At 65.0% G+C, this 55244-nt stretch carries 58 protein-coding genes, 1 tRNA gene and 1 riboswitch (2 of these 60 only partly in view); of the genes, 27 read left to right on the forward strand and 32 right to left on the reverse strand.

The annotated features are described in order from the left end of the window. Window positions 1–141, forward strand: partial view of an alkaline phosphatase gene (locus N2602_RS11130; RefSeq protein ID WP_260382664.1) — the final stretch only. It extends 1425 nt beyond the left edge of the window; only the last 141 of its 1566 coding nucleotides appear in the window; its start codon lies beyond the left edge, outside the window; it ends in the stop codon at window positions 139–141. Window positions 142–285: 144 nt separating this feature from the next. After that, a complete protein-coding gene (locus tag N2602_RS11135) occupies window positions 286–1104 on the forward strand; it encodes an aldo/keto reductase (RefSeq protein WP_260382665.1) in 819 nt (272 codons plus the stop codon). Window positions 1105–1320: 216 nt separating this feature from the next. Here the strand turns inward: N2602_RS11135 and N2602_RS11140 are convergent, their stop codons facing one another. Both N2602_RS11140 and N2602_RS11145 read right to left on the reverse strand, forming a co-directional pair. Beyond that, complete coding sequence (locus N2602_RS11140; protein WP_212254669.1) at window positions 1321–1554, reverse strand: hypothetical protein; 234 nt, start codon at window positions 1552–1554, stop codon at window positions 1321–1323. A 102-nt stretch (window positions 1555–1656) separates the two neighbouring features. Beyond that, a complete protein-coding gene (locus N2602_RS11145; protein WP_172787336.1) occupies window positions 1657–2109 on the reverse strand; it encodes a hypothetical protein in 453 nt (150 codons plus the stop codon). A gap of 158 nt (window positions 2110–2267) precedes the next feature. On the opposite strand from N2602_RS11145, the gene N2602_RS11150 reads away from it, so the two are divergent. Then, window positions 2268–2540 carry a helix-turn-helix domain-containing protein gene (locus N2602_RS11150; RefSeq protein WP_172787337.1) on the forward strand — a complete coding sequence of 91 codons (273 nt, stop codon included), beginning with the start codon at window positions 2268–2270 and terminating at the stop codon, window positions 2538–2540. Window positions 2541–2559: 19 nt separating this feature from the next. On the opposite strand, the gene N2602_RS11155 is transcribed toward N2602_RS11150, so the two are convergent. Both N2602_RS11155 and N2602_RS11160 read right to left on the reverse strand, forming a co-directional pair. Next, window positions 2560–3792, reverse strand: coding sequence for a PLP-dependent aminotransferase family protein (locus N2602_RS11155; protein WP_260382666.1), 1233 nt, complete (start codon window positions 3790–3792; stop codon window positions 2560–2562). A 52-nt stretch (window positions 3793–3844) separates the two neighbouring features. Beyond that, window positions 3845–4372 carry a DUF3124 domain-containing protein gene (locus tag N2602_RS11160; RefSeq protein ID WP_260382667.1) on the reverse strand — a complete coding sequence of 176 codons (528 nt, stop codon included), beginning with the start codon at window positions 4370–4372 and terminating at the stop codon, window positions 3845–3847. Between the two features lie 67 nt (window positions 4373–4439). On the opposite strand from N2602_RS11160, the gene N2602_RS11165 reads away from it, so the two are divergent. The 4 genes from N2602_RS11165 to N2602_RS11180 all read left to right on the forward strand — a co-directional run bounded on the left by N2602_RS11165 (window position 4440) and on the right by N2602_RS11180 (window position 9880). Further along, window positions 4440–6170 carry a cation:proton antiporter gene (locus tag N2602_RS11165; protein WP_212254672.1) on the forward strand — a complete coding sequence of 577 codons (1731 nt, stop codon included), beginning with the start codon at window positions 4440–4442 and terminating at the stop codon, window positions 6168–6170. A gap of 188 nt (window positions 6171–6358) precedes the next feature. After that, window positions 6359–7435 carry a 3,4-dihydroxy-2-butanone-4-phosphate synthase gene (gene ribB / locus N2602_RS11170; RefSeq protein WP_212254673.1) on the forward strand — a complete coding sequence of 359 codons (1077 nt, stop codon included), beginning with the start codon at window positions 6359–6361 and terminating at the stop codon, window positions 7433–7435. Between the two features lie 131 nt (window positions 7436–7566). Beyond that, window positions 7567–8781, forward strand: coding sequence for an acyl-CoA dehydrogenase (locus N2602_RS11175; protein WP_036004014.1), 1215 nt, complete (start codon window positions 7567–7569; stop codon window positions 8779–8781). Between the two features lie 181 nt (window positions 8782–8962). Further along, window positions 8963–9880 carry an MBL fold metallo-hydrolase gene (locus tag N2602_RS11180; protein ID WP_260382668.1) on the forward strand — a complete coding sequence of 306 codons (918 nt, stop codon included), beginning with the start codon at window positions 8963–8965 and terminating at the stop codon, window positions 9878–9880. Window positions 9881–9951: 71 nt separating this feature from the next. Here the strand turns inward: N2602_RS11180 and N2602_RS11185 are convergent, their stop codons facing one another. Next, on the reverse strand, window positions 9952–10806 hold the full coding sequence (locus tag N2602_RS11185; protein ID WP_172787343.1) for a DUF1499 domain-containing protein: 855 nt from the start codon (window positions 10804–10806) through the stop codon (window positions 9952–9954). A gap of 267 nt (window positions 10807–11073) precedes the next feature. Further along, window positions 11074–12702, reverse strand: a complete 1629-nt coding sequence (locus tag N2602_RS11190; protein WP_172787344.1) for a fatty-acid--CoA ligase — start codon at window positions 12700–12702, stop codon at window positions 11074–11076. 65 nt (window positions 12703–12767) lie between these two features. Here N2602_RS11190 and N2602_RS11195 point away from each other — a divergent pair, with 65 nt between their 5' ends. Continuing rightward, window positions 12768–13850, forward strand: coding sequence for an extensin family protein (locus N2602_RS11195; protein ID WP_172787345.1), 1083 nt, complete (start codon window positions 12768–12770; stop codon window positions 13848–13850). Window positions 13851–13886: 36 nt separating this feature from the next. Here N2602_RS11195 and N2602_RS11200 read toward each other — a convergent pair whose 3' ends face one another. After that, entirely contained in the window at window positions 13887–14567 is a 681-nt protein-coding gene (locus tag N2602_RS11200; RefSeq protein ID WP_172787346.1) for a L,D-transpeptidase, read from the reverse strand. 338 nt (window positions 14568–14905) lie between these two features. Between N2602_RS11200 and N2602_RS11205 the strand changes: the two genes are divergently transcribed. Together N2602_RS11205 and N2602_RS11210 are read left to right on the forward strand one after the other, a co-directional pair. Next, window positions 14906–15883, forward strand: a complete 978-nt coding sequence (locus tag N2602_RS11205) for a magnesium transporter CorA family protein (RefSeq protein WP_172787347.1) — start codon at window positions 14906–14908, stop codon at window positions 15881–15883. A gap of 205 nt (window positions 15884–16088) precedes the next feature. Further along, on the forward strand, window positions 16089–16307 hold the full coding sequence (locus N2602_RS11210; protein WP_172787348.1) for a hypothetical protein: 219 nt from the start codon (window positions 16089–16091) through the stop codon (window positions 16305–16307). 214 nt (window positions 16308–16521) lie between these two features. Here the strand turns inward: N2602_RS11210 and N2602_RS11215 are convergent, their stop codons facing one another. After that, window positions 16522–17274, reverse strand: coding sequence for an SDR family NAD(P)-dependent oxidoreductase (locus N2602_RS11215; protein ID WP_172787349.1), 753 nt, complete (start codon window positions 17272–17274; stop codon window positions 16522–16524). A 26-nt stretch (window positions 17275–17300) separates the two neighbouring features. After that, window positions 17301–17942, reverse strand: coding sequence for a pyridoxamine 5'-phosphate oxidase (pdxH, locus tag N2602_RS11220; RefSeq protein ID WP_260382669.1), 642 nt, complete (start codon window positions 17940–17942; stop codon window positions 17301–17303). Between the two features lie 113 nt (window positions 17943–18055). Here pdxH and N2602_RS11225 point away from each other — a divergent pair, with 113 nt between their 5' ends. Together N2602_RS11225 and N2602_RS11230 are read left to right on the forward strand one after the other, a co-directional pair. Next, window positions 18056–18463 (forward strand): RT0821/Lpp0805 family surface protein, encoded by a 408-nt coding sequence (locus N2602_RS11225; protein ID WP_172787351.1) that lies wholly within the window; start codon window positions 18056–18058, stop codon window positions 18461–18463. A gap of 167 nt (window positions 18464–18630) precedes the next feature. Then, entirely contained in the window at window positions 18631–19593 is a 963-nt protein-coding gene (locus N2602_RS11230) for a J domain-containing protein (protein WP_260382670.1), read from the forward strand. Between the two features lie 421 nt (window positions 19594–20014). Here the strand turns inward: N2602_RS11230 and N2602_RS11235 are convergent, their stop codons facing one another. Both N2602_RS11235 and N2602_RS11240 read right to left on the reverse strand, forming a co-directional pair. Then, window positions 20015–20785, reverse strand: coding sequence for an anti-sigma factor (locus tag N2602_RS11235; protein WP_260382671.1), 771 nt, complete (start codon window positions 20783–20785; stop codon window positions 20015–20017). Window positions 20786–20846: 61 nt separating this feature from the next. Further along, the gene (locus N2602_RS11240) at window positions 20847–21335 is read right to left on the reverse strand and encodes an RNA polymerase sigma factor (protein WP_025034639.1); all 489 of its coding nucleotides are present in this window, start codon (window positions 21333–21335) and stop codon (window positions 20847–20849) included. Between the two features lie 172 nt (window positions 21336–21507). On the opposite strand from N2602_RS11240, the gene fabI reads away from it, so the two are divergent. The 4 genes from fabI to N2602_RS11260 all read left to right on the forward strand — a co-directional run bounded on the left by fabI (window position 21508) and on the right by N2602_RS11260 (window position 25493). Further along, a complete protein-coding gene (gene fabI / locus N2602_RS11245; RefSeq protein WP_080135587.1) occupies window positions 21508–22323 on the forward strand; it encodes an enoyl-ACP reductase FabI in 816 nt (271 codons plus the stop codon). 12 nt (window positions 22324–22335) lie between these two features. Beyond that, on the forward strand, window positions 22336–22935 hold the full coding sequence (locus N2602_RS11250; RefSeq protein ID WP_260382672.1) for a histidine phosphatase family protein: 600 nt from the start codon (window positions 22336–22338) through the stop codon (window positions 22933–22935). Window positions 22936–23099: 164 nt separating this feature from the next. Then, a complete protein-coding gene (gene aroC / locus N2602_RS11255; protein ID WP_260382673.1) occupies window positions 23100–24188 on the forward strand; it encodes a chorismate synthase in 1089 nt (362 codons plus the stop codon). A 114-nt stretch (window positions 24189–24302) separates the two neighbouring features. Further along, window positions 24303–25493: an adenylate/guanylate cyclase domain-containing protein gene (locus N2602_RS11260; RefSeq protein WP_260382674.1), complete on the forward strand. Its 1191-nt coding sequence runs from the start codon at window positions 24303–24305 to the stop codon at window positions 25491–25493. Between the two features lie 17 nt (window positions 25494–25510). Here the strand turns inward: N2602_RS11260 and N2602_RS11265 are convergent, their stop codons facing one another. The 6 genes from N2602_RS11265 to N2602_RS11290 form a co-directional block, all read right to left on the reverse strand. Beyond that, window positions 25511–26272, reverse strand: coding sequence for a hypothetical protein (locus tag N2602_RS11265; protein WP_260382675.1), 762 nt, complete (start codon window positions 26270–26272; stop codon window positions 25511–25513). A gap of 76 nt (window positions 26273–26348) precedes the next feature. Further along, the gene (clpS, locus tag N2602_RS11270) at window positions 26349–26654 is read right to left on the reverse strand and encodes an ATP-dependent Clp protease adapter ClpS (protein WP_025034645.1); all 306 of its coding nucleotides are present in this window, start codon (window positions 26652–26654) and stop codon (window positions 26349–26351) included. 44 nt (window positions 26655–26698) lie between these two features. Next, on the reverse strand, window positions 26699–27040 hold the full coding sequence (locus N2602_RS11275; protein WP_172787358.1) for a DUF190 domain-containing protein: 342 nt from the start codon (window positions 27038–27040) through the stop codon (window positions 26699–26701). A gap of 2 nt (window positions 27041–27042) precedes the next feature. Beyond that, window positions 27043–27468 (reverse strand): fluoride efflux transporter CrcB, encoded by a 426-nt coding sequence (gene crcB, locus N2602_RS11280; protein WP_260382676.1) that lies wholly within the window; start codon window positions 27466–27468, stop codon window positions 27043–27045. Between the two features lie 6 nt (window positions 27469–27474). Continuing rightward, on the reverse strand, window positions 27475–27864 hold the full coding sequence (gene crcB, locus N2602_RS11285; protein WP_042336065.1) for a fluoride efflux transporter CrcB: 390 nt from the start codon (window positions 27862–27864) through the stop codon (window positions 27475–27477). A gap of 19 nt (window positions 27865–27883) precedes the next feature. Beyond that, the gene (locus N2602_RS11290; protein WP_260382677.1) at window positions 27884–29086 is read right to left on the reverse strand and encodes an MFS transporter; all 1203 of its coding nucleotides are present in this window, start codon (window positions 29084–29086) and stop codon (window positions 27884–27886) included. A gap of 115 nt (window positions 29087–29201) precedes the next feature. Then, window positions 29202–29278, reverse strand: a riboswitch (Fluoride riboswitch). Between the two features lie 231 nt (window positions 29279–29509). On the opposite strand from N2602_RS11290, the gene N2602_RS11295 reads away from it, so the two are divergent. Continuing rightward, window positions 29510–30373: a DUF1194 domain-containing protein gene (locus tag N2602_RS11295; protein ID WP_172787360.1), complete on the forward strand. Its 864-nt coding sequence runs from the start codon at window positions 29510–29512 to the stop codon at window positions 30371–30373. Between the two features lie 187 nt (window positions 30374–30560). Beyond that, complete coding sequence (locus tag N2602_RS11300) at window positions 30561–31196, forward strand: hypothetical protein (RefSeq protein WP_172787361.1); 636 nt, start codon at window positions 30561–30563, stop codon at window positions 31194–31196. 3 nt (window positions 31197–31199) lie between these two features. On the opposite strand, the gene N2602_RS11305 is transcribed toward N2602_RS11300, so the two are convergent. After that, a complete protein-coding gene (locus N2602_RS11305; protein ID WP_172787380.1) occupies window positions 31200–32045 on the reverse strand; it encodes a nucleotidyltransferase domain-containing protein in 846 nt (281 codons plus the stop codon). A 110-nt stretch (window positions 32046–32155) separates the two neighbouring features. Here N2602_RS11305 and N2602_RS11310 point away from each other — a divergent pair, with 110 nt between their 5' ends. Further along, window positions 32156–32755: a hypothetical protein gene (locus N2602_RS11310; protein ID WP_260382678.1), complete on the forward strand. Its 600-nt coding sequence runs from the start codon at window positions 32156–32158 to the stop codon at window positions 32753–32755. A 209-nt stretch (window positions 32756–32964) separates the two neighbouring features. On the opposite strand, the gene N2602_RS11315 is transcribed toward N2602_RS11310, so the two are convergent. The 9 genes from N2602_RS11315 to N2602_RS11355 form a co-directional block, all read right to left on the reverse strand. Continuing rightward, window positions 32965–34212, reverse strand: a complete 1248-nt coding sequence (locus tag N2602_RS11315; protein ID WP_260382679.1) for a class I SAM-dependent RNA methyltransferase — start codon at window positions 34210–34212, stop codon at window positions 32965–32967. Then, the gene (locus N2602_RS11320; RefSeq protein WP_260382680.1) at window positions 34205–34939 is read right to left on the reverse strand and encodes a TlyA family RNA methyltransferase; all 735 of its coding nucleotides are present in this window, start codon (window positions 34937–34939) and stop codon (window positions 34205–34207) included. Before N2602_RS11320 ends, N2602_RS11315 begins: the two co-directional genes overlap by 8 nt. A 75-nt stretch (window positions 34940–35014) precedes the next feature. Further along, entirely contained in the window at window positions 35015–35569 is a 555-nt protein-coding gene (locus N2602_RS11325) for a nucleoside 2-deoxyribosyltransferase (protein ID WP_260382681.1), read from the reverse strand. A gap of 193 nt (window positions 35570–35762) precedes the next feature. Further along, a complete protein-coding gene (gene dxs / locus N2602_RS11330) occupies window positions 35763–37691 on the reverse strand; it encodes a 1-deoxy-D-xylulose-5-phosphate synthase (protein WP_172787366.1) in 1929 nt (642 codons plus the stop codon). A 612-nt stretch (window positions 37692–38303) separates the two neighbouring features. Beyond that, window positions 38304–38555: an exodeoxyribonuclease VII small subunit gene (locus N2602_RS11335; protein WP_008132970.1), complete on the reverse strand. Its 252-nt coding sequence runs from the start codon at window positions 38553–38555 to the stop codon at window positions 38304–38306. A 73-nt stretch (window positions 38556–38628) separates the two neighbouring features. Continuing rightward, entirely contained in the window at window positions 38629–39558 is a 930-nt protein-coding gene (locus tag N2602_RS11340) for a histone deacetylase family protein (protein ID WP_172787367.1), read from the reverse strand. Window positions 39559–39680: 122 nt separating this feature from the next. Continuing rightward, on the reverse strand, window positions 39681–41339 hold the full coding sequence (locus tag N2602_RS11345; protein ID WP_260382682.1) for a bifunctional UDP-sugar hydrolase/5'-nucleotidase: 1659 nt from the start codon (window positions 41337–41339) through the stop codon (window positions 39681–39683). A gap of 60 nt (window positions 41340–41399) precedes the next feature. Then, entirely contained in the window at window positions 41400–42158 is a 759-nt protein-coding gene (locus N2602_RS11350) for an enoyl-CoA hydratase-related protein (RefSeq protein WP_172787369.1), read from the reverse strand. Between the two features lie 225 nt (window positions 42159–42383). Beyond that, window positions 42384–44162, reverse strand: a complete 1779-nt coding sequence (locus N2602_RS11355; RefSeq protein ID WP_172787370.1) for an acyl-CoA dehydrogenase — start codon at window positions 44160–44162, stop codon at window positions 42384–42386. A 249-nt stretch (window positions 44163–44411) separates the two neighbouring features. Here N2602_RS11355 and N2602_RS11360 point away from each other — a divergent pair. Continuing rightward, window positions 44412–44486, forward strand: a tRNA-Gln gene (locus tag N2602_RS11360). Between the two features lie 74 nt (window positions 44487–44560). Here the strand turns inward: N2602_RS11360 and N2602_RS11365 are convergent. The 3 genes from N2602_RS11365 to N2602_RS11375 form a co-directional block, all read right to left on the reverse strand. Continuing rightward, the gene (locus tag N2602_RS11365) at window positions 44561–44797 is read right to left on the reverse strand and encodes a hypothetical protein (protein WP_172783831.1); all 237 of its coding nucleotides are present in this window, start codon (window positions 44795–44797) and stop codon (window positions 44561–44563) included. A gap of 109 nt (window positions 44798–44906) precedes the next feature. After that, entirely contained in the window at window positions 44907–45185 is a 279-nt protein-coding gene (locus N2602_RS11370) for a hypothetical protein (RefSeq protein ID WP_172783838.1), read from the reverse strand. Window positions 45186–45680: 495 nt separating this feature from the next. Then, complete coding sequence (locus N2602_RS11375) at window positions 45681–46439, reverse strand: SDR family NAD(P)-dependent oxidoreductase (protein WP_172783839.1); 759 nt, start codon at window positions 46437–46439, stop codon at window positions 45681–45683. A gap of 164 nt (window positions 46440–46603) precedes the next feature. Here N2602_RS11375 and N2602_RS11380 point away from each other — a divergent pair, with 164 nt between their 5' ends. The 6 genes from N2602_RS11380 to N2602_RS11405 are packed head-to-tail and all read left to right on the forward strand — an operon-like array spanning window position 46604 to window position 52469. Next, complete coding sequence (locus N2602_RS11380) at window positions 46604–47869, forward strand: extracellular solute-binding protein (RefSeq protein ID WP_172783840.1); 1266 nt, start codon at window positions 46604–46606, stop codon at window positions 47867–47869. A 2-nt stretch (window positions 47870–47871) separates the two neighbouring features. Continuing rightward, window positions 47872–48813, forward strand: coding sequence for a carbohydrate ABC transporter permease (locus N2602_RS11385; protein ID WP_260382683.1), 942 nt, complete (start codon window positions 47872–47874; stop codon window positions 48811–48813). Next, complete coding sequence (locus N2602_RS11390; RefSeq protein ID WP_260382684.1) at window positions 48806–49651, forward strand: carbohydrate ABC transporter permease; 846 nt, start codon at window positions 48806–48808, stop codon at window positions 49649–49651. The genes N2602_RS11385 and N2602_RS11390 overlap by 8 nt, the downstream gene beginning before the upstream one ends. A gap of 19 nt (window positions 49652–49670) precedes the next feature. Continuing rightward, a complete protein-coding gene (locus tag N2602_RS11395) occupies window positions 49671–50768 on the forward strand; it encodes a Gfo/Idh/MocA family protein (RefSeq protein ID WP_260382685.1) in 1098 nt (365 codons plus the stop codon). A gap of 10 nt (window positions 50769–50778) precedes the next feature. Then, window positions 50779–51423, forward strand: coding sequence for a ThuA domain-containing protein (locus tag N2602_RS11400; protein WP_172783844.1), 645 nt, complete (start codon window positions 50779–50781; stop codon window positions 51421–51423). Next, on the forward strand, window positions 51420–52469 hold the full coding sequence (locus N2602_RS11405; protein ID WP_172783845.1) for a LacI family DNA-binding transcriptional regulator: 1050 nt from the start codon (window positions 51420–51422) through the stop codon (window positions 52467–52469). The genes N2602_RS11400 and N2602_RS11405 overlap by 4 nt, the downstream gene beginning before the upstream one ends. 80 nt (window positions 52470–52549) lie before the next feature. On the opposite strand, the gene N2602_RS11410 is transcribed toward N2602_RS11405, so the two are convergent. Next, entirely contained in the window at window positions 52550–53437 is an 888-nt protein-coding gene (locus N2602_RS11410) for a VOC family protein (RefSeq protein WP_172783846.1), read from the reverse strand. A gap of 165 nt (window positions 53438–53602) precedes the next feature. Between N2602_RS11410 and N2602_RS11415 the strand changes: the two genes are divergently transcribed. Continuing rightward, entirely contained in the window at window positions 53603–54790 is a 1188-nt protein-coding gene (locus N2602_RS11415; protein WP_260382686.1) for a CaiB/BaiF CoA-transferase family protein, read from the forward strand. Between the two features lie 2 nt (window positions 54791–54792). Here N2602_RS11415 and N2602_RS11420 read toward each other — a convergent pair whose 3' ends face one another. Next, window positions 54793–55244, reverse strand: partial view of a DUF72 domain-containing protein gene (locus N2602_RS11420; protein WP_212254703.1) — the 3' portion only. The gene runs 271 nt beyond the window's last position; only the last 452 of its 723 coding nucleotides appear in the window; its start codon lies off the right edge, out of view; the stop codon is at window positions 54793–54795.

Genomic DNA, 55244 nt, shown 5'->3' on the forward strand with positions numbered 1-55244 from the left:
TTCTTCGGGCGGGTCGACATCGACGGCCGCAGCGGTGTGATGACCGTGACCCTGAAGGACGTCGACAATCGCGACCTCTGGTCGGTCGACATCGTCCCGCGGCCGCAGATGCATCCGTCGCTGGTGGCGCAGCATTCGTAGGCTGCTAACCCGATCTTGATTGGCCTCCATGCTCCTCCCGCGCTAGGGTAAGGGCTCCCACCACTTCTTTTCCGTCACCAAAGGTCTGCTCACGCGGCATCGCCGCGCGCATCCGGTGGGCTGAATATCTCGGGAGCCTGTTTCATGGACCATCTGAAAACACAGGGCATCAGCATGCCCAAGCTCGGCCTCGGCACCTTCCGCATGCAGGGCGATGCCTGCCGTGCCGCGGTCGAGAGCGCGCTTTCCATCGGCTATCGCCACATCGACACCGCCGAGATGTACGCCAACGAGGAGGCGATCGGCGCGGCCATCGCCGCGTCCGGCGTGCCGCGCGGTGAGCTGCACGTCACCACGAAAGTCTGGCACGAGAACCTCAGCCCCGATGCGATCCGCCGCGCTTTCGGCGCCAGCCTCAGGAAGCTCGGGCTCGACCATGTTGATCTCTATCTCGTGCACTGGCCGTCGAAGGCCGCGAACTGGGGCGCGGTGTTCGAGACCCTGATGAAGCTCAAGGAGGAGGGGCGCACGCGCGCCATCGGCGTTGCCAATTTCACCACCGCGCTGCTCAAGGTCGCGGTCGAGGAGATCAATGCGCCGATCGCCTGCAACCAGGTCGAATATCACGCCATGCTCGATCAATCGAAGGTGCTCGCCTATCTCCAGGCGAGGTCGATCCCGCTGGTTGCCTATTGTCCGCTCGCGCAGGGACGTTTCGCGACCGACCCGGTGCTGGCCGACATCGGCGCCAGGCACAATGCCACCGCCGCGCAGCTCGCGTTGAAATGGCTGCTCGACCAGGACGGCGTCGCCGCGATCCCGAAGGCCTCGCGTCGCGAGAGCCAGCAGGCCAATCTCGACGCGCTGAAGATCACGCTCGACGATGCCGACCGCAAGAAGATCGCCGCGCTGGCGAAGGACAGACGCTGCGTCAATCCAGGCTTCGCGCCGGCGTGGGATTAATCGATCTTCACCCTCTCCCCTTGTGGGAGAGGGTGGCTCGCCGCGAAGCGGCGAGACGGGTGAGGGGTCTCTCTCCGCGCATGAGTCTTTCACTTTCGGACTCGCTGACGCAACCCCTCATCCGGCGCTTCGCGCCACCTTCTCCCACAAGGGGAGAAGGAAAAAAGAACGCAAGAAAATGGCCCCGTGAGGGGCCATTCCTTGTCGCGTTGCGCATTAGTCCCAGTGATGGTGGCGATGGCTGCGCTTGATCACGACGACCTTGTCGCCGCGATGGCGCCAGCCATGATGCCAGCCACGGTCATGGTGCATGCGGTATTCGGCGCGAGCGCCGTACGGGCCGTGATGATGATGACCGCGCTTGATCACCACCGTCTCTGCGCTGGCCAGCGTCGGCGCCGCAATCACGATCGCGCCGAGAGCCGCAACCACATAACCAAGCTTCTTCATGCTGTCCTCCTCCAAACGAATGCACATCTAAACCGCAGATTTGCGCGAACGTTCCGGAGAAACGGCGAGAGAATTCTGAACGGATGTTCAGACGAAGGCGTGCTAGTCGCAGCGCTGCTGCGCGGGCGTCTGTGCACCTGTTGCGACGTACTTGCCGTCCCTGATCGTGTACTCGCCGCGCTCGCTGCGATTATAGATCGCGCGCAGGCGGCCGTCCTTCTGCAACAGCAACCCGAACTCGCGCGCCTGACGCAGCAAGGGGAAGTAGACCATCACATTGAGCAGGCCCTCGGCATTGACCGTGGCGGACACGATCTCGTTCTCGTCCATGGCCTCGCCGAAATTGCGCCGGTACATCACCCGGCCGTCTTTCCGGATCTCGTAACTCAGGAGTGCACCCTTGTCGCGGTCTGGCCGGGCAGAGCAATCGACCGCCCAGGAGCCGAGCAGGCCCCATTGCTCCACGGTCACGGCCAGCGTCTCGGCACCGGCCGTGGAGGTGAACGCGACCCACAGCACCGCAGCCGCGATCCAGCGACCCGAACAACGCATCATGTCCTGAGAAACCCCGCCTCGACGAATTCCAAAGTCTAGCATTCCGCGCGCGGTCGTCCACGGCAGTCGTCGATCGCGCGCGAATTTGATCCGCGTCAATGAGGCAGGGCGTTTCGAAGGTAAGATGGCATTTCCCGAAGGCGAACGTGGATAGAGCAATGCTGAATCAAGTCATGGATTTTGCGGGCGAAGTGCTGCCGGGGAGCTGCGCCGTGCCGCCCTATTCCGAGACCGCGTTTCTGGCCGAGCTGGGCGACCGCCTGAGGTCCTCGCGCACCCGCTGCGACCTGTCGCGCCGGGAGCTGGCCCGCCGCTCCGGGATTTCCGAGCGCTATATCGCCCAGATCGAGGCCGGCAAGGGCAACGTCTCCATCGTCCTGTTGCTGCGGCTCGCTTCCGCGATCCACGGCAGTCAGCCACAGGCGGCATGAGGAGACGCTCGACCAGGCCTCAGGCCCGCTTCTCCACATTGGCGCTACGCGCCGGCACGCCGAACTCCTTGCGGCACACTTCGGCCAGCACGGCGACGCCGTCGCGGATCTGCTGGTGCGAGGGGCTGGCAAAGCACAGCCGCAGCCGCGATGCGGAATGGCCCTTGTTGGTCGACCATTCCGGCCCCGGATTGATCGAGACGCCGGCGGCGAGCGCGGCCTGATACAGCTTCAGCGTATCGACCTGGTCGGGGAGCTTGACCCACAGGAAGATGCCGCCCTTGGGCGCCTCGAATTCGGCGGCGGTCCCGAACTGCTCGTTCAGGGCTTCCATCAGCGTGTCGAGCTTGCTCCGCAGTGCCTTGGTCAGGGCCGGCACGTGGCTTGAAAAATGCGGCTTGCAATAGCTGGCGAGCACCATCTGCTCCAGCGCACCGGAGCCCGCATCCGTCTTCAGCGCCAGCATCCGCGACATCACCTCCCAGGGCGCCACGACGAAGCCGACGCGCAGCGCCGGCGCGATCGATTTCGAGAACGAGCCGATATGAATCACGCCGCCGTTCGGGCTCATCGCGTAGAGCGCAGGCGGCCGCTGCCCCGACCAGACGAGGTCGGCATAGCAATCGTCCTCGAAGATGGGCACGCCATATTCGGTCGCGAGCCGCACCAGCTCGGTGCGGCGGCTCTCGGGCATGATGCTGCCGGTCGGGTTCTGCACCGTCGGAATGGTGTAGATGTATTTCGGCCGGATGCCGCGGCGCTTCAGGTCGGCCAGCGTGGAGGCCAGCAGGTCCATGCGCATGCCGTCCTTATCGAGGGGAATGCCGACGACGTTGACGCCGAGCCGCGCCAGTCGTGTCAGGGAGCCCTGATAGCTCTCCTGCTCGAAAATCACGGTGTCGCCGCGCGTCAGCAGGGTGGCGTTGACGAGGTCGAGGGCCTGGAGCGAGCCGGAGACGATCAGGAGATCGTCGACCGTGCAGCTGATTCCGGCATCGCGCCTGAGTTTCGCCACCAGGAATTCGCGCAAGGGGAGGTAGCCCTGCGGCCCATGCGCCAGCCCGTAAGTGGCGAGCGAGCGGCCCTCGTGCCGCAGCACCGTGGTGGCCGCTTCGATCAGCTCGTCGAGCGGCACCTGTTCGGAATCGTTATTACCGCCGACGAAGCTGTATTTGGCAAGGCCCGTCCAGCGCGCAGAAGGGGCCGGCAGCCCTGCTGGAAACAGGGGCGCGAAATCGAAGCTGGACGTCATGGGAGCGTTCCTCGTTTTGTTCTTGTTGAGCGTCGGCTTTGCGCCGGCCGCCTTACTTCTTGCCGGCCGTCCTGGTCGGACGGCCTTGGCTGATGAAAGCGTAATGCGCGTTGGCGATGCCGCCAACCATCAAGGCTTCGACCACCGGCTCGGCGATCTCGCCCGTGGCGGCCCAGTCGACCAGGAAATTGGCACCGGTCCCGCCGCGCACGTCGTCGGTCGGAATGAAGATCGAGACGGTGGCGAGCGGCCTCAACGCCACCGGCGTCTTCAGATAGCTCTCGACCTGCTTGCCTGCGGTGTCGAAATAGGCGATGCGTTTGATGACCAGCGGCTGGGTCTCGGAGGCGTTGTGAACGCTCAGCGTCACCGAGAAGTCGACACGCAGCTTGCCCTGGCTCATCGCGACGCTGGAATAGGCGGGCACGTAGAAACCGCCGGAAACGGCGAGGTCTTCCTTCGGCAGTGGGGTGAGCGATTCGGCAAAGTTTTGTTCGATATTGACCTTGGATTGCGCGGCGGCGGGCACGGCAAAGGCGAGGGGACTGAGCAGCATGGCTGCGATGAGCCCATTCCGCATGTGACGAATTGCTCGCTTGCCGCACCGCAACCCGTCTCTAGGGTGCGGCAAAACGGACCAATTTGGCATGCACGAGCTCATTCGCGACATCACTCTCTCTATCCTGTTTGCCTGGATGCTGGGCCTGCTCGCCCATTTCGCCCGGCAACCGCTGATCCTGGCCTACCTTATCGCCGGCTTCTGCATAGGTCCATTCGGCGCCGGCTGGGTCCATTCGCAGGAATCGATCAGCGTCATCTCCGAGCTTGGCCTGATCTTCATGCTGTTCATGATCGGGCTCGAGATCGACCTGAAGAAGATCGTGCGGGCAGGGCGGGTGATTCTGTTCGCGGCGGGCAGCCAGCTGCTCGGCGGCTGCCTGCTCGGGGTTCTATTCTTCGTCGGCATCGGCCTGTCGCTCGGCGGCGGGCATTTCGATGCGGTCTATCTCTGCGTCGCCTGCGCGCTCTCCAGCACCGTCATCATCGTCAAGGTGCTCTACGAGAAGCGCGAGCTCGACACGCTGCCGGGTCGCATCACCCTCGGCGTGCTGGTGCTGCAGGACATCTTCGCCATCCTGTTCCTGGCGGTGCAGCCGAGTCTCGCCAATCTGCAGGTCAGCGTCATCCTGCTCTCGATCGGCCGCGTCGCGGTGCTGGTCGCCGCCGCGCTGCTGGTCAGCCGTTACGTGCTGCCGCGCCTGTTCCACCAGATCGCCAGGCGGCCCGAGCTGATCCTGCTCGGCGCGCTGGCCTGGTGCTTTCTCGTCGCCGAGACCGCCGAGCGACTGTCGCTGTCGCGCGAGATGGGCGCGCTGATCGCCGGCGTCTCCCTCTCGACCTTCCCTTACGCGCTCGACGTCACCGCCAAGGTCACCACGCTGCGGGACTTCTTCATCACGCTGTTCTTCGTCGCGCTCGGCATGACCATTCCCGTGCCCGGCCTCTCGGTGATCGGTCTTGCCTTGATGATCGCGGCGTTCACGGTGGCAAGCCGCCTCGTCACGACGTTCACGCCGCTCTACCTGATGAAGCAGGGCCTGCGCGCCAGCCTGCTGCCGGCGCTCAACCTCGCGCAGATCTCCGAATTCTCGCTGGTGGTGATCCAGACCGGCGTCACCGACCGCCACATCGCGGCCGAGACGGCGAATGCCGCCTCCTTCGCCTTCGTGGTGCTGGCGGTGCTCTCGACCTTCGTGATGACCCGCAGCGACCAGATCACCCGCTGGGCGATCGGCCCGTTGAAGCGGATCGGCCTGCGCGATCTCGACCATGGCAACGGCCATGCCGAGGAGGGCCACGAGGGCGGCCATGGCGAAGCCCGCCGCATCGTGATCCTCGGCTTTTTCCGTGCGGCGAGCGCGCTTCTCGCCGAGATCGAGCGGCAGGCACCGGTGCTGCTCGACCAGATCACCGTGATCGACTTCAACCCCAATGTGTACAAGACCCTGCTTTCGCGCGGCCTGCATGTGATCTACGGCGACATCAGTAGCGCTGACACGCTGCTCCATGCCGGCGTCGGCAAGTCCGAGATGATCATCCTCAGCGTGCCGGATTCGCTATTGAAGGGCGCCACCAACGAGAAGCTGGTCCGCCACGTCCGCGCGCTCAATCCGACCGCCCTGATCGTGGCGACGGCCGACCTGTTGGCCGACGTCGACGCGCTCTACGAGGCCGGCGCCAGCTACGTCACCGTGACCCGGCTCAGCGATGCCCATGAGCTGTTTACCGTGATCGAAGCCGCCCAGGCCGGCCTGCTCGCGGACAAGCGCGCCGAGCTCGATCTGCGCCTCGGCGAGCGCCGCGAGGTGCTGCCCTGACGGCGTCGGGTCGTCTTCCTTGCCGCCTTCCTTGCGGGCAATCCGCGCCTATATCGCTGATATGCCCGGTGCAAGCCTGAAACCGATCGGCAGGCCCGCCCTCAGGCATATGTGGTTGCGCTGGGGAGACTAGCGCCCCGACCCAAGTCCGGCTAAGCCTCCCGGCCATAACCGATAGAGATTGGGAAATGCCCGATAGCGTTCAGGAAGTCTTGCAGGCCTTTGCCCGGGGTGAGCTCGTGGTCGTTACCGACGACGAGGACCGCGAGGGCGAGGGCGATCTGATCGTCGCCGCCTCGCTCTGCACCGCCGAGAAGATGGCCTTCATCATCCGCCATACCTCCGGCATCGTCTGCGCGCCCGTGACGACCGAGGACGCGCGCCGGCTGCGGCTCGACCCGATGGTCGCCCACAACGATTCCGCGCACACCACCGCGTTCACGGTCTCGATCGACTACAAGGCCGACGGCGGCACCGGCATCTCCGCCGATGAGCGCGCCTCGTGCTGCCGCGCGCTCGCCAATCCCAATGTCGGCGCCAACGATTTCGCCCGGCCCGGCCACATCTTCCCGCTGATCGCCAAGGACGGCGGCGTGCTGCTTCGCTCCGGCCATACCGAGGCCGCCGTCGACCTCTGCAAGCTTTCCGGCCTGCCGCCGGTCGGCGTCATCAGCGAACTCATGAACGACGACGGCAGCGTGATGAAGGGGGAGCAGGTCGCGCAGTTTGCGGTCAGGCACAAGCTCAAGCACGTCACCATCGCGGACATGATCGCCTACCGCCAGGCGCGCGAGAAGCTGATCGAGCGGGTCTCGACCTTCGTCACCGACAGCCCGATCGGCCCCTTGCAGGGCTACGCCTACCGCTCGCCGTTCGATTCCATCGCCCACGTCGCCTTCGTCTACAACGGCGTCGGCGACGGCAAGAACGTGCTGACGCGCTTCCACAAGCCGAACATCGTCAAGGACACCTTCACCGGCCACAAGCGCATGGCCGCCGTGCTCGAGCATTTCAAGAAGACCGGCCGTGGCGTGCTGGTCTACTTGCGCGATGGCGCGGCCGGCGTGCCCGTTTCGCCGCTGCCGGACGAGACGTCGACGGAGGCCGACCGCAACCGCCAGTGGCGCGAGGTCGGCGTCGGCGCGCAGATCTTGCGCGACCTCGGCGTCACCTCGATCCGGCATCTCACCTCGTCGGTGCACGACTACAAGGGTCTGTCGGGCTTCGGTATCGAGATCGTCGCCAACGAGCAGCTCGAAATCTGACCGCATCGTTTCCGGTTTGCGCCGTTGCGCGACCCGGAATGACCGAAACCAGGATGCAATTGCACTTGTTGCCGCGGCGCTTTAATTTGTCGGGCAATATTTAGACGGAACCAGACGCGAAAGGACGTTTCATGAGCGTGCGCCCTCAGGCCAAGGACAAGCCGGCTGCGGCTTCTTTCCAGTGGGACGATCCGTTCCTGCTCGACGAGCAGCTCACCGAAGACGAGCGCATGGTGCGCGACACCGCCCGCGCCTATGCCCAGGACAAGCTGTTGCCGCGCGTCTCCAAGGCCTATCTCGAGGAGAAGACCGACCGCGAGATCTTCAACGAGATGGGCGAGCTCGGCCTGATCGGCATCACGCTGCCTGAGGAATATGGCTGCGCCAATGCGAGCTACGTCGCCTATGGCCTCGTCGCGCGCGAGATCGAGCGGGTCGATTCCGGCTATCGCTCGATGAACTCGGTGCAGTCCTCGCTGGTGATGTACCCGATCTACGCCTATGGCGACGAGAACCAGCGCAAGAAGTACCTGCCCAAGCTCGCCAGCGGCGAGTGGGTCGGCTGCTTCGGCCTGACCGAGCCCGATGCCGGCTCAGATCCGGCCGGCATGAAGACCCGCGCCGAGAAGGTGTCGGACGGCTATCGCCTCACCGGCAGCAAGATGTGGATCTCGAACGCGCCGATCGCCGACGTCTTCGTGGTCTGGGCCAAGTCGGCCGCGCACGACAACCAGATCCGCGGCTTCGTGCTGGAGAAGGGCATGAAGGGCCTGTCGGCCCCGAAGATCGGCGGCAAGCTCTCGCTTCGCGCCTCCATCACCGGCGAGGTGGTGATGGACGGCGTCGTGGTCCCCGAGGACGCGCTGCTGCCCAACGTCTCCGGGCTCAAGGGCCCGTTTGGCTGCCTCAACCGCGCCCGCTACGGCATCTCCTGGGGTGCGCTGGGTGCCGCCGAGGACTGCATGCACCGCGCCCGTCAATACACGCTCGACCGCAAGCAGTTCGGCAAGCCGCTCGCCGCCACCCAGCTGGTGCAGAAGAAGCTTGCGGACATGGAGACCGAGATCGCGCTCGGCCTTCAGGGCTCGCTCCGCGTCGGCCGCCTGATGGACGAGGGCAAGTTCGCGCCCGAGATGATCTCGATCATGAAGCGCAACAATTGCGGCAAGGCCCTCGACATCGCCCGCACCGCCCGCGACATGCACGGCGGCAACGGCATCTCGATCGAGTATCACGTGATGCGCCACGTCCATAACCTCGAGACGGTCAACACCTATGAGGGCACCCACGACGTCCACGCCCTGATCCTGGGCCGCGCGATCACGGGCATTCAGGCGTTTTTCTAGTCATTGTGTTTTCCGCCGCGGCTAGTTGCTCTACTGTCATCGCCCGCCTTGTGCGCAGTTGCGCACTGGGGCGGGCGATCCAGTAACCCAGAGACTTCGCTTTTGTCACTGGCGCCGCGGCGTACTGGATACCCCGCCTTCGCGGGGTATGACGGCAGAGAGTGTGGCGACAGGAAGTCCCATGTCCGACAATGACGACGTCCCGTTCAACCGCAACTTTCCGCTGAAGCCCGGCATCGTCGAGGAGGTCCGCCCCGGCGTGCGGCGCGTGCTCTGCAACAATCCGAGCCCGTTCACCTTCACGGGGACGGTCAGCTACATCGTAGGCCGAGGCAATGTCGCGATCATCGATCCCGGTCCTGACGATGCGGCGCATGCGGCGGCGCTGCTCGATGCGGTGCGCGGCGAGACGGTGACGCACATCTTCGTCACCCACACCCATCGCGATCATTCGCCGAACACCGCGCGCATCAAGCAGGCGACAGCTGCGCCGGTCTATGCCGAAGGCCCGCATCGCGCCTCGCGGCCGCGCTTCGAGAGCGAGAAGCACAATCCGGAATCCGGCGCCGACCGCGATTTTGCCCCGGACGTCAGCCTCGCGCACGGCGACGTCGTGGAAGGTGACGGCTGGCGGCTCGAGGCCGTCGCAACGCCCGGCCACACGGCCAATCATCTGGCATTCGCCTGGCCCGAGCGAAAATTCAATTTCGTGGGCGACCACGTCATGGGCTGGTCGACCTCGATCGTGGCGCCGCCGGACGGCTCGATGATCGACTACATGGACTCGCTCGACCGGCTCGCGGCCCGCGAGGAGGATCTCTACTTCTCGGGCCATGGCCCCGAGATTCCCGAGGGCCAGCGCTTCGTGCGCTTCCTGATCCGTCACCGCAAGGCGCGCGAGGCCTCGATCCTGCACCGTCTCGCCAAGGGCGAGACCGACATCCCGACCATGGTCCGCGCGATCTATATCGGTATCGATCCGCGCCTGACGACGGCGGCGGGCTATTCCGTTCTGGCGCACCTGGAAGACCTGGTCGCGCGCGGCGTGGTGGCGACGGATGGCGATCCCGTGATCGGCGGGACCTATCGGATGGCCTGAGGGCGAATAGCGAATGGGGAGTAGCGGTTGGGCGGCTCCATTCGCTATTCGCTACTCCCCATTCGCCAATTTCACTTCTTCACCGTCTTCGCCGGCGCCTTGGGCGGTGCGACCGGGGTTTTCTTCACCGGCTTGAGCGCGTCGGCATCGGCGGCGGTGTTGAGGTCGTCGATGAATTTCTTGACGCGCGCGGCGTTGCTGCCGAGGTCGCTGTCGAAATTGCGCGACGCAGAACGGATGTCGACGCGGGAATCATCGCCATCCGGCACGACCCTGATCGAAACGTCCTCGCGGAAACCCATGATCGGCGTGCGCGCGACCGCCTCGATGCGGCCGATGCGGCGTGGCGGCTGCGGTGCGCGCTCGTCGATCACGATCCATTTGCGCTTGTGGACGAGCTGGAGCGCGATTGCATAGGCGCGGTCGACCGGGATCTCGAGCTCGACGGGCTCGATGTCGGGATAGAAATGGCGCTGCTGCTCCGCCGAATAGAGACCGGCATAGACCGCGGTGTTGGTGCCCTCGCCGGTGCGCAGGCGCGCCAGCGCGTCGAAGCGCGGCGGATCGATCGGGTCGGTGGTGATGTCGTAGATCGACGGCAGCTTGCGATATTGAAAGGCCAGATAGGCGGGGTAGGCGAGGATCGCCCCGTCGATCAGGAAGGCAAGCAGGATGCGGGCCATGCCGCGCGAGCCGTTCTGCCAGATCGCGGCAAAGCCGGCGAGCCCGAACAGGATCGAGAGGCCGGCGATCGCGATGCCGCCGATGAACGTCGCAAGCGCCGGCTTCGGCTCCAGGAAATCGAAGCGGACGACGATGATCGACACCACCACCGCCACCACCGCGAACACGGCCAGATTGCGCGCCCAACTCGCGAGGCTGGACACGGGCTCCGACTGGTAGGGAGCGGAAAACCTGCGGGCCATCGGGTGAAGCTCTGCCGGATGTTGGGCGCGATGCCGGCCGATCTGGCGCGACGATAGGACCGTTGAGACCACGGCGCGGGGGCAAATTCAAGGGTCGATCACCCTCCCCTGGAAGGGGAGGGTCGATCGCGCGCAGCGCGAGCGGGGTGGGGTGATCTCTCCGCACGGGCACCGCTATTGGGGAGAGACTGTCACCCCCACCCCGGCTCACATCGCTGACGCGCTGCGAGCCGACCCTCCCCCTCCAGGGGAGGGTGGCACCAACGATTACGCCGCAGCGTTCGGGAAGCGATAATCCTTGAACTGGTCGCGCAGCGCCGTCTTCAGGATCTTGCCGGTGGCGGTGTGCGGAATGCCGTCGACGAAAGCGACGTCGTCGGGCATCCACCATTTGGCGATCTTGCCGTCCATGAACTTGAGGATGTCCTCGCGCGTGGCCTGCTGGCCCTGCTTGAGCTGCACGATCAGGAGCGGCCGCTCGTCCCACTTCGGGTGGAACACGCCGATCACGGCGGCTTCCGCCACGGCGGGGTGGCCGACCGCGAGGTTTTCGAGGTCGATCGAGGAGATCCACTCGCCGCCGGACTTGATCACGTCCTTGGAGCGGTCGGTGATCCGCATATAGCCGTCCTCGTCGATGGTCGAGACGTCGCCGGTGTCGAAGAAGCCGTCCTCGTCGAGGATGTTGCTGTCGACGCGGTAATAGGCCTTGGCGACGGCGGGCCCGGAGACCTTGAGGCGGCCGAACGTCTTGCCGTCCCAGGGCAGCTCCTTGCCGGCATCGTCGGTGATCTTCATCTGCACGGCGAAGGGCGCATAGCCCTGCATCTGCAGCACGTCGAGCCTGGCATCGCCGGTGGCATTCTGGAACGGCGGCTTCAGCGCCGCGACGCTGCCGATCGGGCTCATCTCGGTCATGCCCCAGGCATGGCGGACGTTCGAGCCCATGTCGAGGAAGGCCTTGATCATCGAACGCGGCATCGCCGAGCCGCCGCAGATCACCATCTTCAGATCCGGCAGCTTGAGATTGTTGGCGGTCATGTGCTGGAGCAGCATCAGCCATACCGTCGGCACGCCGGCGGTGTGCGTCACCTTCTCGGTCGAGAGCAGCTCATAGACCGAGGCGCCGTCGAGCTTGGCGCCCGGCATCACCAGCTTGGTGCCCTGCGAGGGGGCGGAGAAGGCGATGCCCCAGCTGTTGGCATGGAACAGCGGAACGACCGGCAGCATTGTCTCGGACGCACTGGTGCCGAGCGCGTCGACGTTGTTGGCCATCAGCGCGTGCAGCACGTTGGAGCGATGCGAATACAGCACACCCTTGGGATCGCCGGTCGTGCCGGAGGTGTAGCACATCGCCGCCGCCGTGTTCTCGTCAAAGTCCTTCCATTTGAATTTGCCGTCGGCCTGCGCAATCCAGTCCTCGTAGGCCACCGCGTTCTTCAGCGTGGTCTCCGGCATGTGCGCCTTGTCGGTGAGCACGATGTAGCGCTCCACGCTTGGCAGCTTGTCCGCGATCTTCTCCAGGATCGGAACGAAGGTGAGATCGGTCATCACGATGCGATCCTGCGCATGATTGATGATCCAGGCGATCTGTTCGGGGAAAAGGCGGGGATTGACGGTATGGCAGATGGCGCCGATCCCCATGATGCCGTACCAGACCTCGAGATGGCGCCAGGTGTTCCAGGCGATCGTTGCGACACGGTCGCCGAGCTTGATGTCGTCGCGCTCCAGCATCTGCGAGACCTTGAGCGCGCGCTGGTGGATCTCGGCGTAGGTGGTGCGATGGATCGGACCCTCGACCGAGCGTGTGACCACCTCCTGCTTGCCATGAATCCTGGCGGCGTGTTCGATGATTCGGTGGCAGAGCAGGGGCCAATCTTGCATCAAACCAAGCATTCCGACGTTCCTCCGAGAAGTCGCTGGGCGCATTGTCGCTCTCAGCGTTGGGCCAAAGAATTGACATGAGTTTTAGCCTGCCGGACTTTCGCCGCAAATGGTCTTGTCGCGGCTATATGTCCGCTGGCGCGGCAATGGTTACCGCTGCGGCGGGGCTATTGCTGCTCGCCGAAAGGGCAGAGGCGCGGAAATATCCTGCGCCGCTCGATATCTTCAACCTTGGAGCACCAAAGCCCCGCGCAACCGTTCGCCCCGCCAGGATTCCGCTGCCGAAGCCGCGTCCCGAGGACGCCCCCAAAGCGTCGGATGAGGGGGCGCCGCAGGCAGACGGCAAGCCGTCCCCCGACAAGCCAGGCGCGGACAAGCCCGCCGAGGCCGCGCCGCCGCCCGAGAAGCAGGCCTCGGCCTGCCGGCTGGCGCTGACCGAGGAGATCGCGATCGCGCCGTCCATTCCGGATATCCGCGGCCCCGGCGCCTGCGGCGGCGAGGATCTGGTGCGGCTGGAGGCCATCGTGCTGCCGGACAAGCGCAAGGTGACGGTGAAGCCCGCGGCGATCCTCCGCTGCACCATGGCGTCCGCGCTCGCGGATTGGCTGCGCAAGGACATCGTGCCCCTGGCCGCCAGCCTCGGCTCGCCCATCAGCGACCTCGATAATTTCGATTCCTTCGAGTGCCGCGGCCGCAACCGCGTCGCTGGGGCGATGCTGTCCGAGCACGGCAAAGCCAATGCCATCGACATCCGCGCCATCAAGCTCGCCAATGGGCAGTCGATCGGCCTCACCGACCGCGCCACGGCGCGCGAGGTGCGCGAGCGCGTGCTGCATTCGGTCTGCGCGCGCTTTTCCACCGTGCTCGGCCCGGGCTCGGACTGGTACCACGAGGACCACATCCATCTCGATCTCGCCCAGCGGCGCAACGACTACCGGATCTGCCAGTGGAACGTCTGGGATCCGCTGCCGCAGGTCGCTCCGCTACTGCCGGCGGAACGTCCGGAGGAGGCCCCGCCGCGCGAGGTCGCGGCCAAACCCGAGGCAAAGGAGGGCGCCCACGACGGAGGGGCGGAGACACCTCCTGCACCGGCAGACAAGCCGGCGGCGGGTGGCAACAAAGGCCGGTCGCACCAATCGGCAACAAAAAAGCGCCGGTGAAACCGGCGCTTTTGAAAAGCCTCAGGCAAGGCCTGCTCAGTAGGATGAACTGGAACCGCCGCCCTGGAGCGCGAGGCGCGAATTGTAGGGCGAATCGCCGTGCTTCGGCTCGAGCACCACGACGAGGGTGCCGACCTTGACGCGATCATAGAGATCGATCGCGTCCTCGTTGGTCAGGCGGATACAGCCGGACGAGATCGAGGCGCCGATATATTCCGGCTGGTTGGTGCCGTGGATGCGGAACAGCGTGTCCTTGCCTCCGGAATACAGGTACAGCGCACGGGAGCCCATCGGATTGTCCGGACCCGGCGCGACATAGGTCGGCACACCCAGGCGCGAAATTTCGCTGGGGGTGGGGTGCCAGGCCGGCCACTCGGTCTTGCTGCCCACCTTGGCGATGCCCGACCAGGCCATCGCCTCTTCACCGACGGTGATGCCGTAGCGGATCGCCTTGCCGCCATCCAGCACGTAATAGAGGTAATGGTTGTCGGAATCGACCACGATCGAGCCGGGCGTTTCCTTGCGGTGGTACTGGACGATGGCGCGGCGGAACGGCTCGGCGACCGGGGTGTTTTCGTACCGGACCTTGGCGAGGAGCTCCTTGTCCTTCGGCTTGAAGGCTTTGGTGTCGGCCGCCTCATAATGAGTGGCCTGCATGCAGCCCGACAGCATCAGGCCAGCGGCCAAAATCCCAAACATAACTTTCAGCGACGACATGGTTTGGTTCCAATCAAAACAATACCGTGCGGAAGGGGCCTGAGCTTAGCGCCCAAGTTCCTCGACTCCGTTAATCCCATTATCGTTGAAATCTGCCACAATTCCAGCGCTGAAGCCGTTTTCCCGCGCTGCAAGACCCCAGCTGTGGCTTTTCTGCCGCAAATTTGGGGTTACTGCGAAGGTTTTTTGGCCAGACGCGCCAAACTGTTCCTTCCGCGCCACAGTTGAGCCCCGGCGGTGCCGCAAATGCAAACGCTCCGTTAATGTTGTTGTCATCGTGAACCTGCCAGAATCGCGCTAAGGGCTGTCGTTCTGTCGCAGGATCTCTGGAGCTTTTGATGTTTTGGGCGTTCGTTCCCTCCGAGGCCTCCCTCAAGAAGGCGGTTATCGAAGATCTCACGGCGTTGCCGGACAACGCAGTCTGGATCGACCTCGTCAACCCCACGGCCGCCGAGGACAAGGCCGTGGAGCGGCTGGCGGGCATCGCCATTCCGACCCGGGAAGACATGCAGGAGATCGAGATCTCCAGCCGGCTCTATATGGAGAACGGCGCGCGCTACATGACCGCGACGCTGATGTGCCACTCCGATACCGACATGCCCCGGACCACGGCGGTGACCTTCATCCTCGGCGACCATCGCCTGGTGACGGTGCGCTACGACCTGCCCAAGCCCTTTGCGCTGGTCGAAGCCAAGCTCGCCCGCTCCTGTACCCCGTCGATCACCGGCGAGATGGTGCTGATGGAGCTCCTGGACGCCGTGATCGACCGCTGCGCCGATATTCTGGAGCGCTGCGGTGCCGAGATCGACCAGGTCTCCCACGACATCTTCGAGCCGGAGAGCGAGCGCCACGGCCATGCCAAGCAATATTCCCAGATCCTGATCTCGATCGGCCGCAAGGGCGATTTGACCTCGAAGGTTCGCGAGAGCCTGGTGTCGATCGGCCGCGTCGTGACGTTCCTGTCGGCGGTGGTCGAGGGCGTGAAATGGTCGAAGGACATGCGCGAGCAGCTCAAGACCATGCAGCGCGACGTGGCCTCGCTGACCGACCACGCCTCCTATCTCTCCAGCAAGATCACTTTCGTGCTCGACGCCATGCTCGGCGTCGTCAATCTCGAGCAGAACAACATCATCAAGCTGTTTTCGGTCATGGCTGTTGTCCTGATGCCGCCGACGCTGATCGCATCGGTCTACGGCATGAACTTCAAGGTGATGCCGGAACTCGAATGGGTGCACGGCTACCCGATGGCGCTGGTGATGATGCTGATCGCTGCCATCGTTCCGTACTGGATCTTCAAGTTCAAGAAGTGGCTGTAGGAATCACGCTCCAGCAAAGATACCTACCGAGACCTTACGCTGCTCGCATAGACACGGTGGATCGTGTCGCAGAATAGATCGGCATTGCGGCGACGCGGTGATGTGTGTGTCATGCCGCAATTCCTCCGGTAAAATTTGAGCGGTGGGCTGAACGTTTGCGCGAAACTTGTCTGCGATAAGCATGGCGTAGCCGCGAGGAACAGCCATGGTTGAAAAACACATAACGACGCCCCGCAACGTCATCGAGCTGGCGCACTATCGTCAGGCGGTGACGAGCGGCAAGGCGCCGTCGATGTCGGCACGCCTGTGCCGGCACTGTGGTGCTCCGCTGCTCGATGGTGAGAACGACGACGACTGCTCGACTGCATTCAGCACGGCCGCTCCGCGTCCGCGCGAGAGGTCTCGTCGGATTCGACTCGATTGAGGAACGGAAGGTAAGGGCGATCCAGGTCTTGCGGCGGCGTTGTCTGGATCGCCTTGCTTCCCTAAGCGCTGAATTTCGTCATTGCGAGGAGCCACCCGGTCCCGCCTCCGGCGGACCGGATGACAGGCTCCGCGACGAAGCAATCCAGACTGTCTCCGCGGAGGCAGTCTGGATTGCTTCGCTGCGCTCGCAACGACAAAGGATGGCGGATTGCCTACACGTGCTGGCCGCCGTTGATGTGGATCTCGGCGCCGTTGACGTAAGAAGAGGTGTCCGTGCACAGCACGTAGATGATCTTGGCCACTTCGTCGGGCGTGCCGAGGCGGTGCATCGGGATCTGCTGCTCGACGATCTTTTCGGTGCCGGGCGACAGGATCGAGGTGTCGATCTCGCCCGGGGCGATCGCGTTGACGCGCACGCCGATGCGGCCGAAGTCGGAAGCCATCTCGCGCGTCAGCGCGGCGAGCGCCGCTTTCGAGGTGGCATAGGCGGCGCCGGCGAAGGGGTGCACGCGCGAGCCCGCGATCGAGGTGACGTTCACGACCGAGCCCTTGGCCGCCTTCAATTCCTCGATCAGCCCGCGCGCCATCATGATCGGCGCGAAGAAGTTGACATGGAAGACGTGCGTCCAGGTGTCGAGGTCGGTGTCGACCGAGCCCAGGCGGGAGCCGCCGGGGCCCTTCGGCGAGATCGCGGCGTTGTTGACCAGCGCATGCAGCGTGCCGCCTTCGAGCCGGCTGCGGATCTCGGAGATCGCGCGCGCGGTGTCCTCGGGGTTGCCGAGGTCGACCTGGATGTGGTCCTCAGGGCCGGCATCCCAGGGGCAGTCCTCCGGGAAAGGATGCCGCGAGCAGGTGATGACGCGCCAGCCCGCCGAGGAGAAACGGATCACGGTGGCGTGGCCGATGCCGCGGCTGGCTCCGGTCAGGAGCAGCGTACGGCGCGGCGCATTGGACGAATGCGGCATGGACATCTTTCAGGTCGGCCCGAAGCTTACGGGTACATCCGCGTCTTGGACCACGGTTGGCCGGCGGCGTCACGGCGAAATTCGATGCGGTCGTGCAGGCGGAACGGGCGGTCGTGCCAGAACTCGATCCGGAGCGGAGTGATGCGCCAGCCGCTCCAGCCCGGCGGCCGCGGCACTTCGCCGATGACGTATTTGGCCGCGACCTTGGCGATGGCCTGCTCGAACGCGAAGCGGCTCTCCAGCTCTTGCGATTGCTTGCTCGCCCAGGCGCCGATCTGGGCCTGCTTCGGTCGCGTCGCGAAATAGGCGTCGGCCTCCGCGTCGGTCACCGGCGTCACGTTGCCGCGGATGCGGACCTGACGGCGCAGCGACTTCCAGTGAAAAAGTAACGCTGCCTTAGGATTTGCGGCGAGCTCGCGGCCCTTTTGGCTCGTGATGTGGCTGTAGAACACGAAACCCTCGGTATCGAAGCCCTTCATCAGCACCATGCGCACGTCAGGCAAGCCGTCGGAATCGACGGTTGCGAGCGCCATGGCGTTCGGATCGTTCGGCTCGCTCTTGATCGCCTCGTTCAGCCAGGCCTCGAACAACGCAAATGGCTCGTCGGCAGCGGTGAAATCACCGGATGTTAAGGGTGTCTGGTGTTTCATCGAGGTCGTGTCGGTCATGTCCGGAGTCCGAGTTGCGTCCCGCGGCCCAAAACGCGTTGTTGTCCGCTACCGCCCTATATAGGGCATGGGGACGCGTTGGCCTATCGGCGATCCGGCCGTCCGGCTTCGTCATGACGATGATTCTGATCGGGCTCGGCGCCGGCGGCTGCAGCTTTTCCCGCAACGACAGCACCGCCTATGCCAAGGGCGACGACAGCGACCTCACCGGCTCGATCGCGCGGCCGGCAAAGGACGCTCCCCCGACCGAGACCGATCTCGCCTTCACCCGCAACGCCGCCTCCGACGTGCTCAGCAAGGGCGACAAGGATTCCAGCCAGCATTGGGAGAATCCGGAGACCGGGGCGCGCGGCTCGGTGACGCCCATCGCCCAGTCCTACGCCGCCGAGGACGGGCGCAAATGCCGCGACTTCCTGGCGAGCTACGTCAACGGCAACACCGAAAGCTGGCTCCAGGGCGCCGGCTGCCAAAGCAGCCGTGGCCGTTGGGAGATTCATACGCTAAAGCCGTGGCGGAGCTGAGCACGATCCGGAAAAAGCGGGAACCGGTTTTCCGATAAGGCCATGCTCCAAACATTGAGCTTCAGCTCGCGTTCCTAGTTGCAAAAATGCCACTCTCTTCCCACATGACCGGCAGGTGGGCCGGGGAGCCCTTTGAACAATTCGATTTCTTGAAGGAGACGTGACGAATGCGCGACCCCTATGAGGTCTTGGGGGTGCCGCGGAGCGCCAGCGCTGCCGCGATCAAGAGCGCCTATCGCAAGCTGGCCAAGAAGCACCATCCGGACAGCAACAAGGGTGATCCGAAGGCGGCCGAACGCTTCGCCGAGATCAACTCGGCCAACGAGATCCTCGGCGACGAGGACAAGCGCAAGCAGTTTGACCGCGGCGAGATCGACGCCGATGGCAAGCCGCGCTTCCACGGTTTTCCGGGCGGCGGCGGCCCTCGCGGCCGCGCCGGCCCTGGCGGGTTCGAAAGCTATACGTTCCGAAGCGGCGGTGCGGGCGGCCCGGGCGGCGGCGCGTTCGAGGACATCCTCAACAGCATGTTCGGCGGCGGAATGCGCGGCGCGCGGCCCGGAGCCGGCGGCGGTGCCCAGTTCGAGTTCGACACCGGCGGCGTCGGGCTCGATCTCGACGTCAACGTCGCCATGAGCGTCTCGCTGGAAGAGGCGGTCAAGGGCGGCGAGAAGCGGGTCCGGCTGCCGACGGGCAAGGAGCTCAACGTCAAGATTCCGGCCGGAGTCACCGAGGGCCAACAGATCCGGCTCCGGGGGCAGGGCGAAAGCGCGCAGGGCCATCCGCCCGGCGATCTCCTGATCACCATCAACATCGCGCCGCACCCGTTCTTCAAGGTCGAGGGCGCCGACCTCAGGATCGACCTGCCTGTCACACTTTACGAGGCGGTGCTCGGCGGCAAGGTCCGCGTGCCCACCCTCGGCAATGCCGTGGAGCTCTCGGTCCCCAAAAACACCTCCAGCGGCCGGACCTTCCGCCTCAAGGGCAAGGGCCTGCCGAAATCTGGCGGGACCGGGGATCTCTTCGTCACCATCAGGATTATGCTACCGGACGGGAACGACGCCGAGCTTGAAGCATTGATGGAGAAGTGGCGGGACCAACACCCCTACAATCCACGGAGCGGGATTGGCTAAGCATGATCCGGACCCGGAGGGCCGCGTTAGCGCAAAGTGCGTCGCGGTTTTCCGCAAAGATCATGCGCAAACAAAGAGCAAAAGCGCGAGTCATCGCGCTTTAGGGCGCGATCGAACTGAAGGGGTTCTCCTAAAGGACCACGGCGTCATCCGGAGATGATGCTCATCATATGCCTGAGGCGTGGGTCGCGCTTCATGGTTTCGACGTGTCGGCTGTCCGGCGGGGCAGCCGATGAAAAGGTGCGGCCTCGAGAGGGGGACCAGCGCGGTACCAAAAACCCCAATCGAGGCCGCCCGCGTCGATCGGCGGATCGAACGCCACTCATAATCGCGTGAACACCCGGTGCGATAATGAGACGCGTCGATGTCCTGATTCCAAATTTTCGATGACGGAATCTGGGCACCGCGCCTGTGCAGTTGTCTAGGTGCCGTTTTTCTCTGCTTGGTCGTAGACGGCCTGCGCCACCCTGGTCAGCCGCTCGCGATCACTGCTGCCGCTGACGACGTAGCCGACGCCGCGCTCGGACCAGAACAACGCGCCGTCCTTGTCCGTCTTGGCGTAGCGCATTTGCGTTGCACCATTCTCGGTCTTGGCAGAGTAGATCGTGTACCGCTCGCCCGAGGCGCCCTCGTACATCAGGAACGACGCCGGACCGTTCGGGCCCGGCAGCAGCCGGCCGCCCACCAGCTTCAGCCCGCTCGCCTCCAGGTTCGGCGCGAACACGGTCCAGCCGCAGCGCCGGGTCAGCCAGGCCTGCAAGTGATCGCGCTCGTTGCCGCCGACCTCCACGGGATGGCGGACCTCCACGACATAGAGCCGGTGCGCACCGAGCGCGTCCGCCGTAAAGCTCTGGAAGGTCGAGGGTGCGTTGGCGGCGCCATGCGCCACCCAGCCTGCGGTGCCGCCGGCGACGAAGGCAACCAGCACGGCCGCGGCGGCGCCATAGAGCCATTGCCGCGGGCGGCGCTCCAGCCGCTCAAGCTCGAGCCGCGCGGGCACCGGCTCATGGACGACCGAATCGTAACGGGCGTGCAGCATCTCGGCCATGGTCCGCCAGGACTGCACCCGCTCGGCGTCGTCGGGGTAGGCGGCAAGAAAGGCCTCGACGTCGGCGCGTCGCTCAGCCGGCAGCTCGCCGTCGACATAGGCGTGCAGTTCGTCCTCGGTCACTGGGATGTTGCGGTCGTTCATATCGGTCGTCTCTGGCTCTGCGGCCCAAAATATCTTCTGCAAGTCAGTTTCGCGCAGCTCATCATTTCACCCGCCTGAGCGCCGTCCGCTCACCCTCGAGCGAGGCTTTGACGTGGGCCCTAGCGCGTGCCAGGCGCGACATCACGGTGCCGATCGGCACGCCCTGGATGTCGGCAACCTCGCGGTAGCTCATGCCTTCCAGCATCACCAGGAGCAGCACCGAACGCTGCTCCTCGACGAGAGTAGCCAGCGCCTTCTCGATGTCGCGTCCCTCGGCCTCGGTCCCGCTGGCATCCGGGTTGTTATCCGTCAGCGGCATGAATTGCGGCCGCCTTGCCAGGGAACGCCGCCGATTCTTGTTGAGGTTGGTCAGGATCGTATAGAGCCAGCTCCTGACATCGCCTCCGAGAAACAGCCGCTCCGAACGCAGCGCGCGGACCAACGTATCCTGGACCAGATCGTCGGCCGCATCCGCATCGCGCGTGAGCGCGCGGGCATAGCGGCGCAACGCCGGGATCATGGCTTCCACACTCTGGCGAAACGCATTCATTGCAGTCTTGACGTCCCTGGCGTTCGGCGCGCGCCTATAGCGATCATAACACCCGAGCGGAACGGCTATTCCGGTCCTCGAAACAGCGTTAACGCCGCGGATTTGGGCTGTACCGCGGGGGAGGGCTGGTGTACCTCCATACCTCAACGAGAGTTCGACGGGACGTGCAAAAATGGCGCAGAATTCGGGTCTGATGCAAGGAAAGCGCGGGGTCATCCTCGGCGTCGCCAACAACCGCTCGATCGCCTGGGGCATCGCCAAGGCATGCCACGCCGCGGGTGCCGAGCTCGCCTTCACCTATCAGGGCGATGCGCTGAAGAAGCGCGTCGAGCCGCTCGCCGCCGAGATCGGCGGCCTCGTGCTCGGCCATTGCGACGTCACGGATGCCGCGACCATCGATGCCGCGTTCGCGGTGCTGAAGGAGAAGTGGGGCAAGATCGACTTCCTGGTGCATGCGATCGCCTATGGCGAGCAGCTCGACGGCCGCTACGTCGACACCACGCAGGAGAATTTTTCGAAATCGATGCTGATCTCCTGCTATTCGTTCACGGCGGTGGCGCAGCGCGCCGAGAAGCTGATGACGGATGGCGGCTCGCTGATCACGCTCTCCTATTACGGCGCCGAGAAGTGGATGCCGCATTACAACGTGATGGGCGTGGCCAAGGCGGCGCTGGAAGCCAGCGTGCGCTATCTCGCCGCCGATCTCGGCGAGAAGAACATCCGCGTCAACGCGATCTCGGCAGGCCCCATCAAGACGCTGGCGGCGTCCGGCATCGGCGACTTCCGCTATATCCTGAAGTGGAACGAGACCAATGCGCCGATGCGGCGCAACGTCTCCACCGAAGACGTCGGCGGCAGCGCGCTGTATTTCCTCTCCGACCTCTCGCGCGGCGTTACCGGCGAGGTGCACCACGTCGATTCCGGCTATCACGTGCTCGGCATGAAGCGGCCGGATGCGCCTGATATCTCGCTTGGCGGGAAGGACTAGCCACTAGCTCAAATGCCCGGGCCTACGATCTACTATCTTCGCCACGGCGAGACCGAGTGGAATGCGCTCGGCAGGCTTCAGGGCACCAGGGACGTTCCGCTGAACGCGCGCGGCCGCAGCCAGGCCGTGCACGCCGGCGCCGTTCTGGCCGAACTGTTCAAGCGCGACGGACGCGACAAGGCCGCGCTGCCCTACGTGTCGAGCCCGCTCGGCCGTGCGCGCCAGACCATGGAGCTCGCGCGCGGCAAGCTCGAATTGCCGCCTGCCGATTACGCGCTCGACGATCGTCTGCGCGAGATCGGCTACGGCACCTGGGAGGGGCTGACGCTGGCTGAGAGCGAGGCGAAGGATCCGGACATTTACGCAAGGCGCCTCGCCGACAAATGGACCGTGGGACCTGCGGGCGGGGAGACCTACGCCGACGTGCAGGTCCGCGTGCGCGCCTGGTACGACCAGCTCCGGACCGACACCGTCGCGGTGGCCCATGGCGGGACCTGCCGGGCTCTGATGGTGTCCCTGGGGCTCGAGACACCCACCAGCGCCGCCGAGCTCTATATCGAGCAGGGCGCCGTCTACGTGTTCCGCGACGGGCGGCTGGAGAAGTTTAGTTAAGCCGCTCCCCCGTCATTCCGGGGGCGGCGCAACGCGCCGAGCCCGGAATCCCGAGATTCCGGGTCTGGTCCTTCGGACCATCCCGGAATGACGGAGTAACTGGTTTGACCCTCGGCCCACCGGGCGCTACCACAAGTGAGAACTGACTTACGAGCCAGAGACGAATGTCCTTCAACACCTTCGGCCACTTGTTCCGCGTCACCACCTTCGGCGAGAGCCATGGGGTGGCGATCGGCTGCGTGGTCGACGGCTGCCCGCCGATGATCCCGCTCACCGAGGCCGACATCCAGCGGGATCTCGACCGCCGCCGTCCCGGCCAGTCGCGCTTCACCACCCAGCGCCAGGAGCCGGACCAGGTAAAGATCCTCTCCGGCGTGATGGCGCATCCGGAGACCGGCGTGCAGGTGACGACGGGCACGCCGATCGGCCTTCTGATCGAGAACACCGACCAGCGCTCGAAGGACTATTCCGAGATCAAGGACAAGTTTCGTCCCGGTCACGCCGACTTCACCTATGAGGCGAAGTACGGCCTGCGCGATTATCGCGGCGGCGGGCGCTCCTCGGCGCGCGAGACCGCGATGCGGGTTGCCGCCGGCGCCATCGCGCGGAAAGTGCTGCCCGACGTGAGGGTGCGGGGCGCCTTGGTGCAGATCGGTCCGCACAAGATCGATCGCGACAAGTGGGATTGGGACGAGATCGCCAGAAATCCGTTCTTCTGTCCCGACAAGGACAAGGCCGCGTTCTTCGAGACCTATCTCGACGGCATCCGCAAGAGCGGCTCCTCGATCGGCGCGGTGATCGAGGTCGTCGCCGAAGGCGTGCCGGCAGGTCTTGGTGCTCCGATCTACGCCAAGCTCGATTCCGATCTGGCGGGTGCGATGATGACCATCAACGCGGTGAAGGGCGTCGAGATTGGCGCCGGTTTTGGCGCGGCAGAACTGACCGGTGAGGAGAACGCCGACGAGATGCGCTCCGGCAATGACGGCACGCGCTTCCTGTCCAACCACGCCGGCGGCGTGCTGGGCGGCATCTCCACCGGACAGCCCGTGGTGGTGCGTTTCGCGGTGAAGCCGACCTCGTCGATCCTGCAGCCGCGTCTCACCGTCGATAGGCAAGGCACCGAGACCGAGATCTTCACCAGGGGCCGCCATGACCCCTGCGTCGGCATCCGTGCCGTCCCCGTCGGCGAGGCCATGATGGCCTGCGTGCTGGCCGATCACTTCCTGCGCGATCGCGGGCAAGTAGGACGTTGACGCCCTTCCACCTCTTTCCCGCTTGGGAGAGGTGAAGACACCTCGGTGACAATGTCGCGGTACTAGCCCACCGTGCAGCTTGACGACCCCGCAACTTCGTCCGCAAATGCAGCCATGAACAGCTCCGAGCTTCAGCGCGTCTGCAACTGGCTGATCGACGGCGTCTGGTCGGCTCAGGAGCCGGCCGAGATGATCGCCGATTTCTGCGAACGTCTGGTCGCCGCCGGCTTGCCGCTGTCGCGTTTCGGCATCTTCATCCGCACGCTGCATCCCGAAGTCTTCGGCCGCAACTTCATCTGGCGGCACGGCCAGGATGTCGAAATCGGCAGCGTCGATTTCGAGGTCCTGGACACACCGCAATTCGCCCGCAGCCCGCTTCGCGTCGTGTTCGAGCAGGGCATCGAGGTCAGGGGCCGCGCAAGCGATCCCGACAGCAGGCGATTTCCGTTCCTCGAAGAGATGCATGCCGAAGGCGCGACCGACTATATCGCGGTGCCGTTGCGCTTTCTCGACGGCTCCGTCCACGCAACGAGCTGGATCACGCAGCATCCCGACGGCTTCAGCGACGAAGACATCGCGGCCATCCGAGCCGTCATAGCCCCGCTCGCGCGCGTCAGCGAGATCATCAGCCTGCGCCGCACCGCCGAGATGCTGCTCGACACCTATGTCGGCAATCGCGCCGGCGCGCGCATCCTCGGCGGCCAGATCCGACGCGGTCACAACGACACCATGCAGGCGGCGATCTGGCTGTCGGACCTGCGCGGCTTCACCGCGCTGTCGGACCGGCTGCCGGCCGAGACGGTGGTCGAGATCCTCAACCAATATTTCGACTGCCAGGTCGCCGCGATCCGCGGCCATGGCGGCGAGGTGTTGAAATTCATGGGCGACGGCCTGCTCGCCGTGTTTCCGATCGACGAATATGTCGGCGATGCCGCCCATGTCTGCGCGCGCGTATTGGAGGCCGCGCGCGAATCCCGCGCAAGCGTCGAGGCGCTCGCCGTTCCGGTCGGCGACGTCGTCGAGCGCTTCCGCTTCGGCGTCGCGCTGCATGTCGGCAACATCCTTTACGGCAATATCGGCGGCGGCAACCGCCTCGACTTCACCTGCATCGGCCCGGCGGTCAATCTCGCCGCAAGGCTGGAGAAGATCACGGGACGCCTGGGGCGGACCGTCGTGGCCTCGGAAGGTTTTGCCAATGTCTGCCGCCATGATTGGCACCAGCTCGGCGAGTTTCCGATCGCGGGATTTTCCAAGGCGCAGCGCGTGTACGGGCTGGCGGAGGAGACGCCGGTGGTGATGGCCTAGCGGCGCCGACGACGGCCTCAGCCGCCACGAACATGAGACTGTTTCAGGCCGAAGGTCAGCACCCTCAAGGTGATCCACAGCCGCAGCATGGCGAAGCTGAAGATGAAGACGAAATAGATCAGGTTCTTGGTGAACTGCGTTGCCGACGAGGTTTGCCAGAAGTTCCAGATCGCGGTCCGCACCGCTTCCTGTCCATAGGCGAGGGCGACGTTGATGAGGCCGAGGATGATGACGGCGGCGCCGAGCCACAGCCCACGCCGTGCGAATTCGCCGATCGCGGCAAACAGGGCGACCTTGCCGTCATCGCGCTCGGCACGGATGATCATGAGCAGGACGATGGCCGCGATCCATGCGCTCCAGAATCGCCCGGCATGGGTGAACTGGTCGAACGCCATGCCGTCCAGGCCCGCCAAGAGATGGTACGAAGCCTCAATGCCGGCCGCTTTGGCACTCAGCGCCGCCGCGATCATCAAGAGCATGATCCGCCACAGGATCGAGAAGGAGAGCTTGAACTGCTCGCCCAGTGTCAGCGTACCCAGCGAGGATTGACCGCCCGCTGCGTCGATCGATTGTTGCGCCGTCGCAAAGAAGGCCAGCAGCACCGAAATGTCGGCAATGATGATTGCGGGCAGCGCCACGGCGCCGCCGCCGAACGCGATCACGCGCATCGCAGCCGCCAGGATCAACCAGGGCAGGGCATGCGGGAGCTTGAAAGGACCGAACGAGGTCTCCTGGCGGGCCGGCTTGAGTTCGAGCTGTTTGCGCAGTGCGACTGTCATCGCATTGTGGTGACACAGGAGATTAAACCCGCGGTAGCACGGATCGCTAAAATTGACCCGAAGAGGCAGGCGGCGCCTACTCCTCCGGCTCGGTCGTGAACAGCAGCGGATAGCCCTTGGCGCGGCCGGCGTCGGTGGCGCGCGTTGCCTTGGTTTCGGCGACGTCCTTGGTGAATACGGCCACCACGCAGGCGCCAAGCTTGTGCGCGGTGATCATCACCTTGTAGGCCTGATCCTCGGTCATGCGGAATTCGGCCTTCAGCACCATGGTGACGAATTCACGCGGCGTGTAGTCGTCGTTGATCAGGATGACCTTGTGCAGCTTCGGCCGCTCGACCTTGGTCTTCGTCCTGGTTTTCGGCTTGGTGACGGTGTCGTTCATTCCGCCTCCTGGACACGGCGGGCTCGGGTTCCGGCCGGAAGCGATTAGCTCGCGGCCTTCGCACCATATTGCAGGACCTGCACCTTCTCCAAGGTGATCAGACCGCTCGACATCATGCCGTCCAGGATGGGCAGGAATGCGTTGATGTTGTCCTCGCTGTCGACGATCTCGATCAGCAGCGGCAGGTCTTCCGACAGCCGCAGGATCTTCGAGGTGTGCAGCCGGCTGGACTTGCCGAAGCCCATCGGACCGCGCAGCACGGTGGCGCCGGCCAGATGTCGCTCGCGCGCAGTCATCACGATCGCCTCATAGAGCGGCTTGCCGTCATAATGGTCGCTCTCCCCGATGAAGATCCGGAGCGAAACTGCCTGATCGGGGATTTGCATGGTCAGCTCCTTGCCAGGCGATTGTAGCGGCTCGCCATCATATGCCCTGCCCACACCGACACCAGCCAGCAGATCACGGACGCTGCGACATAGGCGAGCGCGGTGTACTTCATGCCGCCGTGGAGCAGGCGGAAGGTCTCCAGGCTGAAGGCCGAGAAGGTGGTGTAGCCGCCGCAAAACCCGGTCATGACGAATTGTCGGTGCTCGGGCCGCGCCAGCACGCGGCCGTCCGGGCCGGTCAGCGTCGCGTAGAAGCCGATGATCAGGGAGCCTGTCGCGTTGATGAACAACGTCGCGACAGGAAAGCCCGATCCGGTGTCGAGCACAAGCCCGACCAGGTAGCGCGTCAGCCCGCCGACGATGCTGCCGGCGGCAACCCAGGCGTAGAGCACAAAGCTGCGCCAGCGTTCGGCAAAAGGTGAGCTCATCAGCCTCTAGCCTCCCAGACGATCCGCAAGCAGGAAGCCGCAGCTGACGGCGGCGAGGCACAGCCCGACCGAGCAGGCGACATTGCCGAGCGCCGAGAGCGGCTCGCCGCCACGCGCGAGCGTCAGCGTTTGCAGGCTGAACGAGGACACCGTGGTGTAGCAGCCGAGAAACCCGGTCACCGCGAACAGCCATGGTGTGGGTGAGGCGAAGACCGAGCCCGGATGCGTCGCCAGCGCGCCGAAAATGCCGATGAGGAAGGCGCCGGTGACGTTGATGGTCATGGTGCCCCACGGAAACGTTTCGCCCAGTCGCCGCGCGATCGCACCGGAGACGAAATAGCGCGCGCAGCCGCCCAGCGCGCTGCCGATCACGATCGCAATTGCCCCGCTCAGCAAGACGAACAGTCCCCCGTCATCACTTGCTCCCTGCCGCAAGACCCTTGCCGACGGCGAGCAGCCCCAGCAGCGAAACCAGCGCGAAGCCGAGCCCGGCGAGAAACGTTCCCGCCGGTCCATAGGCGTCCCACAGCGCACCCGCGATCACGCTCGCGGCCAGCAAGGCAAGCCCGGTGAACAGGTTGAAATAGCCGAAGGCGGTGCCGCGCAAGGCGGGCGGCGCGGCGTCGGCGACGAGGGCGGAGAGCAGCCCTTGCGTCAGTCCCATGTGCAACCCCCACAGCACGACGCCGAGCGCGAGGCCAGCCAGGTTCGGCAGCAGCGCCAGCGCGAGGTCGGCGCCGGCGAGGAAGACGAGGCCGAGTGCGAGCAGGCCGGTGCGGTTGATCCGGTCCGACAGCACGCCGGCCGGGTAGGCGGAGAGCGCGTAGGCGATATTCATCAGCACCAGCACGGCCGGCACCCACATCGCATTGAGCCCGATGTTCTGCGCGCGCAGGATCAGGAAGGCCTCGCTGAAGCGCGCGAGCGTGAATACGACGCCGACGGCGACGACGCGCCAATAGACCGCGCCGAGCTGGCGCATCGCGGCGAGATTGAGCGGATTTTCTGCAGGTTTGCGGCTCGGATCGGGCTCCGGCTCCTTCACCGCGAACGCGATCAACCCAAAGGACAGAAACGCCGGCAGCACCGCCACCCAGAACACGAGCGCAAAATTGTCAGCGGTCCACCACATCAGGCCGATCGCCACGAGCGGTCCGACGAAAGCGCCGATCGTGTCGAGCGATTGCCGCAGGCCAAAGCTCGCGCCGCGCAGGCCGACGGGGGCGATGTCGGCGATCAGCGCATCGCGCGGCGCGCCGCGGATGCCCTTGCCGACGCGATCGATGAAGCGCGCGGCGACCAGCCATCCGACGCTGGGCGCGAGCGGGAACAGCGGTTTTGTCAGCGCGGCCAGTCCGTAGCCCAGGGCAGCGAGCAGCTTGCGGCGGCCGAGCCAGTCCGACAACGCACCGGAGAAGATCTTGGTGATCGAGGCGGTCGCCTCGGCAATGCCCTCGATGAAGCCGACGGTGAGCGTGGAGGCGCCGAGCACGGTGACGAGATAGACCGGCAGCAGCGCGTGGATCATCTCCGAGGAGATGTCCATCAGCATCGAGACGAAGCCGAGCACCCAAATCCCTCTGGGCAGCGTCGCGCGCACGGCCTTCGGTGTCGTCATCGTCACGTCTTCATCGTCCTCCGGCCCGCCGGCCTTCGTCACCAGGCAACAAAAAACCCGCCATCGGCGGGTATGTCCATGCTCCCGCCAAAGGCCGAGGCTCAAGATTGCCTCTCCTCAAGCAGGAGTCATCAGTCCACGAGGTCATCGACCGCCGGGCGGTTGTCGGGGGACTCCATCCCCATCTGTGCGACCAACCCTAGCATGGAAATCGTGCCGGACAAGTGGGCGGGGTCGCGCCTCCACTGGCTCTTCGAGCCGCCCCGGAATGACTGTGCGAGTGATCGCACCTGTTCCCCGCTTGTCAGCCCTATGGCCGCAACACGCAGCAGCGATGCACTTGAATGTGAAGCACAAGCGATCTTCGCGCTTTGCGACAAGCCGATTGCATGTCACCATCGCGTCATACGACGGGAGACTGCGATGCGTTTGCTGTTCTCGATCGGGGCTGTGCTGGTGGCCGGCATGTTTGCCGGAGGGGACGTCGCGGGCATCGCGGCACCAGGACCCAAATTCGAATCGTCCAGAAGTCAACCGCAGCGGCTTGCGGCCGACAAGGACGCGCAGACCGTCGATGTCGAGCTGGTCCTCGCGGTCGACGTGTCCTACTCCATGGACATGGACGAGCTCGCAATCCAGCGCGAGGGCTACGCACAGGCGATCCAGTCGAAGGAGTTCCTGCAGGCGCTGAAGCTCGGCCCGAACGGCCGCATCGCGGTGACCTATTTCGAGTGGGCCGCCTCCAGCGACCAGAAGATCATCATTCCCTGGCGGCTGGTCGATGGTCCGGAGACGGCGGATGCGGTTGCCGCCGAGATCATGAAGACGCCGATCCGGCGCGCTTCGCGCACCTCGATCTCCGGCGCGATCAACTTCGCGATGCCATTGTTCGACGAGGATCCCTATCGCGGCCTGCGCCGTGTCATCGACATTTCCGGCGACGGTCCGAACAACAATGGCGGCCCGGTCACGGTGGCGCGCGATGCCGCCCTGGAGAAGGGCATCGTCATCAACGGCCTGCCGATCATGGTCAAGGAGCCGTCCTATTCGACCATGGATATCGACAATCTCGATTTCTACTACGAGGACTGCGTCATCGGAGGGCCGGGCTCCTTCGTCATCACGATCAAGGACCGCGACAAGTTCAAGGAAGCGATCCGCACCAAGCTGCTGATGGAAGTTGCCGGCCGCACGCCGGAGCGCCCGGTGATGCGCGTCGCCGACAAGGAGCCGCGCGTCAATTGCCTGATCGGCGAGAAGATCTGGTCCGATCGCTGGGGACGGTGAGGGTGACGGGGTATCCCGGCGGGACCGTGCCCGGCTGAGACCTTTTGCCCGCCCGGCCGATGCTCGCGCTTAACGGCTCGTTAACGGGTGCGTGGCCCTAATCGCACGGTTTCTGTTCGTTCCCGCCGGCATCCTGACATGCCCCAGCGAGCGAAAACGGGTTTGTCAGGCCCGTCCGAGCAATCCAATGGCCACCGTCACATCGAGCACCAGCCAGATTTCCCCCGCCAACGAGCGGCTGTATCGCCAGAGCGCTCTGATCGGCGACTGGAAGGGCAATTGGGTGGGCAACAACCAGCCAGTCGGCTTCAAGGTCGTCAACATCCGCGGTGCCCGGGCGCAGGTCGAGTATACCCACAACGGTCACACCGAGCGCGGCTTTGCCGAGGTTCAGGGCACGCTCATCACCTTTGGCGGAGTCACGGTCGGGACCAAGGACGGCAAGAACATGGTGATGCTGTTCTCCTTCGGCGGCGCCGGCAAGCAGACCGCCAATCTCGAGAAGCAGGCTCCCCCGGCCTCCGACAGCCGCCTCATGGGAAGCTGGGGTGGCTATTCCAGCGAGAACGGCAAGAGCGCGAGCTTCAAGGTGCTGGCCGTCAATGGCAAGGAAGCCCAGGTCAGCGTCACCACCGACGGCGTCACCCGCCAGGGCACCGGCTACGTCTACAAGAACGTCATCATGTTCGGCCAGGCGCAGATCGCGAGCGATGACGGGCAGAACGGCAAGATCACCTACCAGGTCGGCACCAAATCCTTCGTGGTGCCGGTGACGAAATATCCGCCGGCGGATTCGTCGTCGTCCGTCGACAGGACGGCATAGCGTTCACGGCGCGCTGCCGCCGGGTCGCGTCAGCATCTTCAATTGCTGGTCCACCTGCCGCAGCATTGCGCAGGCCTGCGCGAAACCGCCATCAGCGACGAGTTGCCAGATCCGGTCGGACTGCTCCACGAGGTGCGGGATCGTCAGCGGCAAGCCGGCTGCCTCCTGCAGCGCCCCCTTCTCGTTGATCAGATAGCGCTCGTTCAGTGCGAACAGCACCTGCGCGACGCAGGCGAGTGATCTGTAGAGACACCCGGCGATATGGGTCCGCTCGTTGCGTGCGGCGGCGAGCTCGGCATTTTCGATGCTGAACAGGACCTCCCATTGGAAGCGCCGGATCAGGGTGCTGCGCAGAGGCTCCGGATAGGGAAGTGCGATCGACTTGAGCCGGGCGATCACGCCATTCGGATCGTGCAGCGGCTGACAATATGCGATCTCGCCCATCCAGATCGCCGAGCAGAAGCCATGCGGATGGCCGGGTTGGTAGGTCATGAGGACCGTACCGTACCGGCAGGCCGACATGACGCGCTCGACATCATCGACGTTACGGTACAGCAGATCGACCTTTCGTCCCTCGATCGAAAGCCACGCTCCGCCGACGATCCACGATCCCCATTCGTTAATTCTCGTCACGATCGCGGCGTCGGGATCGTCGGCGATGTTCTTCACCACTGTCAGCAGTCGATCCGTGTCGAACCGAGCGGCGTTGGAGCGGTACAGCCCGATGTCATAGTCGGAGGAGGAATGCGCAGTGCCGCGCGCGCGCGAGCCGCCGAGCACCACGGCCTGGATGCCAGGTACCGCGGCAAGAACGGGTGTGAGGCGGGTGAGCAACGGATCGTGCGGCATCAGACGCGGTTCCCCGAAAGACTTGCGGCCGCGAGGGCCGGCGCGGTCACTCCGCTGGCATTGATGATGGTCGGGGAGTATAGTTTGCGGCGTTTTAGACGGTAGCCAGAATGTTCGACCTTGCACGTTCATGCGCTCTTGCAGCTCTCGCATTGCTCTGCCTCGGCGGAGGGACGGTTCATGCGCAAGTCGCGCCGCTGCGATATTGGATTCCCGGCGGGCCTTTCGGCCTTGGCGGTGCTGCCGGCTTGAGCTCAGACACCTATGGCAACTTTGCGAGCTTCAACGCCGGAGAGGCCGATTGGCGTGCGAGCTCTGCGAACGGCTTCTTCATCGGCCGCGAACGCGCCGATTTCGGATTGAGCGGCTTCAACCAGGCGGGCTCGTTCGGCAATTCCGGCGCGCTCTCCTATGACAGCACGCGGTTCGGCTACAACATGAAGACGGCTGGCGGCATGCCTGTCACCTTCTTTGCCGGATTCGACACGCTGAAATACGGCAACGGTATCGGCAGCTCGCTGGCGCCGCTCACCTCCAGCGCCGCGCCCGGCTATGGCGGGTTTGCGGGTGTCGAATTCAAGCCGACCTCAAATCTCAGCCTGTCGTTCGGCGTCGGCTACACCCAGCAGGATTCGGGCCGCATGGACAGCGAAATCAGATCGAACATGCTGCCGGGCGAATCGCCGGCGCTGAGCGGCCTTCGGCGCTAGAGCGTGATGAAATGAGGCTTGATCGCGCAACGACGGAGGTGCGCTCCCTCTCCCGCTTGCGGGAGAGGGTTGGGGAGAGGGTGCTTCCGCAATGGGACAATCCCCTAGAGGAGAAAGCCCTCACCCGCGCCTTCGGCGCGACCTCTCCCGCAAGCGGGAGAGGTTGCACCGAGCCCGTGGCAATCGAATCAACCTAAAGCCATTCGGCGTTAGCGACTAAATTTCGCCACGAGCTCGACATGCGGCGTGTGGCGGAACTGGTCGACGGGTGCCACGGCCTCCAGCCGGTAGCCGCCGTCGATCAGCAGCCGTGCGTCGCGGGCAAAGGTTGCGGCGTTGCAGGACACGGCGACCACGACCGGCACCTTGCTTGCGGCAAGCTTCAGCGCCTGCGCCTGCGCGCCCTGGCGCGGCGGGTCGAACACCACGGCGTCGAAGTCGCGCAGCTCCTGCGGCACCAGGGGGCGGCGGAACAGGTCGCGCGGCTCGCATTTGATCGGCTTCAGGCCCGGCGTCCGCGCGGCTTTCGCCAGCGCCGCGACGGCACCCGCGTCGCTGTCATAGGCGGTGACGCGCGCCTTCTCCGCGAGCCTTAGCGCGAACGGGCCGACGCCGCAGAAGAGGTCGAGAACCTCCCTGGCCTTGCCGATGCGCTCGGCGACGAGTGCCGCAAGCGTCTCCTCGCCCGCCACGGTCGCCTGCAGGAACGAGCCCGGCGGCAGCGTCACCTCGGCGCGGCCCATCCGCACCGTCGGCGGCAGCCGTTGCAGCACCAGCTCACCATGCCGGGTCAGCCGCGCCAGGCGGTGCTGTTCGGCGACGCGCGACAGCGCCGTAACGAGCGCCGTCGGCAGCGGGCCGGAGCCGCGCACGTCGACATCGAGGCCGCCTGCGGTCGCGGTGACCTGGATGTCCAATGGCTTGGTCACCGGCATCTTGGACGTCAGCGGCTCCGCCAGCGCCCAGGCGGCATCGAGCGCGCCGTCGAGCGCGGGATCGAGGATCGGACAACGATGGATCGGGATGACGTCGTGCGAGCTCGCAGCCGAAAAGCCGACCTTGAGGATGTCGTGCGTGCCGAACCGGCCGTGCAGCGTGATGCGCCGGCGCCCGGCGCCGTGGGCGTCGACCAGCGGCGCCACATCGCAATCGATGCCGGCCTGCGCCAGCGTCTCCACCACGATGCTGCGCTTCCAGGCGCGATACGGCTCCGCCGCCCAATGCTGGATGGCGCAGCCGCCACACACGCCGAAATGCGGACAGAACGGCTCGACGCGTTCCGGGCTTGCGAGCTTCACCGCCAGCAGCTTGCGGCGGTCGGGATGATGGCCCACGACGTGATCGACCTCGACGGTCTCGCCGCCGAGCGTGTAGGGCACATAGATTGCTTCGCCCGCGTCGCGGCAGACGCCGTCGCCGCGATGGCCGACATGATCGATCTTGATGCGCTCAACCACGGCGCGCGCCCAGGAAGAATTCGATATTGCCGTCGCCGCCGGTGATCGGCGAGGGGAATATTTCGATCTCGGTGCAGCCGAGCGACGCCGCGAAGGCCGCGATGTCGTCGCAGATCTCCCGGTGCACGGCGGCATCGCGGATGATGCCCTTCTTGTTGTGCTTCCTGTCAGCCTCGAATTGCGGCTTGATCAACGCCAGCAGGCTCATCGGCGCGGCCGCCAGCGACAGCGCCACCGGCAGCACTGATTTCAGCGAGATGAAGCTGACGTCGATGACGACGACATCGGGGCGCGCCGGCAGGCGTTTGCCGTCATAGCTGCGGATGTCGGTCTCCTCCATCGATACGATCTTGGGGTGATCGCGTAGCGAGGGATGCAGCTGGCTGGTGCCGACATCGACCGCGAACACCAGGCTCGCGCCGTTCGCCAGCAGCACCTCGGTGAAGCCGCCGGTGGATGCGCCGACGTCGAGGCAGACATGGTCCTCGATGTCGATCGGGTACCGTTCCAGCGCACCGGCGAGCTTGACGCCGCCGCGGGAGACGTAGGAGTGCGCGGGCTCGGCCTGGATCACCGCATCCTCGGCGATCGTCTCCGACGGTTTCAAGACCTGCTTGTCGTCGGCCGTGACGAGGCCGGCCTCGATGGCCGCGCGGGCCCGCGCCCGGCTCTCGAACAGGCCGCGCTCGACCAGCAATACATCCGCGCGCTTGCGGGCAGGGGACATCGGTTCACTCGAGAAGGCTTATTTGGTGAGCATGATCTTATCGGAAAACCGCTGCACACTTTTCCGGATCATGCTCTATGTAGCGATCAATCGCGCGGCCGCCATCCGGACGCAAGTCTCGAACGCGACAAGATCGTGCCAGACGTCGATCGGCATCGCGGCCGGTGTCACCAGCGGGCAGCCGTGCAGCTCCAGCGCATGGATCATCATGAGATTGTCGACGAGCCCGAAATCCTCGACCGTCAGCCCCTGGGCATCGACCAGCCGCCCGTCCTCGGAGGTGACCTCCATGAAGCGCGAGACGCGGTCGGCATAGGCGGCGCCGTCGTTGGAATAGGCCAGACAAAACTTGCCGCGTCCGGCCATGTAGCCAAGCTCGTAGACGGTGCCGGGATCGGCGCCGGCACCGCGGAACGGCGTCAGGTTGGCGATGATGGCATCGGCCGCGTCCATCATCGCCTCGTTGCCGCAAAAGATCTGCCGCGAGGCGTCGGGCGCAGAGAGGTCGACGGCGTTGTCGAGGGGATAGAGGCCGGTCATCCCGTGCGTCGTGCAGATATCGACCTTGCGCCGGCCGATCTCGATGGCATCCGGCAGGAACACGTCGGGACCTGCCAGATAGATTTTCATGGGACTACCGACCAAGAAGGCATCGAGTTGCCGCGGCGTCGGCGGTGCAAAACCTCTCCCGGAGGGAGAGGTCGCGCCGAAGGCGCGGGTGAGGGGTTACGCTCTCACGTGGGACCTGAACCCCTCACCCGGATCGCTTGCGCGATCCGACCTCTCCCTATGGGAGAGGTGGGTCCGGTGCCCGTACGACGTATCAAGCCAGCTTGACCGTCTCGGCCTTCACGTCCTTGCCGAGCGCCTCGAACACCTTGGCGACGATGCCCTTGGCGTCGAGGCCGGCGCGGGCGTACATCGCGGCCGGGGTGTCGTGATCCTGGAACACGTCGGGCAGCACCATCGAGCGGAACTTGACCATGCCGCTGTCGAGCACGCCCTGGTCGGTCAGGTACTGCGCGACATGCGAGCCGAAGCCGCCGACCGAGCCTTCTTCGATCGTGATCAGGATCTCATGGTCGCGCGCGAGCTTGAGCACCAGCTCGGTGTCGAGCGGCTTCATGAAGCGCGCATCGGCGATCGTCGTGGACAGGCCGTGGGCGGCGAGCTCGTCGGCCGCCTTCTCGCATTCGGCGAGGCGCGTGCCGAAGGAGAGCAGCGCGATCTTGCTGCCCTGGCGGATCATGCGGCCCTTGCCGATCTCGAGCGGAATGCCGACCTCGGGCATCTCGATGCCGCGGCCTTCGCCGCGCGGATAGCGCAGCGAGCTCGGGCGGTCGTTGATCGCAACCTGGGTCGCCACCATGTGCACCAGCTCGGCTTCATCGCTAGCTGCCATGATCACCATGTTGGGCAGGCAGCCGAGATAGGCGTTGTCGAACGAGCCGGCATGGGTCGCGCCGTCGGCGCCGACGAGGCCGGCGCGGTCGATGGCGAAGCGGACGGGCAGGTTCTGGATCGCGACGTCGTGCACGATCTGGTCGTAGCCGCGCTGCAGGAAGGTCGAGTAGATCGCGCAGAACGGCTTGTAGCCTTCGGTCGCAAGACCCGCGGCAAAGGTCACCGCGTGCTGCTCGGCGATGCCGACGTCGAAGGTGCGGTCGGGGAAGGCCTTGTTGAAGATGTCGACGCCGGTGCCCGACGGCATCGCCGCGGTGATGGCGACGATCTTGTCGTCCTTCTGCGCTTCCTTGACGAGGCTCTGGCCGAACACGTTCTGATAGGCCGGCGCATTCGGCTTGGCCTTGGCCTGCGTGCCGGTCGCGACGTCGAACTTGACGACGGCGTGATACTTGTCGGCGGAAGCTTCCGCCGGGCCGTAGCCCTTGCCCTTCTGCGTCACGACGTGGACCAGGATCGGGCCGGTCTCCATGTCGCGGACGTTCTTCAGCACGGGCAGGAGATGGTCGAGGTTGTGGCCGTCGATCGGGCCGACATAGTAGAAGCCGAGCTCCTCGAACAGCGTGCCGCCGTCCATCATGAAGCCGCGGGAATATTCCTCGACGCGATTGGCGCGGTTGGCGAGGATCTTGGGCAGGCGCTTGTTGATCTGCTTGGCCGCATCGCGCAGCGTGCGATAGGTCTTGCCGGAGTAGAGGCGCGACAGATAGGCGCTCATGGCGCCGACCGGCGGCGCGATCGACATGTCGTTGTCGTTGAGAATGACGATCAGGCGCGAGTTCATCGCACCCGCATTGTTCATGGCTTCATAGGCCATGCCGGCCGACATCGCGCCGTCACCGATCACGGCGATAACGTTGTTCTTGCCGCCGGAGAGGTCGCGCGCCACGGCCATGCCGAGGCCGGCGGAGATCGAGGTCGAGGAATGCGCCGCGCCGAACGGATCGTAATCGCTCTCGCTGCGCTTGGTGAAGCCGGACAGGCCGCCGCCGGTGCGCAGCGTGCGGATGCGGTCGCGCCGGCCGGTGAGGATCTTGTGCGGATAGGCCTGGTGGCCGACGTCCCAGATCAGCCGGTCGCGCGGCGTATCGAAGACGTAATGGATCGCGGTGGTGAGCTCGACCACGCCGAGGCCCGCGCCGAAGTGACCGCCGGTCACCGAGACGGCATCGATGGTCTCCTGCCGCAGCTCGTCGGCAACCTGGCGTACCTGCTCGACCTTGAGCTTGCGCAGGTCTTCCGGTGTCCGGATGGTGTCGAGAAGCGGCGTCTTACTGTATGCGTTCACGGCGATTTCCAATTTGTCAGCACCGGAAGGTCATTCCGGTGCGCGATGGGTTTGCACAATATCGGCGCAGCGCGAGTCCTATAACCGTCGGAGCCACCTGCACGGGGCAAGGCCCCGCCTTCAAGCTTAGGTAAGCTTAAGTGCGCTCCGGTTCAGTCTCTGTGATCCCTGTCACTTAGATCGGCTTCGTCCGTCCCAAGCCAATTTCAACAGCAGTTTGAAGCACTTGTCGTCGGTAATCAGTGCCCACGCAAGGCTCGCAAAAAGCCACACTCCGCGCAGCTTTACACCAAAGCTTGGGCCAAAGCCAACCCGCTGGGCCGATTAGGGGTATGCAAGTGCAACTCGCGGGCCAGAGTGGTTAACCTTGGCCGGGGGTAAGGGGTTCCGGCCTTGCTCCTGGCTGGCTTTTTTGCCCGGAATCGGAGCTTTTCTCGCCTTCAAGGCCCGATTCTGGGGCGGGGACGTTATCGATTTACTCCCGGAACCGCTGCCGGCCGGGAACTGCGCCGTGCGATCCCAAAAGGATGCAGCGGCCACGCTCCCCGCGAAGACATTTTGCGCGGACCTGCCGTCGCGTCTCGCGCTGGAGACTGAGCGGGAAAGCACTCTTTATTGGACGTCGAGCGGCGCAGTGCCGGTGGCCTGGCCGCTGGCATCGGTGGTGATCTTGTCGACGCGCGCCTCGGCCTGGCGCAGCAACTCCTCGCAGCGGCGCTTCAGCGCCTCGCCGCGCTCGTAGATCGTCACGGATTCCTCGAGCGGCACCTTGCCGTCCTCGAGCCGCTTCACGATCGTTTCGAGTTCCTCGATCGCGCGCTCGAAGGTGAGCCTGGAGACGTCGACTTGCGTATTTTCGGCCATATCCGTTTCCGATTGCCCGCTTCGCTTCACCTTGGAGAAAGCAGAGTTTTGCGGGCGTAATGTGGCGGGTGCGTCAAGCGCCCATCAGGGCGCCGACATGCGCCGTAACAGATTCTTTCAGTCCCTGCAGGTCATAGCCGCCCTCGAGCACCGAAACAATGCGGCTACCAGCGGTCTTGTCGGCGAGATCCATCAGCTTGCGCGTCACCCAGGCATAGTCCTCCGCGCGCAGGTTCAGCGAAGCCAGCGGATCGCGATAATGCGCATCGAAGCCGGCCGAGATGATCAGCAGCTCGGGGCTGAATTTCTCGAGCTGCGGCAGGATCAGATTCTCGAACGCGGAGCGGAATTCCGGGCCGCCATCCTCGGAGGCGAGCGGCGCATTGACGATGGTGTCGTGATCGCCGCGCTCGCCCTTGGCGCCGGTGCCCGGAAACAGCGGCATCTGGTGCGTCGAGCAATACATCACGGTCGGGTCCGACCAGAAGATGTCCTGCGTGCCGTTGCCGTGATGCACGTCGAAATCGACGATGGCCGCGCGCTTGATGCCGTATTTGCGCTGGGCGTGGCGCGCGGCGATCGCGACGTTGTCGAAGAAGCAGAAGCCCATCGGCTTGCCGATCTCGGCGTGATGTCCGGGCGGGCGCACCGCGACGAAGGCGTTGCGATGCTCGCCCGCCATCACCGCTTCGGTCGCCGCCACCGCGCCGCCGACGCCGCGCATCACCGCCTCCCACGTGCCGGGGGACATCGAGGTGTCGCCGTCGATATAGACCTGCCCGCTGGTCGGGGCGATGTGGCGCAGCTCGGTGACGTAGTGCTCGTTGTGGCAGAGCGTGACGAGATCGAGATCGCCCTCCGGCGCCTCATCGCGCGCCAGGAACTGGAAGCGCTCATGCGACAAAGCTTCTTCCACCGCGCGCAGGCGATCCGGCCGCTCAGGGTGTCCCGGCGGCGTGACATGGTCGAGGCAGGCCTTGTGGGAAAGGAGAAGCGTGCTCATCAGGTCGGCCTCATGGGATGCGGGCTTTTGCCGTCGTTGGCGCATCCGGCGCCAAAACGCAATGCAAAACCCAATCTAGGCGCTTGGCCGGGAATGGCAAAGGCCTGCCCGCTTGATCCGGATCAATCCACCCGCAGGATGCGGGTGGGCGGCAGCGGACCGACCGGCCCGTGCGCCCTAAAGAACGCGAACAGCGCGTCCGCATCGTAGCCGCCATATTGCGGCGCCGTGCCCTGCTTGGCGACGGTAAACCCATCTCCGCCGACGGCGAGGTAATCGTTCAGCGTGACGCGGTAGCCGCTTCCAGCCTCGATCGGCCTGCCGTTGAGCGTCATCCTCTCGAGGCTGATGCGCTCGCCGAACGGCTTTGAAGCATCCCAAGTATAGCTGAAGCCGTTCGACACCTGGAGAATCCGCGGCCGCTTCGGGTCCAGCCATTGCTGCTCGAGCATGTCCTTGAGCTGGCTGCCCGTCAGCGTCATGGTGACGAGGCGGTTGCGGAACGGCTGGCTGGCGAAGACGTCGCCGAACGTGATGGCGCCGTTCTCCTTCGGAACGATGTCGGTGCGGATGCCGCCGGGATTGGTGAGCGCAATGACAGCGCTGCCATCCTTCGTATCGCGGGTTGCGAGCAATTGCGCGTCGGCGATGATATCGCCGAGCGCGCTTTCGCCGGCCTCGTTCGGCACGCGCGACAATGTCTGCGTCACCGAGCCGGCCGGCCGGTTGGCGATCGGCGCGGAGAGCTTGTCGTAGGCGTCGATCAATGCGGTCTGCTCGGGATCCCTGGCCAGCGAAGCATTGGCGACGATGACGTTCTCGGCCTTGGCGCCGACGATGTCGCGCGTTGCGGGATCGAGTTTGAGGTCGATCGCGGTGACGAGCGTGCCGTATTTGTCGCCGCTGGTGACGAGCCGCCCGTCGATATCGCAGACATAGGCGCGATGGGTGTGGCCGCTGACGACGACGTCGACGGCACGGTCGAACTTCCTGACGATGTCGACGATCGGTCCCGTGATCGCAGGGCATTCATTGTAGTCGCCGGCGGGATCGCCGCCCTGGTGGATCAGCACCACGATCGCTTCGACGCCGCGCGCCTTCAGCTGCGGCACCAGCGCATTCACCGTCTCGGCCTCGTCGCGGAATTCGAGCCCGGCGATGCCCGCTGGCGAGACGATGCCGGCGGTCTCCTTCAAGGTCAGGCCGATGAAGGCGACGGGAACGCCGTCGAATTCCCGGATCTCGTAGGGCGGCAGCACGCTCTTGCCGGTCGCAGTCTCGACGGTGGAGGCCGCGAGATAATGGAATTTGGCGCCCGCGAAGGGATGCGGTCCCTGGCAGCCGTCGACGGGATGGCAGCCGCCGTTCTGCATGCGCAGAAGCTCGGTCTTGCCCTCGTCGAATTCGTGATTGCCGACCGAGCTGATCGCAAGGCCCATCATCGAGAGCGCTTCGATCGACGGCTCGTCGTGAAACATCGCCGACAGAAACGGGCTCGCGCCGATCAGGTCGCCCGCGGCGACGAAGACGGTGTTCTTGTGCCCTTCGCGCAGCTGCTTCACCAGCGTCGCCATGTACTCGGCGCCGCCGGCCGCCACCGTCACCTTCCTGGACTTGTCCTCGGGGTCATTGATGCGGATGCCGCCCGGCGGCGGCCGCAGATTGCCGTGGAAATCGTTGATCGCGAGAACGCGCAGCTCGACGGGGGCTGTGCTCTGGGCCGAAGCGGGCAGGGTGGCGAGGGCGAGTGCGGCAAGGATGGATGGAACTACGTATCGCATGGAACCAGACTAGTCGTAGCGCGCGAAGATTTCACGAAAGTTCTCGCGACGCGCAGCACCTCACCGCTTCTTCCTGTTCGCGAACGCATTGAACGCAGCGATCGCCTCCTCCGACCTGAGCCGGTCGCCGAACAGATGGCCTTCCTGGTCGATGCGGCGGGTCAGCTCTTCGGGCGGCGCGCGCAGCAGCTTGCGCGAGATCGCAACCGCCTCGGCCGGCAGCCGGCAGATCTCGCGCGCCACCTTGCGCGCCTCGACCTCGGTATGTCCCGGCGAGACCACGGTGTTGACGAAGCCTGCGGCATGGGCCTCCGCGGCGGTGAAGCTCCGCCCCATCACCAGCATCGCGAAGGCGCGCTGGTAGCCCATCGTGTTCGGCATCAACAGGCTGGCCGCGCCGACCGGCACCAGCCCGAGATGGATGTAGGGCGCGGAGAAGGTCGCAGCGTTCGAGGCCAGTACATAATCGCAGTGGAACAGCATCACGGTGCCCATCCCGATCGAGGCGCCGTCGACGGCGGCGATGATCGGCTTGGCATTGAGGGCGAGCGAGTAGAGGAATTTGACGCCGTTCGACAGCATCTCGGGGCGCGAGGCGTCGGCGTGGAGAAAATCGTCGATGTCGTCCCCGGCGGTGAAGACGCCCGAGCCGCCGGTGATGATCATGCAGCGGATGTCCGGATTGTTCTGGGCGGTGTCGATGGCGTGGCTCATCTCCCGGTACATGTCCTGGGTGATCGCGTTCTTCTTGCCCGGGCGGCGCAGGGTGATCACGCGCGTTCCGCGCTCTTCGGTGACGACGATATTGCCATTCGCCATGAGAGCCCCCTTGCGCTCGCCGCTTCGCGAGTCTCGCCAGGCAATAGCCTACATCATCCCGCAGGCGTGCCAATGCGCCGGCTCAATCTTTCGGCGTATTCCCACATGGCACCGTAGCGCATCGCAACAATTGCGACAAAACGCTTAGAAAAAGCCGGTGGTCGCCCGCCACGAGAGACACCCGCCCCGGATTACGCTGCCGCTCCATCCGCGCTACAGGTCTTCTTACCCCAGCAACGCCGCATCCGCCGCCGCGACCGATTCCGCGCTCTCGGTCACGGTGCGCTCGAGCGCGCCCGCCTGCACCGTGATGTTCTCGGCGAAGAAGCGCGCCAGCGCGACGTAGCGTGGCGCATCGCCGAGGCCTTCGGCCTTGGCGGCGAGCGCCTCGGAGGCGAGCAGGCAGCCGCCGAGCGTCGCGCCGAATTGCTGCAGATACGGCGTCGCGCCCGCAAGCGCGTCGTTCGGCGCGGAGGCAACGCGCTCCAACAGCCATTTGCTGGTGCGCGCCAGCGCGTCGAGCGCCTCGCGCAGCTTGGCGGCCGTGGTGCCGAAGGCGGGATCGTTGGAGGCCTCCACCTTCTTGACGGTTGCCGAGAGCTCGTCGAGCAGCGCCCACACCGAAGCGCCGCCATTGGCAGCTAACTTGCGCGTGACGAGATCGATCGCCTGGATGCCGTTGGTGCCCTCGTAGATCGCGGTGATGCGGGCATCGCGGTAATGCTGGGCCGCGCCGGTCTCCTCGATGAAGCCCATGCCGCCATGCACCTGCACGCCGAGATAGGCGACCTCGTTGCCGATATCGGTGGAATAGGCCTTGGCCATCGGCGTCAGCAGCGCCGCGCGCGCGGCTGCTTCAGTGCGCACCTTCGGATCCTTGGCGCGGATCGAGACGTCGATCGCGACGGCGGTCGCATAGCAGATGGTGCGCGCGGCCGCGGTCTGCGCCCGCATCCGCATCAGCATGCGCTTGACGTCGGGATGCACGAAGATCGCATCCGAGCCGTCGCCTGTCTTGCCGACCGCGCGGCCTTGGCGGCGCTCCTGCGCGTACGATAGGGCCTGCTGGTAGGCGCGGTCGGCGACGCCGACGCCCTCCAGGCCGACGCCGAGGCGGGCCTGGTTCATCATCGTGAACATGCAGCGCATGCCCTGGTTCTCTTCGCCGATCAGAAAGCCGATCGCGCCGCCATGGTCGCCCATGGTCATGGTGCAGGTCGGCGAGGCATGCATGCCGAGCTTGTGCTCCACGCCGCTGGCATAGATGTCGTTGCGCTGCCCCAGCGAGCCGTCGGCGTTGACCATGAACTTGGGAACAAGAAAGAGAGAAATCCCCTTGGTGCCGGCGGGCGCATCGGGCAGACGCGCCAGCACGAAATGCACGATGTTGTCGGTCATGTCGTGCTCGCCATAGGTGATGAAGATCTTCGTCCCCTTGATGCGATAGGTGCCGTCCGCCTGCTTTTCGGCGCGGGTGCGCAGCGCGCCGACGTCGGAGCCGGCCTGCGGCTCGGTCAGCTGCATCGTGCCGGTCCATTCGCCGGAGACGAGCTTTTCGAGATAGATTGTCTTCAGCTCGTCGCTGCCATGGGCCTCCAGCGCCTCGATCGCCGACGCCGTCAGCAGCGGGCAGAGGCCGAAGGCGACGTTGGCAGCGCTCCAGATCTCGGAGCAGGCGGCGTTGATCGCGAGCGGCAGGCCCTGGCCGCCGAAATCTTCGGGGCCGGACACCGCGTTCCAGCCGCCCTCGGTCCAGCGCTTGTAGGCGTCAGGCCAGCCCGGCGCGGTCGTGACCTTGCCGCCTTCGAGCTTGATGCCGTGCTCGTCGCCGACCTTGTTGAGCGGCGCCAGCACGTCGGCTGCGAACTTGCCGGCTTCCTCCAGCACGGCCGCGGCAATGTCGGCGTCGAAATCGCCGTAATGGCCGGCCTCCAAGGCGGCCTTGAGGCCCGCGCCATGGTTGAGCGACAGCAGCATGTCAGAAATCGGCGCGCGGTAGGTCATGGCTCACTCCCCGAGAACAATTGTTGGCGCCGTATTCCCATGAAACGGGGGCGGTCTCAACTGCCGGGACGCAGGATCGTCTGGCCGGAACGGGGAGGCCATTCGGGCCCAGAATAGAGTGTTGGCCGCCAGCCGCCTGGCCCTTTTTGCCCCTCCAGGCGGTTGAAATGCCCCGCCGCTCCCTATAGACCGGCAGCGACCGACGGGAATCTGCGGGTGCCGGTTCGACCCGTTCCGTTCGTCGTCTGTTGGGGCGTAGCCAAGCGGTAAGGCAGCGGATTTTGATTCCGCCATTCGGAGGTTCGATCCCTCCCGCCCCAGCCAGAATCCCCGTTCAGCAAGTTCGCAAGGCGGTCGACTGGTTCGGGCAAAGCGGCCAAGGATGCGCGCAAGCGCGATCAGTTCAGCCTTCCAAGCAGTCTCCGGATGATCTTCCGCAGGTTTTCGGCGTACTCATCGACGACCTGACGCCTCTCGGTCGATGGCGGCAGCTGACGTTCGTCGTCCCCGTCCGGCGGCGGGCTATCCGTCTTGGATCTGCCCCGGATGATGGAGGCGATCGGCTTTGTCACTTTCACGGAACGTCCGACCTCTGGTGCACGACGCGCGTCGTTCAGGCTAAGGGTCAATTGCATCTGCGGCCTTCACACAAGTTAAGCCGCCGGGGCGGCGACGATCTGCGCTGGCACGTCGTCGGCGCGTTGCGTCGACGCAGAATCCTGCAAAGGAACCAATCGCGGCGCGCTAGGTGCACGAGGCGGTCGGATCGCACTTCGGGCAGCGCCCGTCTGCGGCTGCGCCGAGCTGACGGCCAAGCTCGGCCCTGAGGGCCTCCTTGTCCCATTCCGCGCCGTCGCATCTGACGATTCGCTTGGCACGTTCGAAGGCGTGGCTCTCGGCGGCGTCATCGCCGATGCGGACGATCACGTCGCAATGGAAGGGGCAGGCCGTCGTCGCGCGGGTCGTCTCCAGGGCATAGCGCACGACCTCGGTGAGATCGTCGGTGTCAATGTCGGCAAGCATGTCCGTTCTCCTGATCGGGCGTCGTCCGTTGCCGAGAAAGCGGCGCCGGCAATGCCTCGGATTCCGAACGTCGCTCGCTCCGGCAAGGGGCCTCGAAAAAGCGTTCCCGACGCCGACACAAGGCTATAGTCCGTGTCACAAACCTGTCTTGATCCAGCTCAAGGCCGCGGATGCTCTCGATTGGCAACTTGCCCACAAGCGCTGCGCGAGATCTTGGCCGCTTCCCGCGTGAATCCGTTCAGGACATTTGCCTAAGTATTGGCCCGCAATTTCAAGGCCGCCGCGCCGCGCGCATATTTACGGCATGGAGCGCAACGTCATCTTCAAGTGCCCCCGCACGGGCATGAACGTGCAGCACTGGCTTCCCGGCACAACCTCCGACGCCGCGGACACGCACGTCCCCGTCCGCTGTCCAGCTTGCGCTTCGCTGCACTTCGTCAATGTCGCCAGCGGCAAGACGTTGAGCGAGGGCATCGGCCGGCCTCGCGCGACATCTCAGACCCAGCCGCCGTCGACGATGTAATGCTGGGCGGTGCAGGCGGAGGCCTCGTCGGAGGCGAGGAAGACGGTGAACTTCGCAACTTCGTCCGGCATGAGCCTGCGCTTCAGGCATTGTCGCTGCTGCAGCTCGATCTCGCCGGCCGGCGTCATCCATTTCTCGAGCTGCCGCTCGGTCATGATCCAGCCCGGCGCGATCGCATTGACGCGGATGTTGTAGGGGCCATAGTCGCGCGCCAGCGAGCGCGTCAACCCGATCACGCCTGACTTGCTGGCGGTGTAGGCGGCCATGCCGCCTTGTCCTGCGATCCACGACACCGAGCCGAAATTGATGATCGCGCCGGCATTGGCCGCCTTCATGTCCGGCAACACGGCCTGCGATGCAAAGAACTGGTGCTTCAGATTCACCGCGATGCGGTCGTCCCAATAGTCCGGCGTCATCTCCTCGGTGTTGTGCCGCTCGTCATGCGCGGCGTTGTTGATCAGGATGTTGATCGGGCCATGAGCCTTGCGTGCCGCGACGACGCCGGCACGCAGCGCGCCGATGTCGGTGAGATCGACGTGCTGGAAATGCGCGGCCAGTCCCTGGTCGGACAGCTCACGTGCCAGGCGCTGTCCCTCGTCGATCTTGATGTCGAAGAACACCACCGTGGATTTCTGGTCCGCAAAACGGCGCACGATCGCAGCGCCGATTCCGGCTGCGCCACCGGTGACGAGCACGACCTTGCCGGCGAGGTCGGAATAGATGGCGGCCATTGGGCACCTCGTTTTGTTGCGGCCGGCGCGGCGGGCCGCGACCGACTCTTTTTTGAACCTTAGCCATTCCGCTGGTGAGGTGCATAGATCAGATTTTGTGTTGCGTACCTCAAAAATTGAGGGCAGGATTGCGTCAAAGAATAACAGTCGGTTGGGAGGATGTGATGAGATCGCTCGGGAAACTGGGACTCGCTGCTGTCGCATGCCTGCTTTGGGCCAGTTCCGCGTCAGCCGACACCACGGTCAAATGGCTGCACATCGAGGTCAACCCGGCCCAGGTGAAGATCTGGGAGGAGGTCGCGCGCAGCTATGAGGCGTCGCACCCCGGTGTGAAGGTCGAGATGCAGTTCCTCGAGAACGAGGCCTACAAGGCCAAGCTGCCGACCATCCTGCAATCGAAGGACCGGCCGCACATCATCTATAGCTGGGCCGGCGGAGTGCTGAAGGCGCAGGTCGAAGCGGGCGTTCTGGAAGACATCACCGATTCTGTGAAGAGCGGCGGCTACAGCGACACGATCGCACCGGCGGCGCTCGCGGCGTTCACCAGCAACGGCAAGGTCTTTGGCCTGCCGACCGCGCTCTCGCAGGTCGGCTTCCTCTACAACAAGGATTTGATGGCCAAGGGTAATGTCGATGCAAGCAAGATCAAGACATGGGACGATCTGCTCGGCGCGGTGAAAACGCTGAAGGCCGCGGGTGTTACGCCGATTGTGGTTGGCGGTGCCGACAAATGGCCGCTGCATTTCTACTGGACGCATCTCGCAGTGCGCGTCGGCGGCAAGCCGGCCTTCGATGCAGCGCTGAAGGGTGAGAATGGTGGCTTCGCCGGGGAGACCTTCCAGAAATCCGGCGAGCTGTTCAAGCAGCTGGTCGATCTCCAGCCGTTCCAGAATGGCTTCCTCGGCTTCAAGAACCCGCAGGCCGTCGGCTATTTCGGGGACGGCAAGGCCGCGATGATCCTGGCCATCTCGTCCTTTTACCACACCCAGCGCGCGCTCGCCGCCGACAAGGTCGGTCTCGGCGACGACAAGCTTGGCTGGTTCGATTTTCCGGTCGTACCCGGCGGCAAGGGTGAGCCGTCAGACACGCTCGGTGGCATCACCGGCTGGCTGATCACCAAGGGGGCGCCCAAGGAAGCCACCGACTTCCTGAAATTCTTTATCTCCAAGGACGTGCAGGCGCGGCTTGCCGCCGGCAACTTCATCGTTCCCGTCGTCAAGGGCGGCGAGGCCGGCCTCAACAGCGCCTTCATGAAGCAGATCGCGGCCAACCTGGCGAAGTCCAACTATCATCAGAACTTCTATGACCAGAGCCTCGGCCCCTCGGTCGGTCGCGTCGTTAACGACGTCACGGCGGAGATCGCCGGCGGCAGCATGAGCCCGCAGGACGCTGCGAAAGCCATCCAAGCGGCGTACAAGCAAGGCAACTGACCGTGGCGCGACGGATCGCGATCACCTCGCCGGTCGGCGTTGCCGGCGAGGCGGCTCCTCAGGTCGCGGTTCGTGGTCCGGGCTGGGATGGACGCTTCACGGTCCTGATCCTGTTCCTGCCGCCCGCGCTGCTGCTGTTCACGCTTTTCGTGGTGCTGCCGATCGGCGAGGCCGCCTGGTACTCGGCCTTCAACTGGAACGGGTTCGGCAGGCCGACGAACTGGATCGGCTTCGACAATTACCGCTTCGTGCTGGAGACGCGGGCCTTCTGGCTCGCGCTGCGCAACAACGGGCTGATCATCGCCGTTTCGCTCGCCGTCCAGCTGCCGCTTGCGCTCACGCTTGCCCTGATGCTCGCGGAACGCTTTCGCGGCGCTGTGGCGCTGCGCATGCTGTTCTTCATGCCCTATATCCTCGCCGAGATCGCAACCGGCCTGATCTTCAGCTTCGTCTATGACGGCGACTACGGCCTCGTCGCCTCGGTCTGGCGCGCCTTCGGCGCCGAGCCTCCGCATCTCCTGGCTTCGACCGACACGGCGATGCTGGCGGTGCTGATCGTGGTGGTCTGGAAGTATTTCGGCTTCCACATGATGCTGTTCATCGCCGCGCTGCAAAGCCTCGACAAGAGCCTGGTCGAGGCCGCCCGGATCGACGGCGCGACGCGGACGCAGACGCTGCGCCACGTCGTGATCCCCTTGCTCTATCCCACGATCCGCCTGTCGGTGTTCTTCGCCATCATCGGCTCCCTGCAGCTGTTCGATCTCGTCATGCCGCTGACGCGCGGCGGACCGGCCGATTCCTCGAACACGATGGTGAGCTTTCTCTACAACAACGGCATCTCGCGCATGCGGGTCGGCTATGGCAGCGCCATCGGCGTCATCCTGTTCGCGATCTGCGTGACCTTTGCCTTCACCTACAAGCGATGGTTCATGCGCGATGAATAGTGCAGGGACCAGAAGCGCATTCGATCCCGCCGTGCTGTTCAAGGCGCTGTTCCTCGGCCTGGTCGCGATCTTCGTCCTGGTGCCGCTGCTTGCAACCCTGCTCGGCGGCTTCAAGTCGCTCGGCGAACTCCGCGTCAATCCGTTCGGCCTGCCCAGACACTGGGAGTGGCAGAACTACGCCGACATCCTGTTCTCGGCGCGTTATTGGCAGCTCCTGCGCAATTCGCTTGTTATCTCGACGCTGGCGGTGACGCTGACCCTGATCACGGCTTCGATGGCCGCGTTCACCTTCGCCCATGTCAGGTTCTTCGGCTCATCGATGCTGCTCAGCTATCTGACGCTGGGCTTGCTGTTTCCCGCTGCGACCGCCGTGCTGCCTCTGTTCATCAAGGTGCGGGATCTCGGCCTGCTCGACACCTATTTCGGCGTCGCGCTGCCGCAGGTGGCGTTCAGCCTCGCCATGAGCGTGCTGCTGTTGCGCCGCTTCTTCAAGGACATTCCATATGAGCTGCTCGAGGCCGCGCTGGTGGACGGCTGCAGCTACATCAATTTCTTCCGCTATGTGACGCTGCCTTTGTCGCGTCCGATCCTGGCGACCGTCGGCACCATCACCTTCGTCAACAGCTGGAACGCCTATCTGCTGCCGCTGGTGATGCTGAACACCGATGCGCTGTATCCCTGGCCGCTCGGCATCATGGTCTACCAGGGCGAATACTCGTCCGAATGGCACCTGATCCTGGCCTTCATCACGCTCACCATCCTGCCCACGATCATTCTGTTCCTGCTGGCGCAGAAGCACATCGTGGCCGGCCTCACCGCAGGCGCGGTCAAGGGATGAGCCATCTGAGGAGATCATAATGAGAAAAGTCGGCGTCGGAATCATAGGCTGCGGGGTGATCAGCACCGCCTACCTCAAGGCGGCCCAGCGCTTTCCGGTCATGGAGTTCAGGGCGCTCGCCGACATGCGCAGCGAGGTTGCCGAGCGCCAGGGCGCGGCATTCGGCTTGCCGGGAATGCGGGTCGACCAATTGTTGAAGCGCGACGATATCGAAATCGTCGTCAATCTCACGGTGCCGCTCGCCCACACCGACGTCAGCCTGGCGGTGCTGAACGCCGGCAAGCACGTTCATTCGGAGAAGCCGCTCGGCATCAATGTCGCGGAAGCGCGCAAGGTCATGGAGCTCGCCGCACAGAAGAACCTGCGCGTCGGCTGCGCGCCCGATACGTTCCTTGGCGGCGGCCATCAGACCGCGCGCAAGCTGATCGACGACGGCGCGATCGGCACGCCCGTCGCGGGCAGTGCCTTCTTCGGCTGTCCCGGCCACGAGCGCTGGCATCCGGCGCCCGGCTTCTACTACCTGCGCGGCGGCGGATCGATGCTCGACATGGGGCCGTATTACATCACCGATCTCGTGCAATTGCTCGGTCCGGTCGCCAGCGTGATGGGCTCGACCGCGCGTCCGAAGACCGAGCGCCTCGTCACCAGCCAGCCGATGAACGGCGCGCTGATTCCGGTCGAGGTCGCGACCCATGTCGCCGGGACGCTGGAATTCGAGAGCGGCGCAGTGGTGTCGATCACGATGAGCTTCGACGTGCCGAAACATCGGCATGCGCCGATCGAGATCTACGGCGACAAAGGCAGCATGCTGGTGCCCGATCCAAATCGCTTCGGCGGCGAGGTGCAGGTGGCAAAGACCGGCGGCGAATGGGAGGTGATGCCGCTGACGCACGGTCACGTCGAGGGCGAGTTCCGCTCGATCGGCGTCGCCGACATGGCTGGCGCGATCCTGAACGACAGGCCGCATCGCGCAAGCGGCGCGCTCGCCTTCCACGTGCTGGAGGTGATGGAGGCGTTCCAGACATCCGCCGACGAGGGCCGCCGCGTCAAGATCGAGAGCCGCGTCGAGCGGCCGGCGATGCTGCCGGCCGGACGTGAAACCGGACAGATCGATTGAGGGAATGACCATGCGCAAGGCAATGATTGTATGGGGTGGCTGGCCGGGACACGATCCCGATCTCTGCGCTTCGATGATCCGCGGCTGGCTGAAGGCGGAAGGTTTCGAGGTCCGGATCGAAACCACGACCGAGGCATTCGGCGATCCCAAAATCCATGATCTCTCGTTGATCATCCCGATCTACACCATGTCCAAGATCGAAAAGGCGGATGCGCTGAATCTTTGCGCTGCGGTGCGCAGCGGGGTCGGGCTCGCCGGCCATCATGGCGGCATGTGCGATGCCTTCCGCGATTCTGTGGACTACCAGTTCCTGTGTGGCGGGCAATGGGTTGCGCATCCCGGCAACATCATCGATTACAAGGTCGACGTGACCAAGCCCGACGATCCCATCATGAACGGCCTGAAGAGTTTCGAGCATCGTTCCGAGCAGTATTACATGCATGTCGATCCCGCCAACGAGGTGTTGGCAACGACGACTTTCACCGGTGAGCACGCGCCCTGGATCGAGGGCGTGGTGATGCCGGTGGTGTGGAAGAAGCGTTATGGCGCGGGGAGGGTGTTCTATTCCTCGCTGGGTCACCGCGCCTACGAGCTCGACGTGCCGGAGATCCGGACGTTGATGACCCGCGGCATGCTGTGGGCCGCGCGCGAATGACTGAAGGCGCGACCCAGCCGGTGCTTCGAGCCACGCTCGAGGACGTCGCGCGCGCGGCGGGCGTTTCGCTCGCCACCGTCGATCGCGTCGTCAACCGGCGCGAGGGTGTCCGCGCCAAGACCGTCGCGCGCGTCGAGGCCGCGGTGGCAAAGCTCGGCTATCGCGCCGATGTTGCCGCGGCGCGGCTCGCCCGCGGGCAGACGTTCCGCTTTGCTTTCGTGCTGCCGACCGGCAGCAACAGCTTCATGACCAATCTCAGCGAGCAGGTCGCGCGCACCGCGGGCTGGCTCGCCGGCCATCGCGGCTTCATCGACATCCACCATGTCGACGTGTTCGACCCCGATGTCCTTGCCGGTGCGCTGGAGAACCTCTCGCCGGCCTATCAGGGTGTCGCCGTCATCGCGCTCGATCATCCCAGGGTTCGCGCCGCGATCGACGAGCTCGTCGCGCGCGGGGTCGCCGTGGTCACCCTGGTGTCGGACGCGCCGAGCTCGTCCCGGGTGCACTATGTCGGGATCGACAATCCGGCCGCGGGCCGCACCGCCGCCACGCTGATGGGGCGCTTCCTTGCCGGGCGCGAGGGCACCGTCGCCGTGATTGCGGGATCGTTGTCGCTGCGCGATCACACCGAACGGCAGTTCGGCTTCCACCAGATCCTGTCGAGTGAGTATGCGAACCTGTCCGCACTCCCCGTCATCGAGGGGCGCGACGACAGCGACCGCACGCGGGACCTCACGGCCGCGCTGCTCGCGCGCCATGCCGATCTCCGCGGCATCTATTGCTGTGGCGCCGGCAACCGCGGCATCGCCGATGCGCTCGAGGCTTCGGGCCGCGCGCGCGAGGTGGTCTGGATCACACATGAGCTGACCGAGCACACCAGACGGTTCCTGGTGCGCGGCACGCTCGACGCCGTCATCAACCAGGATGCCGGCCATGAGGCGCGGTCTGCGGCGCGAGTCCTGCTCGCGCATTGTTCGGGCGAGCCGATCAGCCCCGACCAGGAGCGTATCCGCATCGACATCTTCCTGCGGGACAATCTGCCGTAGGGCATGATCCGGAAAAGTGTGAAGCGGTTTTCCGAAAAGATCATGCTCAAACAATAACCTGCGCAAGCGCTTCGTGAGGATTATCCCTCGTACTGGTCCGGCCCCATCGCCCAGGACGACTCGTCGTGGCCGAAGGCGTAATTGCGGTTGTTGAGCGCCGGATTGCGATTGACCATCGGCCGCATGAACATCGGATGGGTCGCTGAGCGCACCTCGTGCTCGACCGTGAACAGCGGCTTGCCGCTGTCGAGGTCGACGATGTCGCAGAACCGGTACTGGTATTGATTGTCCTCGCGGGAGATCAGCTTGCGCGCAAGCAGCTTGCGGTAGGGACCGGAGAAGTCGGTGATGTACATCTGCACATGGTGACCGTCATAGTCGCCCAGCGGCCGGTCGGTCTCGCGGAACAGCAGATGCTGGTTGCGGCCCGTCGTCACGGCGGCAACAGCGGCCTCGCCGTTCCGCAGGCTCGCGGGCATGCCCATGATCTCGGGATAGAAGGCGCAGATGCCGGCCGCCGTTCCCTTGGGCACGTCGAACTCGACATAGGGAATGCCGAGCGCGATCCGGCCGAACCGCGCGGCGTCGGGCTCGTAGCAGCGCACGCGGTTACCCCAGGGGCAAACTGCCTCGACATGGTCGTTGTGCTCCCTGAATGCGAACGCCGTGCCCTCGAGTTTCTTCGCGACCGATGCAAGCCGCGCCAGCAGCGCCTCGCGGCCTTCGATGACGAGGCCAACGTGTCCGCGCAGCACCTGCGGCCGGCCGCTCGGCAGATGAAACTGGCTTCGCCCGGCGTTGATCCACATGTTGGTATCGGACACCATCAGGTAGGGATCGCGGGTGAGCCCGAGCCCGGCGACGTAGAACAGCGTGGCGAGGCGCTGGTCCGGGACCTGGATGTTGACGTGCTCGAAATGGATGGCGTTGCCGAGATCTTCTTTGGATCGGTCGAATTGCTGCGGCATGGGTGTGCTCTGCGTCGTGGATTGAAAGCGCCATACTAGAGCACAATTTCCGCTCCCCGGAACGGCCGGCCGATCACATCTTGCGTGCTGGCCGTTATGCGCACCGGCTGCCTTGCCGTGGCACCCAGTCCCTGTAATCTGAGCAAAACACTGAGGAAGAAGCCGATGGCAGGAGTCTTGGAGGGCGTGCGCGTGCTCGATTTCGGGCGCTATATCGCCGGGCCCTATTGCGCCACATTGCTGGCCGAGTTCGGGGCCGAGGTCATCCGCATCGAGAAGCGCGACGGCAGCGAGGATCGTTTCGTCGCGCCGGTGGGTGAAGGCGGCGAGGGCGCGCTGTTCCTCCAGGTCAATCGCAACAAGAAGTGCATCACGCTCGATCCGATGAAGGCGCAAGGCCAGGAGGTGATGCGCCGCCTGATCGCGACCGCGGATGTCGTGGTCGCCAACCTGCCGCCGCAGACCCTGCGCGCGATGAAGCTCGATTACGACTCGTTGAAGGCGATCAAGCCGGACATCATCCTGACCACGGCCACCGCGTTCGGCGGGCCGGGCCCGTGGTCCGACCGGGTCGGCTTCGACGGCGTCGGCCAGGTGATGTCGGGCTCGGTGTACATGACGGGCGCGGGCGATCCGCCGTATCGGGCCGCGGTGAACTGGGTCGATTTCGGCACCGCGCTGCACTGCGCCTTCGGCACGCTCGCCGCGCTGATCGAGCGCGGCAAATCCGGGCGCGGCCAGATCGTCGAGGGCGCGCTGCTCGCAACCGCGCTGTCCTTCACCAATGCCACGCTGATCGAGCAGGCCGTCATCAACGTCAACCGCGTGCCGACCGGCAATCTCGGCCAGACCGCAGCGCCCGCCGACATCTACCGCACGAGGGACGGCTGGGTGCTGTGCCAGGTCACCGGCCATCCGCTGTTCAAGCGCTGGGCGCGGCTGATGGGCGAGGAGGAGGTGTGGCTGAACGACCCGCGCTTTGCCGACGACATCAGCCGCGGCAACAACGGCCGCATCATCAGCGAGCGGATGGCGCGCTGGTGCGCCGAGCGCACCACACAGGAGGCGGTCGACACGCTGGGCCAGGCGATGATCCCGACCGGCCCCGTGCTCTCACCGCAGCAGGCGCTGGATCATCCGCATATCCGCGCCGCCGGCTTCATGCAGGACGTCGACTATCCCGGCCTGCCGAAGCAGGCGCCGGTCGCCCGCGCCGCGGTGCGGCTGTCGGAAACGCCCGGCAAGATCGCAAGCCGCCCGCCGACGCTCGGCGAGCACACCGATCGCGTCCTCGCCGAACTCGGCTATGATGCGGACCAGATCGCGGCGCTTCGACAAGGCGGCATAATCTAGCATCACAGCAGCAGCTTCAGCGCCTTGGCATCGGCCGGTGCTGCGCTCTTCTGGTCGTTGTCGAAATAGACGTAGACGTCGCAGCCCTGCCGCTTCCACGACGTGATGCGCTTGGCCCATTGCGCCAGCGTGGCCTTCGTATAGTGCCCGTGATAACGCCCGCTTGGCCCGTGTCCGCGCACATAGACGAAATCCGCCGTGCGCTTCCACGGCGCCGGTGCATCGTGATGATCGGACAGGCACAGCGAGATGTTCTCCTCAGTCAGCATCCGCAGGATGCGCGGCTGATACCAGCTCGGATGACGGAATTCGAAACTGTAACGCCGCTTTCGCGACAGCAGCTTGAAGAACGAGGCGAGCCGGTCCGCATTCGCCTCGAACTGCGGCGGCAGCTGGAATAGGATCGGGCCGGCCTTGCCGCCGAGCCGCGTGATGCGGTCCTCCAGCAGCTCGA

Source organism: Bradyrhizobium sp. NC92 (assembly GCF_025200865.1).
GTDB lineage: Bacteria > Pseudomonadota > Alphaproteobacteria > Rhizobiales > Xanthobacteraceae > Bradyrhizobium.

Bases quoted from the DNA above. Each gene is read 5' to 3' on its own strand.
- N2602_RS11135 (WP_260382665.1), top strand. From the start codon at position 286: ATGGACCATCTGAAAACACAGGGCATCAGCATGCCCAAGCTCGGCCTC.
- N2602_RS11140 (WP_212254669.1), bottom strand. From the start codon at position 1,554: ATGAAGAAGCTTGGTTATGTGGTTGCGGCTCTCGGCGCGATCGTGATT.
- N2602_RS11145 (WP_172787336.1), bottom strand. From the start codon at position 2,109: ATGATGCGTTGTTCGGGTCGCTGGATCGCGGCTGCGGTGCTGTGGGTC.
- N2602_RS11150 (WP_172787337.1), top strand. From the start codon at position 2,268: ATGCTGAATCAAGTCATGGATTTTGCGGGCGAAGTGCTGCCGGGGAGC.
- N2602_RS11155 (WP_260382666.1), bottom strand. From the start codon at position 3,792: ATGACGTCCAGCTTCGATTTCGCGCCCCTGTTTCCAGCAGGGCTGCCG.
- N2602_RS11160 (WP_260382667.1), bottom strand. From the start codon at position 4,372: ATGCGGAATGGGCTCATCGCAGCCATGCTGCTCAGTCCCCTCGCCTTT.
- N2602_RS11165 (WP_212254672.1), top strand. From the start codon at position 4,440: ATGCACGAGCTCATTCGCGACATCACTCTCTCTATCCTGTTTGCCTGG.
- ribB (WP_212254673.1), top strand. From the start codon at position 6,359: ATGCCCGATAGCGTTCAGGAAGTCTTGCAGGCCTTTGCCCGGGGTGAG.
- N2602_RS11175 (WP_036004014.1), top strand. From the start codon at position 7,567: ATGAGCGTGCGCCCTCAGGCCAAGGACAAGCCGGCTGCGGCTTCTTTC.
- N2602_RS11180 (WP_260382668.1), top strand. From the start codon at position 8,963: ATGTCCGACAATGACGACGTCCCGTTCAACCGCAACTTTCCGCTGAAG.
- N2602_RS11185 (WP_172787343.1), bottom strand. From the start codon at position 10,806: ATGGCCCGCAGGTTTTCCGCTCCCTACCAGTCGGAGCCCGTGTCCAGC.
- N2602_RS11190 (WP_172787344.1), bottom strand. From the start codon at position 12,702: ATGCTTGGTTTGATGCAAGATTGGCCCCTGCTCTGCCACCGAATCATC.
- N2602_RS11195 (WP_172787345.1), top strand. From the start codon at position 12,768: ATGAGTTTTAGCCTGCCGGACTTTCGCCGCAAATGGTCTTGTCGCGGC.
- N2602_RS11200 (WP_172787346.1), bottom strand. From the start codon at position 14,567: ATGTCGTCGCTGAAAGTTATGTTTGGGATTTTGGCCGCTGGCCTGATG.
- N2602_RS11205 (WP_172787347.1), top strand. From the start codon at position 14,906: ATGTTTTGGGCGTTCGTTCCCTCCGAGGCCTCCCTCAAGAAGGCGGTT.
- N2602_RS11210 (WP_172787348.1), top strand. From the start codon at position 16,089: ATGGTTGAAAAACACATAACGACGCCCCGCAACGTCATCGAGCTGGCG.
- N2602_RS11215 (WP_172787349.1), bottom strand. From the start codon at position 17,274: ATGCCGCATTCGTCCAATGCGCCGCGCCGTACGCTGCTCCTGACCGGA.
- pdxH (WP_260382669.1), bottom strand. From the start codon at position 17,942: ATGACCGACACGACCTCGATGAAACACCAGACACCCTTAACATCCGGT.
- N2602_RS11225 (WP_172787351.1), top strand. From the start codon at position 18,056: ATGACGATGATTCTGATCGGGCTCGGCGCCGGCGGCTGCAGCTTTTCC.
- N2602_RS11230 (WP_260382670.1), top strand. From the start codon at position 18,631: ATGCGCGACCCCTATGAGGTCTTGGGGGTGCCGCGGAGCGCCAGCGCT.
- N2602_RS11235 (WP_260382671.1), bottom strand. From the start codon at position 20,785: ATGAACGACCGCAACATCCCAGTGACCGAGGACGAACTGCACGCCTAT.
- N2602_RS11240 (WP_025034639.1), bottom strand. From the start codon at position 21,335: ATGAATGCGTTTCGCCAGAGTGTGGAAGCCATGATCCCGGCGTTGCGC.
- fabI (WP_080135587.1), top strand. From the start codon at position 21,508: ATGGCGCAGAATTCGGGTCTGATGCAAGGAAAGCGCGGGGTCATCCTC.
- N2602_RS11250 (WP_260382672.1), top strand. From the start codon at position 22,336: ATGCCCGGGCCTACGATCTACTATCTTCGCCACGGCGAGACCGAGTGG.
- aroC (WP_260382673.1), top strand. From the start codon at position 23,100: ATGTCCTTCAACACCTTCGGCCACTTGTTCCGCGTCACCACCTTCGGC.
- N2602_RS11260 (WP_260382674.1), top strand. From the start codon at position 24,303: ATGAACAGCTCCGAGCTTCAGCGCGTCTGCAACTGGCTGATCGACGGC.
- N2602_RS11265 (WP_260382675.1), bottom strand. From the start codon at position 26,272: ATGACAGTCGCACTGCGCAAACAGCTCGAACTCAAGCCGGCCCGCCAG.
- clpS (WP_025034645.1), bottom strand. From the start codon at position 26,654: ATGAACGACACCGTCACCAAGCCGAAAACCAGGACGAAGACCAAGGTC.
- N2602_RS11275 (WP_172787358.1), bottom strand. From the start codon at position 27,040: ATGCAAATCCCCGATCAGGCAGTTTCGCTCCGGATCTTCATCGGGGAG.
- crcB (WP_260382676.1), bottom strand. From the start codon at position 27,468: ATGAGCTCACCTTTTGCCGAACGCTGGCGCAGCTTTGTGCTCTACGCC.
- N2602_RS11290 (WP_260382677.1), bottom strand. From the start codon at position 29,086: ATGACGACACCGAAGGCCGTGCGCGCGACGCTGCCCAGAGGGATTTGG.
- N2602_RS11295 (WP_172787360.1), top strand. From the start codon at position 29,510: ATGCGTTTGCTGTTCTCGATCGGGGCTGTGCTGGTGGCCGGCATGTTT.
- N2602_RS11300 (WP_172787361.1), top strand. From the start codon at position 30,561: ATGGCCACCGTCACATCGAGCACCAGCCAGATTTCCCCCGCCAACGAG.
- N2602_RS11305 (WP_172787380.1), bottom strand. From the start codon at position 32,045: ATGCCGCACGATCCGTTGCTCACCCGCCTCACACCCGTTCTTGCCGCG.
- N2602_RS11310 (WP_260382678.1), top strand. From the start codon at position 32,156: ATGTTCGACCTTGCACGTTCATGCGCTCTTGCAGCTCTCGCATTGCTC.
- N2602_RS11320 (WP_260382680.1), bottom strand. From the start codon at position 34,939: ATGTCCCCTGCCCGCAAGCGCGCGGATGTATTGCTGGTCGAGCGCGGC.
- N2602_RS11325 (WP_260382681.1), bottom strand. From the start codon at position 35,569: ATGAAAATCTATCTGGCAGGTCCCGACGTGTTCCTGCCGGATGCCATC.
- N2602_RS11335 (WP_008132970.1), bottom strand. From the start codon at position 38,555: ATGGCCGAAAATACGCAAGTCGACGTCTCCAGGCTCACCTTCGAGCGC.
- N2602_RS11340 (WP_172787367.1), bottom strand. From the start codon at position 39,558: ATGAGCACGCTTCTCCTTTCCCACAAGGCCTGCCTCGACCATGTCACG.
- N2602_RS11345 (WP_260382682.1), bottom strand. From the start codon at position 41,339: ATGCGATACGTAGTTCCATCCATCCTTGCCGCACTCGCCCTCGCCACC.
- N2602_RS11350 (WP_172787369.1), bottom strand. From the start codon at position 42,158: ATGGCGAATGGCAATATCGTCGTCACCGAAGAGCGCGGAACGCGCGTG.
- N2602_RS11355 (WP_172787370.1), bottom strand. From the start codon at position 44,162: ATGACCTACCGCGCGCCGATTTCTGACATGCTGCTGTCGCTCAACCAT.
- N2602_RS11365 (WP_172783831.1), bottom strand. From the start codon at position 44,797: ATGCAATTGACCCTTAGCCTGAACGACGCGCGTCGTGCACCAGAGGTC.
- N2602_RS11370 (WP_172783838.1), bottom strand. From the start codon at position 45,185: ATGCTTGCCGACATTGACACCGACGATCTCACCGAGGTCGTGCGCTAT.
- N2602_RS11375 (WP_172783839.1), bottom strand. From the start codon at position 46,439: ATGGCCGCCATCTATTCCGACCTCGCCGGCAAGGTCGTGCTCGTCACC.
- N2602_RS11380 (WP_172783840.1), top strand. From the start codon at position 46,604: ATGAGATCGCTCGGGAAACTGGGACTCGCTGCTGTCGCATGCCTGCTT.
- N2602_RS11390 (WP_260382684.1), top strand. From the start codon at position 48,806: ATGAATAGTGCAGGGACCAGAAGCGCATTCGATCCCGCCGTGCTGTTC.
- N2602_RS11395 (WP_260382685.1), top strand. From the start codon at position 49,671: ATGAGAAAAGTCGGCGTCGGAATCATAGGCTGCGGGGTGATCAGCACC.
- N2602_RS11400 (WP_172783844.1), top strand. From the start codon at position 50,779: ATGCGCAAGGCAATGATTGTATGGGGTGGCTGGCCGGGACACGATCCC.
- N2602_RS11405 (WP_172783845.1), top strand. From the start codon at position 51,420: ATGACTGAAGGCGCGACCCAGCCGGTGCTTCGAGCCACGCTCGAGGAC.
- N2602_RS11410 (WP_172783846.1), bottom strand. From the start codon at position 53,437: ATGCCGCAGCAATTCGACCGATCCAAAGAAGATCTCGGCAACGCCATC.
- N2602_RS11415 (WP_260382686.1), top strand. From the start codon at position 53,603: ATGGCAGGAGTCTTGGAGGGCGTGCGCGTGCTCGATTTCGGGCGCTAT.